Source organism: Burkholderia sp. AU18528 (assembly GCF_002223215.2).
In the GTDB taxonomy this organism is placed as follows: Bacteria; Pseudomonadota; Gammaproteobacteria; order Burkholderiales; family Burkholderiaceae; genus Burkholderia; species Burkholderia semiarida.
In genome coordinates this window covers 170713-226985 of the sequence record NZ_NKFC02000002.1, presented here as the reverse complement: position 1 = coordinate 226985, position 56273 = coordinate 170713, and the positions used below count along the sequence as shown (strand labels likewise).

The window sequence follows — 56273 nt, the reverse complement described above, 5'->3', positions numbered from 1 at the left end:
CCCTAGTTTAAGCGACGCTCCAGCTTGAGTTGACACCCAAAACTCAAACTGAGGTTCACACGCTCGCCTGCGCCATTCGCTGAAGCGCCACGGTGCCCCATCTAGTCGCACCCAAACAACAAAGCCGGCACAAGGCCGGCTTTGTTGTTTGAGAAGCATAACGTTGCACTTTGTCAGGGAAGCATATCTTTGCATTTGGGGCAAAAATATGGTTCCTGTCTCATGCGATCGGGCCTTTCGAATTCCGTTGGTGGAGCGGAGGAGGATCGAACTCCCGACCTTCGCATTGCGAACGCGACGCTCTCCCAGCTGAGCTACCGCCCCAACAGTCGACCATCATACACACGCATTTCCACGCTTGGCAATAGGGGTTACGTCACGCGCGACGCGTTACTTTGACGGCGCGCCGGCCAGCACCCATTCGACCACCGACCGGACGTCGGCGTCGCTCATGCGCGGATGCGCGGGCATCGGAATCGCGCCCCACACGCCCGAGCCGCCGTCCTTCACCTTCTTCGACAGCTTCGCGACGGCCTGCGGATCGGACTTGTAGCGAGCGGCGATGTCGTTGAACGACGGGCCGACGAGCTTGCGGTCGACCGCGTGGCAGCCCATGCACGCGTTGCCGCGCGCCACTTTCAGGCCGTCGCCGACGTCCGCGTGCGCCGCGCCCAGCGTGCCGGCCACGAGCGCCATGGCTGCGCCACCGCGCACCATCCAGCGTTTCATCTGCTTCATCTGCATGCCCGTCATTGCGCCTTCGCCTTCGGATTGCCGGGATGCACGCTCGACGAATTCGAGATCGGCGCGGGCGGCTGCAGCGGCGTGGACTGCACCGACGCGTCGGGCACCGCGCCGACCGTCGCGCTGTCCGCCGGTGCGGCAGCCGCCTGCGCGCCGGATGCGCCGCTCGCGGGCGACGCGTCCTGCAGCGCCTGCGCGTCCTGCGGCTTCACGTACTGGAACACCTTCACGACCTTCTCGACGCCCGGCACCTGGCTCGCGGCTTCCGCGCCGCGATTGCCTTCGTCCACCGTCACGAGCCCCATCAGGTAAAGATTGCCGCGTTCGGCGACGACCTTGTAGTAGTTCGCCGAGATGCCCTTCGTCGCGATCAGCTCGGACTTCACGCGCCCTTCGAGGTACGAGTCGTTCGCGCGCGACGACAGCGACGACGCGGGCCCGACCGACAGTTCGTTGACGATGCCGTTCACGTTGTTGATGCCGCGCACGATTTCCTCGGCGCGCTGCTTCGACGCATCGTTCGGCACCTCGCCCGTCAGCAGCACGCGGCGGTTGAACACCGTCACGTTCACGTGCGACTGGTCCGGCAGCCCGTTGTTGATCTGCGAGAGCGACTTGACCTGGATCTCGCGATCCTCCGTCTGCGCGCCGAGCGTACGGCGATCGGTCGCGATCAGCGCGCCGCCGCCGGCCGCTGCGCCCACGACCCCGAGCACACAGCCCTGCAGCGACACGGCGAGGCCCGCCGTCAGCGCGGCGAGCAGCGTGGTTCTGACGAGCGTCTGTTTGACGCGGCTTTGATTCATCGACGGCTCTCCTTCGTTCAATCCTCACCCAGCAGCATCGCGTCGATGCCGTCGCACAGGCAGTGGATGGTCAGCAGATGGACTTCGTGGATGCGCGCCGCGCGAACGGCGGGCACGCTGATCGGAATATCGGTGTCGGACAGCGCGGCCGCCACCGTGTGGTCGTTGCCGCCCGTCAACGCGACGACGGTCATCTCGCGCTCGTGCGCCTCGCCGATCGCCGCGAGCACGCGCGGCGATGCGCCGCCCGCATCGAGCACCAGCAGGATGTCGCCCGTCTGGCCCAGCACGCGCACCTGCTGCGCGAACAACTGCTCGGCGGCCGCCACGCCCGCGAGGCCGGCCTGCGACGCGTCGGTGGCCAGCGCGATCGCGGGCAGGCCCGGACGCTCGCGCTCGAAACCGCCGACGAGCGACGCGGCGAGGTACTGCGCGGCGGCGGCCGACGGGCCGTCGCCGCACGCGACGATCTTGTTGCCGTTCGCCAGTGCGGCGAACATCGCATCGACCGCGGCTGCGATCGGCAGCGACAGCGCGTCGGCCGCTTCGGCGTGAAGCGCGGCGCTGTCGCGAAATTGTTGCTGAATACGTTCGACTGACATCGATTCCTGGTGAACTGGGCGCGCGGCACAACTCGCGCGACATCGTGGGTGCGGCGAGTTTACCGTACTCCGGCGCCCTCTCCGGCGGTCCGGCAAGAACTCTTTACATCTCGTCACAGCTCGCGGCTACGCATCGTCGGTACGAAATGCATCGCGCAGCCACGCAAGCCGGCCGGCCTCGAACGCGACGACGTCGAAACGGCACGCGGCGCCGGCGCCGTGCCGCGACCAGAACTGCAGCGCGGCCGCGACCAGGCGCCGCCGCTTGCGCCAGCCGACGCTCGCGGCCGCGCCGCCATGCCGGGTGCTGCGCCGCGCGCGCACCTCGACGAACACGAGCATGCCGTCGGGCTCGCGCATCACGAGATCGAGCTCGCCGCCGCGCATCGTCACATTGGCGGCGACGAACGCGAGACCATGACGCTCGAGAAACTGCCGCGCGCGCTGCTCGAACGCCGCGCCGACCGGTTTGGATCGCGCCGCGCCGGAAAAGTTGTCGCCCGAAGGCGGCCGGCCGCGCGCGCCATCCGGCCGGGCCGGCGCCGCGTGGCACAATGCCGTCCTTGTTCCGTTCGTGCCGCGATTGCGTGCATTGCCTGCCATGACTGCCCTCCTCGAACTCGCGCATACGCAGCACTACCCGGACGCCGCGCTCTACGTGGTCGCCACGCCGATCGGCAATACGGCCGACATCACGCTGCGCGCGCTGCACGTGCTCGGCCTCGCCGACCGCATCGCGGCCGAAGACACCCGCAACACGGGCCAGTTGCTCGCCCGCTACGGGATCTCGAAACCGCTCGTGGCCGTGCACGAGCACAACGAACGCGAAGCCGCGCAGCGCGTGATCGAACTGCTGCGTGGCGGCGAACGCGTGGCCTATGTGTCGGACGCCGGCACGCCGGGCATCTCCGACCCCGGCGCGCGGCTCGTCGACGCCGTGCGCGCGGCCGGCTTCGCAGTGGTTCCGCTGCCCGGCGCGAGCGCGGCCGTGACCGCGCTGAGCGTGGCCGGCGACTGGGCCGGCGCGTTCACGTTCGCGGGCTTCCTGCCGCCGAAGGCCAAGCAGCGCGCGACCGCGCTGCAGGCGCTGGCGTCGCACCCGTACGCGCTGGTGTTCTACGAAGCGCCGCACCGGATCGCCGAAACCGTCGCCGCGCTCGCCGACGCGTTCGGCCCCGCGCGCCGGCTGCTGATCGCGCGCGAGCTCACCAAGCTACACGAGCAGTTGTTTCAGGGCACCCTGGCCGAAGGACAGAGCTGGCTCGCCGGCGATGCGAACCGCCAGCGCGGCGAGTTCGTGCTGGTCGTCGAAGGCGCGCCGGCGCCAAGCGGCGAAGCGGACGACACCGCGCACGACGCGCTGCTCAGGCTGCTGCTGGACGAGGTGCCGGTGAAGAGCGCGGCCCGGCTCGCGGCCGCGCTGACGGGCGCATCGCGCAACACGCTGTATGCGCGTGCGCTGGTGCTGAAGGAAGGCAGGGAAGACTGACGCGCGCCGCCGCCGCGCGAAAAGTACAAAGGGCTGCCGGAAGGCAGCCCTTTGTGCATGAGCGGTGGATTCTCCGGACGGGATCGCCGGGTTACTTCGCCGAGATCGAGGCGAACATTTCGTCGCGCGCCTCGCGCGCTTCTTGCGGCGACAGCCCCTCGATCTTCACGCGGCCCGTGCCGGCGTGCACGAGGCCGATCACCTTGGCCGCCGCATACGACAGGTCGAGCACGCGGCCGCGCTTGAACGGCCCGCGATCGTTGACCTTCACGACGACCCACTTGCCGGTCGATGCGTTCGTCACCTTGATGTACGACGACAGCGGCAGCGTGCGGTGCGCGGCGGTGAACGCGTTCATGTTGAAGCGCTCGCCGTTCGCGGTGCGGCGGCCGTGGAAATCGCGCCCGTACCACGATGCGCGGCCGCTCTGGCGGAAATCGGATACATCCTTGCCGTCGATCGGCTCGGCGTCGGCCAGCGACGACTTCTTCGCGTCCTTGCTGTCGGCGGCCGGCATCGATGCCAGCGCGGAATCGAAATTGAGCGGCTGCTTGTCGTCGTCCGCCTTCGCGGCAGCGGCCGTCTTGTCGACCGCCCGCTTCGGGTTCACGCTGCCGGTGGTCTGGCTGGGTGGCACCGCACAGCCCGTCAGCGCAAAAAACAATGCAATGGTTCCGAATCGGCTCGGAAAACGTAAATTCATCGACGTGTCGCCTTCTGGTTCGGGCCGCATCGATACAACGCTGCTTCACAACGCGATGCGGCCCGGACGGCAAATGCGTGCACGCCCCGCTCGAATGCGAGCAGGCGGCTAGCATGGGCGCGGCGTTCGTCTGGGCCGCAACCGTCCTGATTAGTTTTCACGTCTGGCGCAACCTGTCCCCAACAGCCTGACCAGACCCCACATGCCGCCATCGAACATGGCTCCACGTTCGCGCGCGTCGATACGACCAACGCACAGGAACGGCGGCACAGGCCTCATCCGGCGGCGCGGCAGCAAGGCCGCAGGCGGGCGCGCAGCGCCCGGCCGGACAAGACGTGAGCACCGAATGTTCGGTGCTGGATACACCGCCGGACTCCCCGGCGGCCGATGCTTGACGGTGAATCGGATGCCTCGTTTAACGGGGCCGAAACACCAGCGAATGGCGTGAAATTCACGCGCAATGGGGCGCATTATACATAAATCAAAACCTTGTCTCGAAAAGGGTCCCCGGCGGACCATTGATTCTCGCTATGGCTGTAACAATCGGCATGCTCCGGGAATGCCCTGATGCGTGCACCTCGGGGTGCGTCGCACGCACGGCAGGCCGCGCGCACGACCGGTACAATCGCTCCTTTTAGCCGCCGGTGCCTCCATGAAAGTCACGCTCATTCCGGTCACGCCGTTCCAGCAGAATTGCTCGCTGCTCGTCTGCGAGAAGACGGGCCGCGCCGCCGTCGTCGATCCGGGCGGCGATCTCGACCGGATCGAACAGGAAATCGCGCGGCAGAACGTGCAGGTCGACAAGGTGCTGCTCACGCACGGGCACATCGATCACTGCGCGGGCGCCAAGACGCTCGCGACGCGCTACAGCGTGCCGATCGAGGGGCCGCAGGAAGAAGAGCGCTTCTGGATCGAGAAGCTGCCGACGCAGAGCGAGCGCTTCGGCTTTCCGGCCGCCGACAGCTTCGAACCCGACCGGTGGCTGAACGACGGCGACACCGTGCAGTTCGGCGACGAAACGCTCGAGGTCTATCACTGCCCGGGCCACACGCCCGGCCACGTGGTGTTCTTCAGCCGCGCGCATCGCGTCGCGATCGTCGGCGACGTGCTGTTCGCGGGCTCGATCGGCCGGACCGATTTCCCGCGCGGCAATCACGAGGATCTCGTCCGTTCGATCAAGGAAAAGCTGTGGCCGCTCGGCGACGACGTCACGTTCGTGCCCGGCCACGGCCCCGTGTCGACGTTCGGCGACGAGCGCCGCACGAACCCGTTCGTGTCCGACAAGGTATTCGGATGAACCAGACCGCCATCCCGGAAATTTACGTCAGCACCGACGTCGAGGCCGACGGCCCGATTCCCGGCCCGCACTCGATGCTGAGCTTCGCGTCGGCCGCCTATACCGAGGACAAGCAGCTGATCGCGACGTTCTCGGCGAACCTCGAGACGCTGCCCGGCGCGCACGCGCACCCGGTGCAGGAAGCGTGGTGGAAGACCGAGCCGGAAGCCTGGGCCGCGTGCCGGCGCGATCTGCAGACGCCCGAGGCGGCGCTGGTCGCCTACGTCGAATGGGTCGAGGCGCTGCCCGGCAAGCCGGTGTTCGTCGCGATGCCGGCCGGCTTCGATTTCACGTTCATGTTCTGGTACATGATGCGCTTCGCGGGGCGCTGCCCGTTCTCGTGGTCGGCGCTCGACATCAAGACGCTCGCGTTCGCGATGACGGGCCTGCCGTACCGCAAGGCGATCAAGCCGCGCTTTCCGAAGCACTGGTTCGACGACCATCCGCACACGCACGTCGCGCTCGACGACGCGATCGAGCAAGGCGCGCTGTTCTGCAACATGCTCGCCGACCTGCGCCGGCAGCAGGCCGCGCTGGCGGGCCTCGCGGTGTCGGATACCGACCGGTCGGAAAGCGCGGGGGCGGGACAAAATCCCACGGATCCGCGAGCAAATTAGCGAATCTCGCTCAGCGACGCGTCGCCAGATTGCCTTTCCTTTCCCAGCCCTCTAACATTCAGCGTGTTGTAGCTGCCGCATGGAGGCGCAGGTGACGCTCGATTCCTTTTCGCAAAAAATCCTTCGCCTGTTGCAGCTCGACGCGCGCCGCTCCGTTCAGGAAATCTCCGACCAGGTCGGGCTGTCGAGCACGCCGTGCTGGCGCCGCATCAAGGACATGGAACAGTCGGGCGTGATCCAGCGCTACACGGCGCTGCTCGATCGCGAGAAGCTCGGCCTGCACGTCTGCGCGCTCGCGCACGTGCACCTGACGCGCCACAACGAGGGCGGCGTCGAGCAGTTCGAGCGCGAGATCGCGACCTGCCCGGAAGTCACCGAGTGCTACAGCACGACCGGCGAAGCCGATTACATCCTCAAGATCGTCGCGCCGGACATCAAGGCCTACGACGTGTTCCTCCACGAGCGCATCTTCAAGATCCCGGCCGTGTCGCAGGTGCGCACGAGCGTCGTGCTGCGCGAAATCAAGTTCGACACGCAATTGCCGCTGTAACGCGCGGGCCTGCCGCTGCGGCGGGCCGCGTCCGCGGTCGCGGGCTACCTGCCGGTCACGTCGCCGCGGGCAACGTACGCGTGAAGCTGATCCGGCGCGCACCGAACTCGCGCTTCAGCGTCTCGACGTCGAGCCGGCCGGCCAGCGCCGCGTCGGTGTCGCGCGGGTCGCTGTCGAGCGTCACGTCGACCTCGAGCCCCGTACTCAGGTAATGCAGGTTGATCGCCGCCGCACGCAGGCCGCGCTGCGCGAGCGCGGCCTCGAGCCGCGCCGCGAGCTCGCCGCGCGGCGGCAGCGCGAGCGCCGGGCGCCGCGCCGCGTCGTTCTCCGGGTCGACATGGATCAGCGCATCGAGCACGCGCGGGTCGGACAGCACGCGCGCACGCGCGGTCTCGGCGATGTAATGCCCTTCGGAGACGGAGATCTTCGGATCGACGAGGATGTGCGCATCGACGAGCGCGGCATCGCCCATCTTCCGCGTGCGCAGGTCGTGCACGTCGCGCACGCCGGGCGTCGCGACGAGCAGCGCGCGAATCTCGGCCGTGTCGGCCGTATCGAGCGCGCGGTCGGAAAGGTCCTGCAACGCGTCATAGCCGAACGTCCAGCCCATGCGCGCGACCATGAAGCCGACGATCGCCGCCGCGATCGGGTCGAGCAGCCGCACGCCGGCCAGACTGCCGACGATGCCGATCGCGACGACGAGCGACGACGCGGCATCCGAACGCGCATGCCATGCGTTCGCGACGAGCATCGCCGAGCGCACGCGCCGCGCTTCGCGCAGCATGTAGCGAAACAGCGCTTCCTTCGACACGAGCACCGTCAGCGCAACGATCAGCGCGGAAAAATGCACGGCCGGAATATTTTCGAGATTAACGAGCCGGTCGCCGGCGCGCCAGAGCATGCCGATACCGACCGCAATCAGGATCGCGCCGAGAAACAGCGACGCGACCGTCTCGTAGCGGCTATGGCCGTAATTGTGGTCGGCATCGGGCGACGCGCCGCTGTGCCGATTCGCAACCAGCACGACAAAATCCGAGATCAAATCGGAAATCGAATGCACGCCGTCGGCAATCAATGCCTGCGAATGCGCAATCACGCCGACGACGATCTGAAATGTCGCAAGTACGACATTCAGCACAATACTGACGAGCGTGCTCTTGCGCGCAACGGCGTGCTTATCTGCGCTCTGCGCGTCGCCGGAAAACGTGGACATGAAATATGAGATATCGGTGTGCGCATCGGTGTGCGATACGCAATTCTATCAAAGACGCGCCGCGCGCCCTTCCAATACCCACAAATTTCCCATTTAAATCAATCGCTTATGCGAACGTGTCGCATTTTCATTCACACCGGATTCTTACATTTTCGTGACAGCGCCGACGCGGGCCGCCGGCAGCCCGAAAACAAAAAAGCCGCGCTCCTCGACGGATACGCGGCTCTTTCGAAGAGCGGGCAATCTGAACGAACGTTTAAATCGCGAACTGGTCGCGGTTCTTGCCGGCGATCCAGCGCGGCGGCTTGCCACGGCCCGACCACGTCGCGCCCGTTTCCGGATCGCGGTACTTTGCCGCCACGCCAGCGCGCGGACGGCCGACCTTGCCGGCCTTCGCGCGGCTGAGACCGAGTTCGGCGAGCGAAAAGCCGTAGTCGGCAATTTTCTGCTTCACGTCATTCAGTACTTCAGCGTATTCACGCGACTTCGCTTCTTCGATTTGCTTCTCCAGCTTCTCCCGCTGGGCCAGCAGGTCCTTGTAAGAAGACATAGTTTCCCTTTCTATCTGACCAATGGCGCCGGTCTGCAGCCAGCTCACCATTCATGAAATATATGTGCCTCGGATTTTCGAAGGCAGAGATTAGCACAAAAAAGATTTGATAGAAGCGAGATTCATGAAAATCCTGAGACGCATTGTAATTCGCACATGTCATTTTGACCGGCCGCGGCCTTTTCTCAAATTTTCACGCTCCCGTACAGAGATTAGGACATTAGCGATTGGCTATTCGGTCTATCAACATACGCAATTACCCGCATTCGAAAAAATCAAAGCTTTCATCAGACGACAGTTTTGCGAAAACTACATGACGCCGTTCGCTAACCGGACAAATCCTGACCCGCGACGTCACGTCACATCCCGGGCGCAGGCAATCAGCCGATCGCGCAACGCCGCGGTATCGGCCAACGGCGCGTCGAACGGCGTACGCACGCGGCGGCCGTCGCATCGCCAGTCCGCGCCATGGCGATCGACGCCGAGCAGGTCGAGCCCGTCGCGGCGTGCGTCGCTCGTGTCGTAGGCATGCCACAGCGCCTGTTCGTCGTCGAACGCGAGCGGCGGCAGCGTATCGAGACGCGTGCCGTCGACCCAGCCCATTCGCCCGAACCCGACGATATGGCGCAGCCGCTCGATCTCGAGCGCCCAGAACGCGAAATCGCCGAGCGCCAGATAGCGCTCGGCGTCCGGCTCGTAGCGCCGGTAGCGCGCGGTGACGTGCGGATCGTCGCCGAGCGGCACGAACCGGCCCAGCAGCGTCGCGCGCTCGGCGCCCAGGACATCGTCGCCGCCTGCATCGACGACGAGAAAGCCCGCACGCGGATCGGCGGCCAGATTGCGCGTGTGCTCGGCCAGGCCGCTCACCAGGATCACGGGCCGATGGCTTGCATCGGGCGCAAACGGGACGACCGTCGGATACGGGAAGCCCTGCGGTTCGCGCGTATGGGTGGCGAGCGTGCCGAACGCGCAACGGTGCAGCAGATGCAAGGCGAGGGCGGGATCGATGTTCAAGGGGACTCCTGCGGTGAAAAAGCGGCGTCGGGGATGGTTTCGATGTTACCCGCGGGCGCCGCGCGCCGCGCATCGGCCGGATGGACAATGCGCCATCGGGGACGCCGCCGCGGGATGGCGCGATCGCCCGCGCCTCGGCCGAACGGCCAGCGCCCGGCAGGATCGTAAGCGGTTCGATAGAATCGGACAAATCCGACCGGCGCCGCCCGCGCCCGCGCATTTCCCTGACGAGCCTTCCCGTGTCCGAATCCTCCTCCCCCGAATCGTCGTCTCCGTTCGCCGCGCCGCCCGACGCGCACCGCGTGCTGCCCTTGCCGGCCCGCCAGCGCGCGCGCACGGCATCGATGGCGCTGTTCTTCGTCGCCGGCATGATGTACGCGTCGTGGGGCGTGCACGTGCCGACCGTGCGCGACAAGTTCGCGCTGAGCCCCGGGCTGCTGTCGATCGCGCTGTTCGCGGTCGCCGGCGGGTCGATCGCCGCGATGCTGACCATCGCGCGCTGGATCGCGCGTGTCGGTTCGCGCACCGCGTGCCTCGCCGGCGGGCTCGTGATGGCCGCGTGCGCGGCGCTGATCCTCGTCGTGCCCGACTACTGGATGCTGATCGCGGTGCTCGCGCTGTTCGGCTTCTCGATGGCGACGCTCGACGTCGCGATGAATGCCGAGGCCAGCGCGGTCGAAATCGCGCTCGGCAAGCCGATCATGTCGTCGCTGCACGGGATGTTCAGCATCGGCGGGATGGCCGGCGCGGCGGCCGGCGGCGCGCTGCTGTCGGCCGGCATGGCGCCCGTCGCGCATCTCGCGCTCGCGGCGGCGGTGAGCGCCGCGGTGCTCGTGGCCGCGAGCCCGGCCGTGCTGCCGCACGTGCCGCATCACGAGCACGCGCACGGCGGCGGCAACCGCTGGCGCTCGCCTGCGTTGTGGATGCTCGGCGGCATCGCGCTGATCGCGCTGATCGCCGAAGGCGCGATGTACGACTGGGCGACGGTCTACATGCGCGACGTCGTCGCGGCGAGCCCGGCGCTCGCGAGCGCCGCGTACGCGGCGTTCTCGGGCGGGATGGCCATCGCGCGCTTCGCGGGCGACGCCGTGCGCGCACGCTTCGGCGCGCCGCAGCTCGTGTTCGCGAGCGCGTCGCTCGCCTGCGCGGGGATGATCGGCGCGCTGCTGCTGCCGTACCCGGCCGCGGTGCTCACCGGCTTCACGCTGATGGGCCTCGGGCTGGCCAACATGATGCCCGTGCTGTTCGCGGCCGCCGCGCGCGTGAAGGGCATCCACGCGGCCGAAGGGCTCGCGCACGTGGCCGGGCTCGCGTATTTCGGTCTGCTGTTCGGTCCGGTCGTGATCGGCGCGGTCGCGCAGGCCGCGAACCTGACGGTCGGCCTGTCGGTCGTCGCGCTGTGCGCGGCGCTCGTCGCACTCGTCGCGCCGAGGGTGCTCGCGCACCTGAAGATCTGACGGCCCGCCGACGCCCGCCGGCCCCAAAAGAAAACGCGCATGCGTTGCCGCATGCGCGTTTTCACCCCTTCTGTCGGCCGCTTGCCGCGTTACATCTTCACTTCGTCGAGCAGCGACTTCTTGCCGCTCTTGTAGTTGTACAGCGAGATCACGCCGTGCTGCAGGTCGCCCTTCGAGTCGAACGTCGTCGTGCCGATCACGCCCGTGTACTTCGTCGCCGGCATCGCCGCGAGGATCTTCGCCGGGTCCGTCGAGTTCGCGCGCTTCATCGCGTCGGCGATGATGTACACGGCGTCATACGTGAACGGTGCGTAGATCTGGATCGGCTGGCCGAAACGCTTCTCGTACTTCGCCTTGAACGCCGCGCCGCCCGGCATCTTCTCGAGCGAGGCACCGGCTTCCGAGCACACGATGTTGTCGGTCGCGTCGCCGGCCAGGTCGGCCAGCTTCTCCGTGCACACGCCGTCGCCCGCGAAGATCTTCGCGCGCAGGCCGAGCTGCTTCGCCTGTTTCGCGAACGGGCCGCCGGTGGCGTCCATGCCGCCGTACATGATCGCGTCCGGGTTTTCGCCCTTGATCTTGGTCAGAATCGCGCGGAAGTCGACCGCCTTGTCGTTGGTCGCGTCATGCGACATCACCTTCAGGCCGAGCGCCTTCGCCTTCTTCTCGAACTCGTTCGCGAGACCCTGGCCGTACGCGGTCGAATCGTCGACCACCGCCACGCTCTTGATGCCCTTCGAGTGCGCGTAGTTCGCCAGTGCCGGGCCCTGCTGCGCATCGGTCGCGACCACGCGGTACGTGGTCTTGAAGCCCTGCTGCGTGTACGCCGGGTTGGTCGCCGACGGCGAGATCTGCACGATGCCCGCATCGCTGTAGATCTTCGAGGCCGGGATCGACGTGCCGGAGTTCAGGTGGCCGACCACCGCGACGACCTTGTCGTCGACGAGCTTCTGCGCAACCTGCGTCGCCTGCCGCGGGTCGGCGGCGTCGTCCTGCGGGTCGAGTTGCAGCGTGATCTTCTGGCCGCCGATCGTGAGACCCTTCGCGTTGAGTTCCTCGACGGCGAGACGCGCGCCGTTTTCGTTGTCCTTGCCCAGGTGTGCAATGCCGCCCGTCAACGGCGCGACGTGGCCGATCTTGACGACTTGATCGGCGGACGCGTTGCTTGCAGCTGCAGCACACAGCATCGCCGCTGCGGTGATCGGCAACAGCTTTTGCATCTTGATATTCATGTAAGTCTCCAGTTCGGTCCCAATAAACGCCATCGCCCGGTGCCCCGCTGCCATCCCTGTGTTTGCAATCACTGGACGATTCGCCGGTTGCATCCTTCATGCACTTGGCCTCAAGCACGTGAAAACAGCCGCTTTTAGCAGCCGCCCGCCCGTACTTGCGCGCAAGTGTAGGTGATCAAATTAATTTGTGGGACTTTTTTGGGGTAGTGGTAACACTACCGATATCGGCGCTTTGGAGAAATGACTCGAATATCGCTGCAGGCCCCGCCGGATAAGGGTTTCCGCTAATTCACGGCGATCCGTCGAAAGGTCGTTTCAGCCCATTCCCGGAGGCATTTCGATTCGGTATTTTGTGACCTGGATCATTGAATGAAACGCGCGTGACACCACGCGCGTTTCGTCGCCCGATGACATGAATGGTTCAAGCGGCCGAAGCGGTGTTCAGGCAGCCGATGCGCGCCATTCGGCGTCGAGCGCGGCGATCAGTTGCGCCGTCGTCAGCGCATCGCCGCGCCGCCGCGCGAGCGGCGCGCCCTGGCCGGCCCACAGCGACAGATAGTCGCCGTCGTTCGCGCGCGCGGCGGCCTGGCGCAGCGGCTGGGTCAGCGCGTTCTGCACCGGATACGGCGCGGCGTCGGCCTCGTGCTCGCCGAGCCGCGCCATCAGCGTGTTGCGCAGCCCGCGTGCATGACGGCCGGTGATCGCGCGCGTGACCTGCGTCGACGTATCGGCGCTCGCGAGCAGGCGCGCCTTCCAGTCCGCCGCGATCGCGCTTTCCGCGCACGTGAGAAACGCGGTGCCGAGCTGGGCGCCCTGCGCGCCGAGCGCGAGCGCGGCCGCGATGCCGCGGCCGTCCATGATGCCGCCCGCGGCGAGCACCGGCAGCCCCGTCGCGTCGACGAGCTGCGGGACGAGCGCGAGCGTGCCGATCAGCGCGTCGGCGGCCGAACCGATGAAGGTGCCGCGATGGCCGCCCGCCTCGGCGCCCTGCGCGGACAGCGCGTCGGCGCCGGCCGCCCGCCACGCGAGCCCTTCGGCGACGTGCGTCGCGGTGCCGATCACATAGGTACCGGCGGCTTTCAGGCGGGCGACGTCGGCCGCGTCGAGCACGCCGAACGTGAAGCTCGCGACCGGCACGCGCAGCGCGACGAGCGCATCGAGCTGCGCGCGGAAATCGGGCGCGTAGCGCGCAGGCGCCGTGCCCGGCGGCAGGCCGAGCGCGGCGTTCAGCGGGTCGATCGCCGCGAGTGCGCGCGAGACGGTCGCCGCGTCCGGCGCGACTTCATCGGGCAAGACGAACAGGTTGATCGCGAACGGGCGATCGGTCGCCGCGCGGATCGCGGCGACTTCCGTCCCGATGCGCTCCGGTGCGAGCGCGCCGGCGCCGAGGCTGCCGAGCGCACCGGCATTCGATGCGGCGGCGACCATCGCGGTCGTGGTCGCGCCGACCATCGGCGCCTGCACGAGCGGCAGACGCAGGCCGAAGCGTTCGGAAAAGGGCGTGGAAAACGAGCGGGCAGACATGGCGAATCCTTCGATGACGGTGCGCGAAAGCGCTTTGTAAAGGCCGGCACATCGACTTTATCGAAGCGGCGCGGCGCCGAAAAATGAATAATCGAGATCGAAACGATCGCTGCGCGAGAAGCGCCCGCGTGCGCTGCAGCAGCGGGCGATTGGTGGCACACTAGGCCGCCTCTTATCACTCCGGGGCGCCTCCCGCACCCCGCACGCCAGGAGTTCAGAACGTGACTGCCCAATGGATCGACATCCCGACCGGTAACGACAGCTTCGGCGGCTATCTCGCACTGCCCAAGCGCGGCAAGGGGCCTGCCGTCATCATCATCCAGGAGATCTTCGGCGTGAACGCGCACATCCGTGCGGTCGCCGACCAGTATGCGGCCGACGGCTTCGTCGCGCTCGCGCCCGACGTGTTCTGGCGCACGCAGCCGCGCGTCGAGCTGACCTACGAGGGCGCGGATCGCGACAAGGGCATCGAGCTGCTGAAGAAGACCGACGTGGGTCTCGCGGTCGCGGACATCGTCGCGGCGGCCGACGCGTTGCGCGCCCGTCCCGAAGTGGCCGGCAAGCTCGCCGCGATCGGCTACTGCTTCGGCGGCCAGCTCGCGTATCGCGCGGCCGCGACCGGCAAGCTCGACGCGGCGGTGTCCTATTACGGCGGCGGCATCCAGAACGCGCTCGACCTCGCCGGCCAGATCACGCAGCCGATCCTGTTCCACTACGCGGAAAACGACCACGGCATTCCGCTCGACGCCGTCGACCAGGTGAAGGCCGCATTCGCCGGCCGCGGCCACGCGTCGTTCCACGTGTACCCGGGCGCCGAGCACGGCTTCAACTGCACGGACCGCGCATCGTACAACCAGCGCGCGGCGGCGCTCGCGCACGGTCGCACGCTGACGTTCCTCGCCGAGCATCTTTAAGAAGCACGGCCGCGGGCCCGCACGCCGGGCCCGCGTTATGCTCGCACCATCGCCACGCGTCACAACGGGGGTGACCGCGATGCACTCGGACTATCTCGCGCATGACGCAATCGGCCTCGCCGCGCTCGTGCGCGACCGCCAGGCCAGCCCGCGCGAACTGCTCGACGCCGCGATCGGCCAGGCCGAAGCGGTCAACGGCGCGATCAACGCGATCGTGCTGCACGACTACGAAGCCGCGCGCACGCGTGCGGCGACCGCGCCCGCACCCGGCGCCGATACGCCGTTCGCGGGCGTGCCGTATCTCGTCAAGGATCTCGGCGCGGCGGTCGCCGGGCTGCCGCTGTCGATGGGCAGCCGGCACTACCGGTACTTCGTGCCGGCCGACGATTCGCCAGTGATCGCGCGCAGCCGCGCGGCGGGCCTGAACATATTCGGCAAGACCAACACGTCCGAAATCGGCCAGATGCCGTACACGGAACCGGCGCTGTTCGGCGCGTGCCGCAACCCGTGGAACCTCGACCACACGCCCGGAGGCTCGAGCGGCGGCGCGGCGGCGGCCGTCGCGGCCGGCATCGTGCCGCTCGCGCATGCGTCCGACGGCGGCGGCTCGATCCGCATTCCGGCGTCGTGCTGCGGGCTGTTCGGCCTGAAGCCGAGCCGCAATCCGGTGCTCGTCGACCTGCCGTCGAACGGCGAACTCGTCGTCCAGCACGCGGTGTCGCGCAGCGTGCGCGACAGTGCGCTGCTGCTCGACGTGACGACCGGCCAGACGCGGCCGCCCGGCGCGCCCGGCACCTTCCTCGGCGCGCTCGATACGCCGCCCGGCCCGCTGCGGATCGGCCTCGTCGCCGATCCGATGCTCGCGCCGGCGCTCGCGGCCGACACGCGCGCGGCGCTCGACGACGCGGCCGCGCTGCTCGAATCGCTCGGCCATCACGTCGAGCCGGCGACGCTGCCGATCGACTACGCGCGCGCGGCCGAAACCTTCCTCACGCTGTGGGCGACGATCGCCGAGGACATGGTGCTCGGCGCGCGCGAACTGACGGGCCGCGCGCCGCGGCGCGGCGAATTCGAGGCCGCGACGTGGGCGATGGCCGTGGTCGGCCGCCGCCTCGCGCGCACGCGGCTGGCGGACGTGCTCGAATGGCAGCGCCAGCTCACCGTGCAGGTCGCGGGCCTCGTGTCGCGCTACGACGCGATCCTGTGCGCGTCGCTCGCGGGGCCGCCGGTGAAGATCGGCGAACTGCAGCCGACGCCGTTCGAATCCGCGCAGATGAAGCTCGTCGCCGCATTGCCGGTGAAGCCGCTGCTGAAGGAAATGCTCGCGAAGTCGTCGGAGAAGGCGTTCGCGTGGGCCGGCTGCACCGAGCTGTTCAACCTGACCGGCCAGCCGGCGATGTCGGTGCCGCTGTACTGGAACGCGCGCGGGCTGCCGATCGGCGTGCAGTTCGCCGCGCGCCACGCCGACGACGCGTTGCTGCTCCGGCTCGCGCGGCAGCTCGAACAGGCGCGGCCGTGGTTCGACCGCCGCCCGCCGCTGATGCAGGCGCAGCGCTGACGCGCGCGCGTTTGCGCCGCGCGTCGCACTGCTCGATGAACCATGAAAAAGCCCCGCCGGCGCAAACCGGCGGGGCTTTCACGCATGCAACCGCGTGACGGCGCTTACACCGCGAGCCGTTCGCAGATCGTCCGCGTCGCGACCGCCGCGTTCAGCGTGTAGAAGTGCAGCCCCGGCACGCCCGCGTCGATCAGGCGCTGGCACAGGCCCGTGACGACGTCCGCGCCGAACGCGCGGATCGACTCGCGATCGTCGCCGAAGCTCTCGAGCCGGCGCGCGACCCAGCGCGGCACTTCGGCGCCGCACATCTCGGAGAAGCGCATCAACTGCGAGAAGTTCGTGATCGGCATGATGCCCGGCACGATCGGCACGTCCACGCCCAGCTTGCGCGCGTCGTCGACGAAGCGGAAATACGCATCCGCGTTGAAGAAGTACTGCGTGATCGCGGAATTCGCGCCGGCTTTCACCTTGCGCGCGAAATTCTCGAGATCGGCCTTCGGCGAGCGCGATTGCGGGTGGTACTCCGGGTAGCCTGCGACCTCGATGTGGAACCAGTCGCCGTGCTCGGCGCGGATGAAGCTGACGAGCTCCGACGCATAGCGCAGCTCGCCGACCGCGCCCATCCCCGACGGCAGGTCGCCGCGCAGCGCGACGATGTGCCGGATGCCGTGCGAGCGGTACTGGTCGAGGATCGCGCGCAGGCTGTCGCGCGACGAGCCGATGCACGACAGGTGCGGCGCGGCCTCGAGGCCGTCCTTCTGCATGTCGAGCACGGTATCGAGCGTGCCCTGCTGCGTCGAGCCGCCGGCGCCGAACGTCACGGAGACGAATTTCGGCTTCAGCGGCAGCAGCTGCGCGCGCGTGGCGCGCAGCTTTTCGACGCCGTCCGCCGTCTTCGGCGGGAAGAATTCAAACGAGAGTTCGATCGGTTTCATGATTCGATGGGGTTGGGCCTGCGCCCGCCGGCCCTCAGCCGATGTCGCGCTGGCCGAAGATCAGGGCAGACAGCAGCCACGACACGATGCTGTACAGGATCGAACCGAAGAACGCGGACCAGAACCCCGACACCTCGAAGCCCTTCAGCAGCGACGACGCGAACCAGAAGCACAGCGCGTTCACGACGAGGATGAACACCCCGAGCGTGACGATCGTGACGGGCAGCGTCAGCAGGATCAGCACCGGCCGGATCACCGTGTTGATCAGCCCGAGCACGACCGCGACGATCAAAGCAGTGCCGAAGCTCTTGATGTGGATCGACGGCACGAGGTACGTGATGATCAGCAGCGCGAGCGCGTTGATGACCCAGGTGAGGATGACGCTCATGGAGGGCTCCGGTTCGGTTGTCGATCGGTACGATCGGTGAGCGCCGCCGCGGCGCGCGGCCCGCGACGGGCACGCACGGCGCGGCGGCGGCAGCGCATCAGTAGCGGTAGTGGTTCGGCTTGAACGGGCCGTCCTTCTGCACGCCGATGTACGCGGCCTGCTCGTCCGACAGCACCGACAGGTTCGCGCCGATGCGCGCGAGGTGCAGGCGCGCGACCTTTTCATCGAGATGCTTCGGCAGCACGTAGACCTTGTTCTCGTACTGGTCGCCGCGCGTGAAGAGTTCGATCTGCGCGAGCGTCTGGTTCGCGAACGAATTCGACATCACGAACGACGGGTGGCCGGTCGCGCAGCCGAGGTTCACGAGGCGGCCTTCGGCCAGCAGGATGATGCGCTTGCCGTCCGGGAAGATGATGTGGTCGACCTGCGGCTTGATGTTTTCCCACTGGTACTGGCGCGTCGACGCGACGTCGATTTCCGAGTCGAAGTGACCGATGTTGCAGACGATCGCGTTGTGACGCATCGCCTTCATGTGATCGTGATTGATCACGTGGTAGTTGCCGGTGGCCGTCACGAAGATGTCGGCCTTGTCCGCCGCGTATTCCATCGTCACGACGCGGTAGCCTTCCATCGCCGCCTGCAGCGCGCAGATCGGATCGATTTCGGTGACCCACACGGTCGCGCCCAGGCCGCGCAGCGACTGCGCGCAGCCCTTGCCCACGTCGCCGTAGCCCGCGACGACCGCCACCTTGCCCGCGATCATCACGTCGGTCGCGCGCTTGATGCCGTCGACAAGCGACTCGCGGCAGCCGTACAGGTTGTCGAACTTCGACTTCGTGACCGAATCGTTCACGTTGAACGCCGGGAACGGCAGGCGGCCGTCCTTTTCCATCTGGTACAGGCGGTGCACGCCGGTCGTGGTTTCTTCCGTCACGCCCTTGATGTGCGCGAGGCGCTTCGAGTACCAGTTCGCGTCGACGTCGAGGTGCGCGGCGATCGACTTGTACAGCGCGACTTCTTCCTCGTTGGTCGGCTTCGCGATCACCGAACGGTCCTTCTCGGCCTTCGAGCCGAGGATCAGCAGCAGCGTGGCGTCGCCGCCGTCGTCCAGGATCATGTTCGCGAATTCGCCGTTCGGCCATTCGAAGATGCGGTGCGAGAACTCCCAGTATTCGTCGAGCGACTCGCCCTTGAACGCGAACACCGGCGTGCCGGCTTCGACGATCGCGGCGGCCGCGTGGTCCTGCGTCGAGAAGATGTTGCACGACGCCCAGCGCACGTCCGCGCCGAGCGCCTTCAGCGTCTCGATCAGCACGCCCGTCTGGATCGTCATGTGCAGCGAACCGGCAATGCGCGCGCCCTTCAGCGGCTGCTGCGCCTTGTATTCGTCGCGGATCTGCACGAGGCCCGGCATTTCGGTCTCGGCGATGTTGAGTTCCTTGCGGCCCCAGCCGGCCAGCGCCATGTCGGCGACGACGTAATCGTGGGAAGCCTTGGAATCGATAATGGCGTTCATCACGCCCTCCTTTCTAAAAAGTTTCTAGATTGGTGACGTGAGCGCCGTTCAGGAAGCGGGGCCGGCGCGAAAAAATCGTCGCACGGCTGCTTGGTGAAGCCTTCCGAGCCTGGCGGACGCAGGATGGTCCGTCGCAACGCTCCTCGGAAAACGGAGGGGATTGTAGCAAATCGGCGCGCGAAATGCGCAAGCACCGCATACGGCGCGAGCGCGCGGCGCCGGCGCGCCGCCGCCGTCGGCAGAGGGTCAGGACTCCGCGCCCACCCACGCCTGCTCGCGCAGCCGCGCGCGCAGGCGCGCGACGGCCTGGCTGTGCAACTGGCACACGCGCGATTCGCTCACCTCGAGCACCGCGCCGATCTCGCGCAGATTCAGACCCCGTTCGTAGTACAGCGACATCAGCAGCTTCTCGCGCTCCGGCAGCCGCTCGATCGCCTCGACGAGCGCCTCGCGCAGGTGTTCGTCGAGCAGCGCCGACAGCGGATCGGCGTGATCGACCCGATAGCGGTCGAGGAACGGCTCGTCGTCGGCCGCGCGATCGAAATCCTCGTAGTAGATGAGCTGGCTGCCGTGCAGGTCCTGCAGCATCCCCTGGTATTCGTCGAGCGGCATGTTCAGGTGCTGCGCGATCTCGGTCTCGCTCGCCGAGCGGCCGAGGTGCTGCTCGACCTGGTGCACCGCGTGCTCGACCTCGCGCGAGGTCTTGCGCAGGCTGCGCGGCAGCCAGTCGTTGCTGCGCAGCTCGTCGAGCATCGCGCCGCGGATGCGCTGCGTCGCGTAGGTCTCGAACTGCGCGCCCTGGTCTTCCTTGTAGCGGCCCGCCGCGTCCATCAGGCCGATCATGCCGGCCTGGATCAGGTCGTCGAGATCGACGCTCGCCGGCATTTTCGCGACGAGCTGCAATCCGAGGCGGCGCACGAGCGGCGCGTATTGCGCGAGCACGTCGGCCTGGGACATCTTTCCTTGAGCGTTGTACATCATGGCTCCCTCCTCCGGGTGGCGCTCACGCGGCGTGTGCCGCGCCCGCCTCGTACGACGGCTTGCCGCCGGCGTGGACCGCGCGGCCCGCACCCGAACGCGGGCGCATCGGCCAGTACAACAGGTCGGCGGCAATCTGCCGGTAGTCGCGCGCGGCGGACGACGACGGAAACGCGTCGACCACCGCATGCATCAATTCGCGGGCGTGCTCGACGAGCGGATCGGCGCTCACGCAGCCCGCGTCGGCGATCGACACGGTCAGGTAGCGGTTCGCGACGCCCGCGAGGTTGTCGAACGCCGCCTTCGCGTCCGCGTGGCTGCCGACCTGGTTGGTCAGCACGCGGAACTGCGCGAACGCGTGCGCGAAATGCAGCCGCTTCATGCACGCATACGCCTCGGTGATCGCCTGCGCGGCGACCCGCGTGACGACCAGCACGTCGTGCGCTTCGCGCGCGAGCGCCGAGAACGACCCATCGGCGCCGAGCTGCGCGTCGACGAGGACGATGTCGGCCGGGCCGTCGATGAAGTCGCTCAGTTGCGCGTCGCTGTAGCCGGCGCGCGCGAGCCGCGCCGCCGCGCACAGGCTGAAACCGGCCGCGACCCGCGTGCGCGCGCCGTCGCGCAGCCACGCGCCGGCGAGCGTCGCGCTGGCCGAGCGCACGTCGGCGCGCTCGTCGACGACGAGCACGTCCTTGCCGAGCGACGCGAGCGCCGCCGCGAGATTCACGACGGTCGACGTGCAGCCGACGCCCGCCGGCCCGCCCGTCACCGCGACGATGCGCGACGCGCGCCCGGCCAGCAGGCGGCGCAGCCCTTCGGCCTGATCGATGATCGGTTTATCCAAATCGCACCTCGTGCAGCTCGGCGGTGGAACGCGCGGTCAGTGCGGAGAGCAGCGTCGGCATGTCGTCGTCCTGCGGCACGAAGGGCGAGCCGTCGCGCGGCACGCAGAACGCGCTCTTCAGCAGGAATCGGGTCGACGCGACGTACAGGTTCTCCGGCACCTTCTGGCCGGTCGACACGTAGTGAACCGGCAGCTTGTAGCGGATCACCGTGTCGAGCACGCCGCCGAGGTGGGTCGCCTCGTCGAGCTTGGTCAGGATGCAGCCGGCCAGGTCGGGGTGCTCGCCCGCGCTGCGGTACGCCTGCACGACTTCGTTGAGCGTGTCGCCGTGGCTCGTCGCGTTCAGCAGCAGCAGGCGCTGCACCGGTGCGTTCGCGCCGTGCAGCATCGCGATCTGGTCGGACACCGCGCGGTCGCGCTGGCTCATGCCGATCGTGTCGATCAGCACGATGTGCTTGTTGCGCAGCTCGGACAGCGCGAGCGCGAGATCGCCCGCGTCCTTCACCGCGTGCACCGGCACGCCGAGGATCTTGCCGAAGATGCGCAGTTGTTCGTGGCCGCCGATCCGGTAGCTGTCGGTGGTCAGCAGCGCGACCTTGCTCGCGCCGAAGCGCATCACGCAGCGCGCGGCCAGCTTCGCGGTGGTGGTCGTCTTGCCGACGCCCGTCGGCCCCATCAGCGCGAACACGCCGCCGCGCTCCATCAGCGCGTCCTCGCTGTCGAGCACCGGCAGGTTCGACGCGAGCACCGACTGCGCCCATTCGGCGGCCTGCTCGAAGGTCTGCGCGCCGTCGCCGGCCGGCAGGTTGTCGACCAGCATCCGCACGAGCTGCGCGGAGAAACCGGCCGCGAACAGGTGCTTCGTCAGCGCGCCGTGAACGGCGCTGCGGCGCTGGCGGTCGTGCCACATCAGGCTGTCGAACTGCTCCTCCATCATCCCGCGCAGCTCGCCGAGCTCGTGCATCACGGTGTCGTTGACGATCCGCTCGATGCGCGACTTCACCGCGTCGGCCACCGCGGCGGCCGCGTCGGAGGGCAGGCGCGTGCGGTCCGCCGCCCTCGCCGCGTACGCGGCGCCCGTGTCGGGTGTGCGCTTCGTGGCGGCCGGCGATCCGGCGGCAGGCGATCCGGCGGCAGGCGATCCGGCGGCCGGCATCCGGCGTTGGGCCTCGCGCACGATGTCGCGGGCCCAGTCGGGCGGCGTCGCGCTGGCCGCGGGCTGCGGCGCGCTTGCCAGCGGCTCGACCGGCGCCTGCGCACGGGCGATCAGCGCGTCGCGCTGCTGCGTCAGGCGCTTCGCGTGCTCGACCAGCCACGGTGCGGGTTCGGAAGTGGCGGCAGGCGATCCTGCGGCAGGCGATCCGGCGGCAGGCGCGGCGATCGACGGCGCGGCGGCCGGCGCGTCCGCATCGCTCGACGAAGCCTGCATGTCAGCCTCTTGCGCGTCGGCGCTCACGCCGAACACGGACGAGAACACGTCAGGCAGCCCGCCTTCGCCCGCCGCATACGGATTGACGGCCGGGCGCGGAGCGATGCCCGGGCGCGACACGATGCCCGGCACGGCGGCGGCCGGCACGGATTCCGGCAGGCGCGGCGAAGCGAAGCGCGGCCGCGCGGCCGGCGGCGCCACCGCGGCGAGATCCGAATCGGCGAGTGCGACGATTTCGACGCTGCCGTCATCGAGCGTGCGGTTCGACAGCACGACCGCGTCGGCGCCGAGCGCCTCGCGCACGAGACGAAGTGCGTCGCGGCTCGTTGCGCCGGTGAATTTGCGAATGTTCAAGCGGAACCCCCGATGACGTTAACGACTTTGATCGTGCGTGTGTCCGGCACTTCGGCGTACGACAGCACTTTCAATTGCGGCAGGCTGCGGCGCAGGAAACGCGCGAGCATCGCGCGCAGCGCGTGCTGCACCAGCAGCACCGGCGGCAGCCCGAGATTCTGTTGACGCAGCAACGCTTGCTGCGTGCCGGTCAGAAGGTTGTGCGCGAGGCCGGGCTCGAGGCCCGGGTTCGCGCCGGTGGCGAGCGCCTGCGACAGCACGCGCTCCAGATTCGCGTCGAGGCCCATCACCTGCATTTCGCCGTTGCCCGGATACCACTGCTGCGTGATCGCGCGGCCGAGCGAGAGTCGCACCGCGGCCGTGATCTCGAACGCGTCGCCGCGGCCCGCATGCTCGGACACGGCCTCGAGGATCGTGCGCATGTCGCGGATCGGCACGCCTTCCTCGAGCAGGTTCTGCAGCACCTTCTGCAGCGTGGTGAGCGAGATCGTCTTCGGCACGAGGTCCTCGACGAGCGACGGCGCGTCCTTGCCGGTGCGCTCCACGAGCGCCTGCACTTCCTGGCGGCCGAGCAACTCGGCCGCATGCTGGACGACCAGATGATTCAGGTGGGTCGCGACGACCGTGCTCGCATCGACCACCGTGTAGCCGTACACCTGCGCCTGCTCGCGCATCGCGACGTCGATCCACACTGCCGGCAGCCCGAACGCCGGATCCTGCGTGACGGCGCCCGGCAGCGCGGCCGTCACCTGGCCCGGGTTGATCGCGAGCCACTGACCCGGGAACACTTCGCCGAAGCCGATCTCGACGCCCTTCAGCGCGATCCGGTATGCGTTCGGCCGCAGTTCGAGGTTGTCGCGGATATGGATCACCGGCGGCAGGAAGCCGATTTCCTGCGCGAATTTCTTGCGGATGCTCTTGATGCGCTTGAGCAGCTCGCCGTCGCTGTTCTTGTCGACGAGCGGGATCAGCCGGTAGCCGACCTCGAGGCCGAGCGGGTCGATCAGCTGCACGTCGTCCCAGGTCGCTTCGTGACTGTCGGCCGGCAGCACGGCGGGCGGCGCGATGTCGGTGACGTCGCCGGCCGCCTTGCGGGCCGCCGCGCGCCGGGTCTGCGTGCGCGCGAGCCAGATCGCGCCGGCGCCGAGCGCGAGGAACGCGAAGTGCGGCATCCCGGGGATCAGCCCCATCAGCACGATGATCGCGCCGGTGATGTTCAGCACGCGCGGGTTCGTGAACAGCTGGCCGGTGATCTGCGTGCCGATGTCCTCGTCGGTCGCGACGCGCGACACGATCACGCCGGCCGCGGTCGAGATCACGAGCGACGGGATCTGCGCGACGAGGCCGTCGCCGATCGTCAGCAGCGTGTAGTTGGTGCCGGCCGCGGCGAAGCTCATGTCGTGCTGGACCATCCCGACGATCAGCCCGCCGATCACGTTGATCGCCATGATGATCAGGCCGGCGATCGCGTCGCCGCGCACGAACTTCGACGCGCCGTCCATCGACCCGTAGAACTCGGCTTCCTGCGAGACGGCCAGGCGGCGCTTGCGCGCCTGTTCCTCGTTGATGAGGCCCGCGTTCAGGTCGGCGTCGATCGCCATCTGCTTGCCGGGCATCGCGTCGAGCGTGAAGCGCGCGGACACTTCGGCGATCCGCCCCGCGCCCTTCGTGATCACCATGAAGTTGATGATCATCAGGATAACGAACACGACGATGCCGACCGCGAAGTTGCCGCCGACGAGGAAGTGGCCGAACGCCTCGATCACCTGGCCGGCAGCATCCGGCCCGGTGTGGCCTTCGAGCAGCACGACGCGCGTCGACGCGACGTTCAGCGACAGGCGCAGGAGCGTCGAGAACAGCAGCACGCTCGGGAACGCAGCGAAGTCGAGCGGCTTCATCGTGTACATGCTGACGAGCAGCACCATCACGGACAGCGCGATGTTGAACGTGAACAGCAGATCCAGCAGCACCGGCGGCAGCGGCAGGATCATCATCCCCAGGATCATGCAGATGAGGATCGGGCCCGCGAGCGCGCGCAGGTTGGTGCCCGCGAACGGGTTCGTGCGTTTGGCGAACAGGCCGGTGGTCGGGGTGCTCATGCTGCGTTCCCTTGCTGGCCGAGCGCGTCTTCGGCTTCTTCACGTTCGTCGTCGGCGGCGACCGACGCGCCCTTGTCGAGTTCGGCCGGCACGTCGAGATCGACCGGCACCGCCGGGAACGCGCCGCCTTCCGAACGGAAGCGCTTGAGCTGGTAGACCCACGCGAGCACTTCGGCGACCGCCGAGTACAGCGAGCCGGGGATCTCGCGCTCGAGTTCGACGTTGTGATACAGCGCACGCGCGAGCGGCGGCGCTTCGAGCAGCGGCACGTTGTGTTCGGCCGCGAGTTCGCGGATGCGCGCGGCGACAAGGTTCACGCCCTTCGCGACGACCTTCGGCGCGCGCATCTCGCCATCCGTGTATTGCAGCGCGACCGCGAAGTGCGTCGGGTTCGTGACGACGACGTCGGCCTTCGGCACGGCCGCCATCATCCGGCGGCGGGCGATCGCGCGCTGCTGCTGGCGGATCCGCCCCTTCACGTGCGGGTCGCCCTCGTTCTCGCGATGCTCGCGCTTCACTTCTTCCTTCGTCATGCGCAACTTCTTGTTGTACTGCCAGAGTTGGTAAGGCACGTCGAGCCCGGCGACCACCAGCATCCCGGCGACCGTCGTGCCGCAGCACACGGCGACCAGATGCAGCGCATCGGGCAGCGCGGCGCCGAGCGGCTGGGTCGCGAGGCCGAGCAGTTCGTCCTTGCTGCGCCAGATCGCGACGCCGCCGATCCCGCCGACGACCAGCGTCTTCGCGATCGACATCCCGAGTTGGATCGGCCCCTGGATCGAGAAGATCCGGCCGAGGCCCGAGATCGGGTTCAGGCGGTCGAACTTCAGTTCGAGCGTCTTCTGCGAAATCAGCCAGCCGCCCAGCGCCATCGGCGCGAGCAGCGCGGCGACGCCGGTGAGCGCGAGGAGCGGCAGCAGCGCGGCGAAGCCTTCGAGGCTCGCGCTGCCGGCCGCCGACAGCATCCGGTCGGTGTCGAACGCGGTCGCGCGATCGAACGTGAACGCGCCGCGCAGCATCGCCTGCAGATGCGCGCCCGACGGGCCCGCGAACAGCCATGCGCCGTAGAACCCCGCCGCGAGCAGTGCGAACGAAGCCAGTTCGCGCGAACGCGCGACCTGCCCCTCCTCGCGCGCCTTCTCGCGGCGCCTGGGAGTGGCGGCTTCGGTCTTGTCGAGATCGCTCTCGTCTGCCACGGGGCCTCCAGTCGGGTACGGCGGAATGCCGTTTTTCAGTGACACCGATTATTCATGGAGGCGTCAAACGCCGATCGGTCGAGCAAAGCCGGGAAAGGGGGGTATTTCGGGGAATCGGGCGAGCGGCCGCGAACGCGGCCGGAGCGGGGGCGGAACGACGCGCGGCGCGGCGCGAAAGCGGGCCGGGCGGCGCATCGGCGAAATGGCGGCCGCAGGCGGGACGGTGACGGTGAGATGCGAAGGGAACGGTGAAACGGCGGGCGGGACAGCGGGACAGCGGGACAGCAGGACAGCGGGAAAGCGGGAAAAGCGGGGCAAACGGCCCCCAACGGCGTCGTGCGTGGGGGCCAGCGTCGGTCAGACGGCCGGAATCGGGTCCGCGCCGAAACGGTTCGGGCCTTCGGTGCCGCGCGAGCACATCCACACGAGCAGCAGGATGCTGCCGACGATCGGAATCAGCGCGAGCAGCAGGAACCAGCCCGAGCGGCCCGTATCGTGCAGGCGGCGCACGCTGACCGCGATGCCCGGAACGATCAGCGCGAGCGACACCAGGGAGATCGCGCCGAGCAGCAGCAGCGTGATCAGGCCGCCGTCGCGGCCGGCCGCGCCGATGATCTGGCCGACGATCGACAGCACGCAGCTCAGCAGCGCGAAATACCAGTATTCGGCGCGGCGCGCACGGCCTTCGAACGTGGCGTATTTATTCAGTACGGCACGAATGGCTTCGGAAAAATTCATCTTATTACCCTCCTGTTTTATATTGGCACCCCGGAAACAACGCCGAAATTATAGGGTTGAATTTCAGTGCGCTCCATCTCTTTTCGCATGCGGCGCAATACGCGCACAGGGGCGTATCGCACGCCCATATGACACGAAAATTGCTGCAATGGCGCATTTCGGCTTGGCCGGGCTTGCACGCCGCGTCATTTTAATAATCGTGAAGATCTGACGGAAACGACGGCCCGGATAATCCGGCATTCGATTACAGCGGAATGAAACCGCCGCCCCGATAATCGACTCGAGGATCCGGCATGCGATTAACCGGGCAGCCGGCAATACGCAGGCGCGGCGGTCGCGTCACCCTTCGCCATTGTCGATACCGGCCGCATCGCCTGGCCCGACGGCAATACGGCACGGGCGGCCACCGGCCTCAAAGGCGTGAAAGGCGCGAAGAGCCTGAACGGCCAGACCGAGCGAAGCGGCCTGGCCGGCCGCCCCTAACCGGCCGCCGCCCGCTGCAGCGCGCCGAGATCGAGCTTCTTCATCGTCATCACCTGCGCCATCACGCGCTCGGCGCGGGCCGGGTCGCCCGTCATCAGTTCGGCCATCTGCACGGGCACGACCTGCCACGACACGCCGAAGCGGTCGCGCAGCCACCCGCATTGCTGCGCGCGCGCGTCGCCGCCTTCGGCCAGGCGCGCCCAGTAATGGTCGATCTCGTCCTGGTCGCGGCAGTTGACGACGAACGACACGGCCGGCGTCATCTGGAACACGGGGCCGCCGTTCAGCGCGACGAACGCCTGCCCGTCGAGTTCGAACGCGACCGTCATCACCGTGCCCTCGGCCTGTCCGGACGCGTGCGCGCCGGCCTTGCCGTAGCGCGCGACGTGCACGATGCGCGCGTTGTCGAACACCGATACGTAGAAATCGGCCGCCGCCTCGGCGTCGCGGTCGAACCACAGGAACGGCGTGATGCGTTGTATGCGCGGGGTCATGGCGCTGTCTCCTCGATGTCGTGCCGGCACCGGTGCCGGTCTTACATCGTAGGCGCTGCACGCGCACACGGCGGCGATTCGATCCGTAGTGCGCGCGCGGCCGGCTCTCGGATAAAAAAAGGGGGCGATCGCTCGCCCCCTTTTTGCTGCTGCCCGCGGCCGTGCCGCGTCAGAACGCGACGAACGGCTGCGCGCCGCCGCTCGCGGTCTTGTCCATCCCGAAGTAGATCGTCTTGCCGTAGAAGTGCGGCATGCCGATGTCGAGCCAGCTGGACGAGCCGAACGGCCCCGCAATGTCGTTGAACGCGAACGTCGACGAATTGGAGAACAGCGAATCCGCGTTCGCGACCGGCATCGACACGGTGCCCGATGCGCCGTTCTGGCCGCTCAGCGTCGCCGAATAGGTGGTCGTGGACGACGGGCAGTAGAACTCCGTATTCCTCGAACAGACCGTCTGCGCCGAATCGTTGAAGAAATACGCGTTCGAGCCCGTATCGAAGAACGCCATCACGTTGCGCCCCTGGAACGTCGCGCTGACGTCGCCGGTCGTGGTCGACGTCATCACCGTCTTGCCGCTCAGGTTCGGCAGACCGAACGTCAGCGTGCCGGTCGCGCTCGCCTGCCCGTTGTCCGAGATGGTCGGCATCTGCACGCTCACGCCGTCGTTGTTCGCGAAACGATGCACGGGGTTCGCCACCTGCTGCGCGAGCGGCACGAGCGCGACCGTGCAGCTCGCGTTGTCGCCGTTCGGGCACGCGTAGTAGTTGTTGTTGTTCGACGACGTCGACGTCGCGCACGTCGTGCCGCAGTCGTACGGCGCCGGCCCGATGCCGAGGATCCCGTTCGCGCCGAGCGCGCCCGTCGAGTTGGCCGACGCGCCGCCGTTCGTGCACGAGCTCGGCACGTTCGCCGTGCCGAGGTCGCCGATGATCTGCACCGGCAGCGACGCCGCCTGCTCGGAGCCGATCGACAGGTCGACCGTGCGCACCGACCCCCACGTGTAGCTCGACACGAACTTGCCGCATTCGGCGACCGGCGCGCCGCCGCTCGTCACATGCGGCAGGCTGCCGAGCACGCCCGACACCGCGCTGCCGACGAGCCGCAGCCCATAGGACGCGGTATCGACGAGCACGTTGTTGACGATCTGGCAGTTCGACGTGCCCGGCACGCAGACCTTCACGCTGACGGTCGGGATGTTGATCACGTTCGCGGCGCCGGCGCCGACCGTGATGACGGCCGTGTTGCCGCTGTTGCCGTCGGAGCCGTTGTTGCCGGTATTGCCGTTGTTGCCCGCACTGCCGCCGCCGCCATCGCCGCCGCCGCATGCCGTCACGAGCACGGCCGTCGCGGCCAGGAGGCCCAGCACGCCGAGCCAGCGCTTGAATGTACGAGGAATGCTCAAGATCGCTCTCCCGCTGTCACTGGATATCGGTGCCGGCCACGCCGGCAGGCAGCGCCGACGGCAGCCATGCCTGGCCGGAGAAGGCGCCCATGTGGCCGCCCGTCCGGATCACGAGGCCGCTCGTCTCGACGGCCACCGGCGCACGCCAGCCGCGCGCCCGGTGCGCCGCCTGGACGCCGGCCGTGTACTGCGGGAAATAGCTGCCGAGCAGCGACGCGAGATCCGGCATCGTCGGCCCGCGCCATGCGAGGCCGAACACGCTGCCTGCGGCCGACGTGTATTCGTGGATGACGGTGCCCGACCCGAGCGTGATCTCGCGCACGGTGTAGGCGGCCGCGCTCGTCTGCACGCCGTCCGCCGAGCGCATCGCGCGCTGCAGCGCGCGCACTGTGGCGGCCTGATCGTCCGCCGGCGGCGACATCGGCGCGCCGCCCAGTTCCGCGTGTGCGTGGACGGCCCACAGCACACCCATTGCAGCCGTCGCGTGCGCGACGGTCCAGCCCAAGCGTTTCAGCTTCACGTTCCCCCCCAAGGGACTGGCTGCGTTGCCGACGGCGCCGCCATCGGCCCGCGCCGCCTGTCCACCGATGAATCGTACGAATGACCCTGCGTTGCTGCTGACGCGTAGTATGCCTGCGGAGTGTGTCCAAGTGTCAATTCGACGCAGGATCACGCCGCGCCGCGCCGCGGTGGCGGGCTCGGGGAAACGACGCAGGAAACGGGGAATGCGCGCATCGGCGACCCCGCGGAACGGGGCGCCCGGCAAAGGGGCGCCCGGCAATGGGGCGCCCGGCGAAGGGGCGCGCGGCTGCGCCGCGGCGGGTCAGAAACCGAGGCTCGCGAGCAGGTCGTCGACCTGCCCCTGGTCCTGAACCACGTCGGATTTGCCTTCCGGCGCGATCTGCGGGCCGTTCAGCAGCGACTCGGGGCTGCCGGTCGCGCTGATCTGTTCGGCCGCGAGCGCGGCGGCGGTGGCCGCGAACTGCTCGCGCCGCTCGGGCGCGATGTTCTCGACGAGCACGGTGAGGAGCTGCTGCTCGATCAGGTAGACCATGTCCATGATCTTCTTGATCACCTGCCCGGTCAGATCCTGGAAATCCTGCGCGAGCATGATTTCGAGCAGTTGCGCGCGGGTCGCCGCCGTCGATTCGGGCAGCGTGCGCAGGAACGCGCGCGTATCGTCCATCAGCTCGCGCACTTCCGCGTGCTCGATCGGCGCCGCGTACCACTGCGCCCAGCGTGCGTCAAGCGCCTCGGCCTCGTTCTGGACGCGCTCCTGCATCGGCTTCGCGATCTCGATCGCATTCAGCACGCGCACCGCGGCCTGCTCGGTCATCGTCGCGACGTAGCGCAGGCGGTCGCGCGCATCGGGCACGGCTTCGGCCGCGCGCTCGACATGCTTGTCGAGCCCGAGCTCGCGCATCGAATCGCGCAGCGTGCGCGTGACGTGGCCGATGCGCGCGAGGATCCGGTCGCTCGCGTAATCGGCGCCTTCGGCATGGCCGTCGGCGTTGACCGCCGCGCCGGCGAGCGCCGCATGGATCGGCTCGTTCACGTTCAGCTCCCGGTCTTGGCCATCTTGTCGATGATCTTGTTCAGCTTCTCGTCGAGCGTCGCGGCCGTGAACGGTTTCACGACGTAGCCGCTCGCGCCGGCCTGGGCGGCCGCGATGATGTTCTCCTTCTTCGACTCGGCCGTGACCATCAGCACCGGCAGATGCGTGAGCGTCGCGTCCGCGCGGATTTCCTTCAGCATCGCGAGGCCGTCGAGGTTCGGCATGTTCCAGTCGGAGATCACGAAGTCAAAGCCGCCGCCGCGCAGCCGCGCGAGGCCGGCCGCGCCGTCTTCCGCCTCGTCGACGTTTGTGTAGCCCAGTTCCTTGAGCAGGTTGCGGACGATCCGGCGCATCGTCGGGAAATCGTCCACCACCAGGATTTTCATGCTCTTGTCCATCGTCGTTCCTTTCCAGATTCGTTTCCGTCGAGGCGTGTAGCGTGGCACGCGCCCCGTGACATTCCATTCACACGCGCTGCACGCGGTCGCCCATCGTCGCCAGGCGCGCCATCACGCGGCGGCTCATGTCGGCGAGCGGCGCGACCTCGTCCGCGCCGCCGAGCGCGATCGCCTCGCGCGGCATCCCGAACACGATGCAGCTCGCTTCGTCCTGCGCGAACGTGTGAGCGCCCGCGCGTTTCATTTCCAGCAGGCCGGCCGCGCCGTCGCGGCCCATCCCGGTGAGGATCACGCCGATCGCGTTCTTGCCCGCGTGCGTCGCCGCCGAGCGGAACAGCACGTCGACCGACGGGCGGTGCCGGTTCACCGGCGGCTCGTCCGACAGTTGCGCAATATAGTTCGCGCCGCTTCTCGCGAGCAACAGGTGTGCGTGCCCCGGCGCGATGTACGCATGGCCGGGCAGCACGCGTTCGCCGTGCTCGGCTTCCTTCACCGCGATCCGGCACAGCCCGTTCAGCCGCTGCGCGAACGACTTCGTGAAGCCCGGCGGCATGTGCTGCGCGATCAGCACGGCCGGCGCATCCGGCGGCAGCGGCGTCAGCACTTCGCGGATCGCCTCGGTGCCGCCCGTCGACGCGCCGATGATGATCAGCTTCTCGGTACTGACGAGCGGGTTGTTGATCATCGGCGCGGCCGCGGCGCTGTCCACCGCGCGCGCGGCGGCCTGCGGCTGCGGCGCCTGGCGCACGCGCGCGCGCGACGCCGCGCGGATCTTGTCGGCGAGCTTTTCCGCGTAGTCGAGCATCCCGTCGCGAATCCCGACGCGCGGCTTCGTGACGAAATCCACCGCGCCGAGTTCGAGCGCGCGCAGCGTGATTTCCGAGCCGCGCTCGGTCAGCGACGACACCATCACGACCGGCATCGGCCGCAGGCGCATCAGCTTCTCGAGGAAGTCGAGCCCGTCCATGCGCGGCATTTCGACGTCGAGCGTGAGCACGTCGGGGTTGTGCTGCTTGATGAGCTCGCGCGCGACGAGCGGATCGGGCGCGGTCGCGCACACCGTCATGTCGGGCTGGCTGTTGATGATCTCGGTCATCAGGCTGCGGATCAACGCCGAATCGTCGACGCACAATACTTTGATCTTCTGCACTGCGGTCATGCCTCCTGCTTTCTTGATAGGTTTGCCGCGTGCGGGCTCCCGGCGGACGGCGCCGCGCCGCGCCCGCCGAACAGCTCGATGCGCGGGCGCGCCGGTTGCGGCGCCGCGGGCCGCTTCGCGGCGAACAGCTCGATCTGCGCGCGCGTCCGTGCGGCGCGGGCGCGCTCGGCCTCGCGCGCGAGCGCGGCTTCGCGCTCGGTCACGCCCGGCACCTGCAGCCGCAGCTTCTTCACCATCGCGCGCCCGCTGTGCGGCATGAACGCGACCTTGCGAGGATGCACGCCCTGCAAGTCTTCCGCGGTGATGCGGATGCGCTCGAGCGCGAGGTAGCGGCGCACGAAATCGGCGTTGCGATCGCCGATGTTGATCGTCGTCATCCCGGCCAGCACGGCCGCGCCGCCGAACACCTTCGCCTCGAAGCGCTCGCGGCGCCCGCCGGCCTTGATCAGCTCGTTGATCAGCACTTCCATCGCATACGCGCCGTAGCGCATCGATTCCGACGCGGCCGCGCCCGGATCGGCGCCGTCGTCCGGCAGCATGAAATGATTCATCCCGCCGATGCCCGCGTACGGATCGTGCAGGCACGCGGCGACGCACGAGCCGAGCACGGTCATCAGCACCATGTCATCGGCCGTCGTGTAGAACTCGTTCGGCAACAGCTTCACGCCGGGGCGTTCGAAGTGGTTGTCGAAGTAGCGATTGGTCGCGATCGGCAGTGCGCTCATCCGCGCTCTCCCAGGGCCGGCGCGCCGCCCGCGGCCCGTGCGCGCACGGGCGACGGCAGCTCGGCCGCCGCGCTCGCCGGCGCACCGCGCGAGCGCGCGCCCTGCGCGGCGTCGCGCGTGAGTTCGTACACCGTCTGCCCGCGCAGCCGGAACGCCTGCGTCACGTACGTGAAGTTCTCCGAATGGCCGGCGAACAGCAGCCCGCCCGGCTTCACGAGCGGCTCGAAGCGCGACAGCACCTGCCCCTGCGTCGGCTTGTCGAAATAGATCATCACGTTGCGGCAGAAGATCGCGTCGAACGGCTTCGCGATCCCGTAGTCGGCATCGGTCAGGTTCAGTTGCTCGAAGCGGATCATCGCGCGCAGCTCGGGGCGCACCTTCACGCGGCCGGCCTGCGCGCCCGTGCCCTTCAGGAAGAAGCGCTTGAGCCGCTCCGGCGACAGGTGCTTGACCTGGTCGTACGTGTAGATGCCGGCTTCGGCCTTCGCGAGCACCTGCGTGTCGAGATCGGTCGCGAGGATCGACGCGCCGCGCGCGGCCGTTTCGCCGAGCGCCTCGATCAGCGTGATCGCGATCGAGTACGGCTCCTCGCCGGTCGACGCCGCCGAGCACCAGACCGAGACCGGCGCCGGCCGCCCTTTCACGAATTCCGACAGGATCGGGAAATGGTGCGCCTCGCGGAAAAACGCGGTCAGGTTGGTCGTCAGCGCATTGGTGAACGCTTCCCACTCGAGCGGATCGTCTTCCTGTTCGAGCAGGTCGAGGTAGTCGCGGAACGTGTCGAGGCCGCGCGCCCGCAACCGCCGCGCGAGACGGCTGTAGGCCATGTCGCGCTTGTGCTCGGACAGCGAGATGCCCGCGCGTTGGTGGATCAGCGCGCGAATGCGTGCGAAATCCGCGCCGGTGAACGCGAAATCGCGCCCCGGCTCGCCCGCGCGAGGCGAGGCATCCGGTGCATCGGGTCGAAACGGCGCGCGCGCGTGCTGCATGGCTTAGAAGGTCTCCCAGTCGTCGTCGGACGCGCCGGCGGCCGCCAGTGCGGGCTTCTCGCCGCTCAGCGCCGGGCGCACGAGCGCGGGCTTCGCGGCCGGCTTGTCCGCCGGGGCGGCCGTCTTCGCCAGACGCGGGCCATAGCCGCCCGCCGCGGCGGCGCCACGGGCAGCCGGTGCGTCCTTCTGCGTGCGCGGCGCGGCGTCGGCCGCGCGCTTCGGTTCGTGCTCGGCGCCCGACGCAGCCGTGCGCGACGCCGGCGCGGCGCGCCGTGCCGCCGGCTGGGCCGCACCCTGCGGCGCCGGCAGCGCGGCGACCGGCGCGTCGTGGCGCGACGCCGACGGCAGCGCCGCCGGTTCGTGCGCGGCCGGCCGCGCGACGCTGCGCGCCGGCGCGAGCGCGATGCCGCCCGCGACGCGCCAGCCCGACACGATCGCCTTCATCTGACGCGTCTGCTCCTCGAGCGACGCGGCCGCGGCGGCCGCCTGCTCGACGAGCGCCGCGTTCTGCTGCGTGACCGCGTCCATCTGGCCGACCGCGCGGTTGACCTGCTCGATGCCGGTCGACTGCTCGTCGGACGCGGCGCTGATCTCGCCCATGATGTCGGTCACGCGGCGCACGGCCTGCACGATCTCGTCCATCGTCGAGCCGGCGCGCGCGACGAGCGCCGACCCGCTGTCGACCTTCTCGGCCGAATCGCCGATCAACTGCTTGATTTCCTTCGCGGCGCTCGCGCTGCGCTGCGCGAGCGAGCGCACCTCGCCCGCGACCACCGCGAAGCCGCGGCCCTGCTCGCCGGCGCGCGCCGCCTCGACGGCCGCGTTCAGCGCGAGGATGTTGGTCTGGAACGCGATGCCTTCGATCGTGCCGATGATGTCGACGACCTTGCCCGAGCTCGCCGCGATGTCCTGCATCGTCGACACGACCTGGCCGACCACCTCGCCGCCCTGCGTCGCGATGTCCGACGCGTTCACCGCGAGCTGGCTCGCCTGCCGGGCGTTCTCCGCGTTCTGCCGCACGGTGCCCGTCAGTTGCTCCATACTCGACGCCGTTTCCTGCAGCGACGCGGCCTGCTCCTCGGTGCGCTGCGACAGGTCGATGTTGCCGGTGGCGATCTCGCGCGCGCCGACGTCGATCGATTCGGTGCCGCGATGCACGGCCTGCACCATCGTCGTCACCGCGTCCTGCATCCGCTTGATGCCGCCGAACAGGCGGCCGATCTCGTTCGTGCTCGATACGTTCACCGGCTGCGTGAGGTCGCCCCCGGCGATGCGCTCGAAGTGCGCGATCGCATCCTCGATCGGCTGGACGATCAGCCCGCGCAGCACGAAGCGGATCGCGATCACGACGACGAACGCGATCGCGATGCCGGCCGCGATCAGCGCGATCATCATCGAGATCTGCGACTGCGTCGCGGTCTGACGTTCTTGCGCGCGCTTCTGCAGCGCGGCGATCACGGCCGACGCCGTCTGGTCGAACGCGACGAACATCGGGCTGATCTTCGTGTCCGCCACCGCGTGGTACGCAGCCATGTCGCCCGCGCGCGCCGCGGCAAATTCGGGCTCCACGCCTTCCTTCACGATCGTCGTGTAGCGTGCGGCGAGCTCGTCGAGAAGCGCCTGCTCGACACCGAGCTTCGGCGTCGACTGGAACGCCTGCCAGTTCTGGTTCGACTTCGCGAACAGCTCCTGCGCGCGGTCGAGCACCTTCGCCGCGTCGGCCGCGTTGCCGGCTTCGGTCAGCGTACGGAAGCGATCGAGCGCCACGCGCGAGCGCAGCAGTTGCGCGGCCGTGTCGTCGAGCGTGTGAATCGCCGGCAGGTCGACGTGCGCGATCTCGTCGAGCGAACGGCTCGCCTGATTGAGCGCGTAAAGGCCGAGCCCGCCGACCGCGGCGGCCAGGCACACGAGGATGAGTCCGACCGCCGTGAGCGTCGTGCGGATCGACCAGTTATGCAACATTGCAGATTCTCCCGAAATTGCTGCGCGCGCGGCGCGCTTACCCGCCGAGTGTCTCGATCAGCGCCATTTCACGGCTCGACATCAGCTTCTCGATGTCCATCAGGATCAGCATCCGGCCGTCGACCGTGCCGAGGCCGGTCAGGTACTCGGTCGTCAGCGTCGCGCCGAATTCCGGCGCCGGCATGATCTGGTCGGTCTGCAGCGTCAGCACGTCCGACACGCCGTCGACCACCATCCCGACCACGCGGTTCGACACGTTCAGGATGATCACGACGGTCTGGTGGTCGTACTCGACGCGGCCGAGGTGGAACTTGATCCGCATGTCGACGATCGGCACGATGATCCCGCGCAGGTTGATCACGCCCTTGATGAACTCGGGCGCGTTCGCGATTCGCGTGACGCTGTCGTAGCCGCGGATTTCCTGCACTTTCAGGATGTCGATCCCGTATTCCTCGTCGCCGAGCGTGAAGACGAGGAATTCCTGGCCCGTCGCATCGCCGTGTTCGGCGTCGCGGCGGCTCGTGGCCGCGTTCGCCGCGGCCGGATTGATCATTTGAACTTCAGCGGACACGTTTGCCCCCAATCGGTTGATGGCGAGAGTCAGAAGACGGCGAGTTCGGCGCCCGCACGGGCGCCGTGCGTCGCACGGGTTTCGCGGTTCAGCGCCGCGACGTCGACGATCAGCGCGACGCTGCCGTCGCCCAGGATGGTCGCCGCCGAGATGCCGTGGACCTTGCGGTAATTGGTTTCGAGGTTCTTCACGACCACCTGCTGCTGGCCGACCAGCTCGTCGATCAGCATCGCGAAGCGGCGCCCCTCGGTTTCCATGATCGTGACGATCCCCTGGGTCGGGTCGGTGCGCGCGTCGTCGACCGAGAACACCTCGTGCAGCGCGACGAGCGGCAGGTATTCGCCGCGCACGCGCACCACGCGCTCGCCGTTGCCGACCGTGTAGATGTCGTCGTTCGACGGCTGCAGCGACTCCATCACGAAGTTCAGCGGCAGGATGAAGATCTCGCTGCCCACCTTCACCGACATCCCGTCGAGGATCGCGAGCGTGAGCGGCAGCACGATCCGCGTGGTCGTGCCGCGGCCGGCCTGCGACGAGATTTCGACATGGCCGCCCATCGACTGGATGTTGCGCTTCACCACGTCCATCCCGACGCCGCGGCCCGACACGTCGGTCACCGTCTCGGCCGTCGAGAAGCCCGGCGCGAAGATCAGTTGCCAGACTTCGTCGTCGCTGATGTTCTCGGAGATCTGCATGCCCTGTTTCGCGGCCTTCGCGAGGATCCGCTCGCGGTTCAGGCCCGCGCCGTCGTCGCTCACCTCGATCACGATGTTGCCGCCGTGATGCGCGGCCGACAGCACGAGCTGGCCGACCGCGTCCTTGCCGGCGGCGACGCGCTTGTCGACCGTTTCGATCCCGTGGTCGAGGCTGTTGCGCACGAGGTGCGTGAGCGGATCGATGATCCGTTCGATCAGGCTCTTGTCGAGCTCGGTCGCCTGGCCGAACGTCACGAGCTCGACCTGCTTGCCGAGCTTGCCGGCGAGATCGCGCACGAGGCGCGGGAAGCGGCTGAACACGTAGTCCATCGGCATCATGCGGATCGACATCACCGCTTCCTGCAGGTCACGCGCATTGCGCTCGAGCTGCGCCATCCCGTTGAACAGGCGGTCGTGCAGCGCGGGATCGAACGCGCTGGCCGTCTCGGCCAGCATCGCCTGCGTGATCACCAGTTCGCCGACGAGGTTGATCAGTTGGTCGACCTTCTCGACGCCGACGCGGATCGAGCTGCCTTCTGCGCCGCCCGCGGCCGCGGCGGCCGGGCGGGCGCGCTTGTCGTCGTGATGCGCGGCGGCGGCCGGCGCCGCGTGTTCGGCCGGTTGCGGTTGAGCGGGGGGTTGCGGCGGCTGCTGCGGCTGCGCTGCAGCGGCCGAAGCCGGCGCCGGGGCGGGTGCCGCGGCGGCCGGTTGCGGGGCGGCAGCCTGCGGCGCGAACACCTCGACGCGCGCGGGCTGCGCGGCGGCGGGCGGTTCGGCCGCTTCAGCGGCCACGGCGGCGTCCTGCGCGGCGGCTGGTGCCGCCTGCGCGGCCGGCGCCGTGCCGTGCGCGACGCGGATCTGGCTTTCGTCGATCACGAAGCAGCACACCGCGACGATGTCGTCCGACGGCACGTCCGATTCGACCCACAGCGTCAGGTCCGCGCCCGCTTCCTCGCGACCGACGATCCGGCCGAGGTTGCCGAGTTCTTCGGTGAGCAGCGCCTGGTCCGCCGCATCGACGCCGACCAGCGTGATCTTCAGGTGCGGGCCGCCGGCATCGGCGTCAGCCGCCGGATGCGCGGCCGCGACAGCCTGCTCGACCACATGGTCCGGCGCACGGTCGCCGCCGACGGCGGGCTCGGCAGCCGGCGCCACGGCGGCGGCAACCGGTGCGGCCGGCGCAGGTGCGGCCGGCGCAGGCGCGGCTGCGGCGGCAGGCGCGCCCGCACCGCTTTCGGCCTTCAGCCGTTCGAGCTTCGCGCAGATCGCCGCGGCGGCGGCCGCGTCCGGTTCGGCGCTCGCGCGGTAGTCGACGAGCTGGTCGGACAGTACGTCCTTCGTTTCGAGGAACGCGTCGACCATCTCCTTGGTCAGCGTCAGCTCATGGTTGCGCGCGCGGTCGAGCAGCGATTCGAGGATGTGCGTCGTATCGGTCAGCGCGGAAAAGCCGAACGTCGCCGCGCCGCCCTTGATCGAATGCGCGGCGCGGAAGATCGCCGCCAGATCCTCGGGATCGGGCGAATCGACGTCGAGGTTCAGCAGCAGCTGCTCCATCTGCGCGAGCAACTCGTCCGCTTCGTCGAAAAAGGTCTGGTAGAACTGAGTGATGTCGAGAGTCATGCCCGGTCACCGGTTGAATTCGTCGCGTTCATGTCAGGAGGCAGCCGGCTCGGACAGCGTGGCGACCAGGTCGACCAGCACGCCCGGGTCGATCGGCTTTTCGATCCAGCCGGTCGCGCCCGCGTCGCGTGCCGCGTCCTTGAACGCGTCGCTGCCCTCGGTCGTCAGGATGAGGATCGGCGTGTCCGCGTACGCGCTCAGCTTGCGCAGCGCGGCGATCACCTCGAGCCCGCTCTTGCGCGGCATGTTCTGGTCGGTCAGGACCAGGTCGTACGGCGCCGTCGCCGCCATGTCGAAGCCGGCTTCGCCGTCCGGCGCCACCGTCACGTCGTAGCCGGCCTGCGCAAGCGTCGCCTGCAGCAGCGCACGCATGGTCGCGGAGTCGTCGATGGCGAGAATGGTTCGGATCATGTCTGTCTCGGAAACGTCAGGGTTTCGGCGCCACGGCCACGGCGCTCGCCACGACCGGACGCGCCGCCGGCGTCGGGCCGCCGAGCTGCTGCGCGAGCAGCTTCGAACCGGCCGCGTCGGCGGACAGCGTCGTCGTCGTCGCGTCGTCGCGCATCAGCGCTTCTTCGGATTTGCGATTCAGCACGATCACGCTGATCCGGCGGTTTTCCGGATCGAGCGGATCGGCCTTGTTCAGGTTCTGCGTCGACGCGAGGCCGAGCACGCGCAGCACTTTCGCCTCGTCCATGCCGCCGGAGATCAGCTCGCGGCGCGATGCGTTCGCGCGATCGGCCGACAGCTCCCAGTTGCTGTAGCCGCCCTCGCCGCCCGCGTACGGCACGGCGTCGGTGTGGCCCTGGACGATGATCCGGTTCGGCACGTCGTTCAGCGTCTTGCCGATCTCGCGCAGGATGTCGCGCATGTACGGCTCGACGTGGTCGCTCGACATCGCGAACATCGGCCGCTTCTGCGAATCGACGATCTCGATGCGCAGCCCCATCAGCGTCGAATCGATGCGGATCTGCTGCTTGAACTGGCGCAGCGTCGGATTGGCCTCGATCGCGGCCATCAGCTTGATCTGCAGGTCGTGCAGGCGCGTCTGCTCGAGCCGGTCCTGCGCGCCCTGCGCCTGCGACCGCGAATGCTCGTCGCCCGCCTTCGCGAGGCGCTCGGCAAGCGGCGTCGTGCCGTCGGTGCGGCGCAGCGTGCCGGCGTCCGCGCTCGACAGGTCGCGGCCGCCGCCGTTGATGATGCTGGAATCCTGCGAGCTGCGGTCGCCGCTGCCGAGGATCGCGGCCTTCAGCGGCATGTTGAAGTATTCGGCGATCCCCTTCAGCTGCACCGGCGTGACCGAGCTCAGCAGCCACATCAGCAGGAAGAACGCCATCATCGCGGTCATGAAGTCCGCGTACGCGAGCTTCCATGCGCCGCCGTGATGGCCTTTCTTCGCCGGGGCCACCCGCTTGACGACGATCGCGCGATCCTTGCTCTTGCTCATCGGTCGCTCCGCCTCACTTCGCCTTCACGCGTCGCACGTGCTCTTCGAGCTCCGAGAACGACGGGCGCTCGGTCGAGAACAGCACCTTGCGGCCGAACTCGACCGCGATCGCGGGCGCATAGCCGTTCAGCGTCGCGAGGATCGTCACCTTGATGCACTGGAACATCTTGGTCGACTCGGCCACGCGCTGCTCCGCGAGGCTCGCGAGCGGCCCGATCAGCCCGTACGACAGCAGGATCCCGAGGAACGTGCCGACCAGCGCCTGCGCGATCATCGCGCCGAGCACCGCGGGCGGCTTGTCGGCCGAGGCCATCGTGTGGACGACGCCCATCACGGCCGCGACGATCCCGAACGCCGGCATCGCGTCGCCGACGCGCATCAGCGCATGTGCCGGGCCTTCGCCTTCCGCGTGGTGCGTCTCGATCTCCTCGTCCATCAGGCTCTCGATCTCGAACGCGTTCATGTTGCCGCCCACCATCAGGCGCAGGTAGTCGGTCAGGAATTCGACGATGTGGTGATCGGCGAGGATCTTCGGGTATTGCGTGAAGATCGGGCTCTTTTCCGGATCGTCGATGTCGGCCTCGAGCGTCAGCGTGCCTTCCTTGCGTGCCTTCGCGAGCAGCACGTAAAGAAGCGCCATCAGCTCCATATAGACGTCCTTCGTGTATTTCGAGCCCTTGAAGAGCGTCGGCAGCACGCGCAGCGTGGCCTTGATGGTCTTGCCGCCGTTGCCGAGGATGAACGCGCCGACGCCGGCGCCCACGATCATCAGGACCTCGATGGGCTGGATCAAGGCGCCCAGATGCCCGCCCGCCAGCGCATAACCGCCGAAGACCGACAACAGCGTCACGAGTGTTCCCACGATAATCAGCACTGCCTGTCCCTCACGAAAGACCGGCGGGAAGACCGCCGTTAAACAGGTTTACGGCAGTCGGCAGGAAAACTTTCGCGGCCGCCCGGCGGCGGCCCGACGGTGTTTACCAGCAGTGCGCGGACGATTCGCGCGGCCCGCGGGCGCCGCCCGTGCGACGCTCGCGCCCCGCCCGGCGTTGCCCGGCGCGGCGCTCAGGCCAGGGCGGCGGCCAGTTCGGCGCGCGCGGCGGCGGCCTTGCGCGTCTTGCCGGCGCGCGACGGCGGCTGGCACAGGCCGCACACGAAACCTTGATGCGGATCATGCGCATGCGCGACGAAATGGCCGCCGCAGCGCGTGCACGGGGTCATCTGCAGCATCCCCGAATCGAAGAAGCGCACCAGCGTCCATGCCCGCGTGAGGCTCAGCGCGGCCTCGTCGCCGGACAGGTTCACGTGCTCCAGATAGAGCCGGTACGCCTTCACGATCGACTGGATCGGCTCGCAGCGGCCGTGGTCCTGCATGAACCGGTAGATGTTGTAGAACAGCGACGAGTGGATGTTCGGCTGCCACGTCATGAACCAGTCGGTCGAGAACGGCAGCATCCCCTTCGGCGGCGACACGCCCTTCAGTTCCTTGTACAGCTTGATCAGACGGTCCCGCGACAGGCTCGTCTCCGCCTCCAGCAGCTGCAGCCGGGCGCCCAGTTCGATCAGTTCGATGGCGAGGGTGATTTCCTTCACCTCGATCACGACGCTTTTGCTTGCCATGGTGATAACCGTCCGCTTGACGTTGTTCGAATGAATGGCCAATACGCCGCCGGCCGGCGCGGCGCGCCGGGACGAACGCAAGGCGGAATGGATCAGCGGACGCCTTCGACCTGCTGCCCGGCCATCAGGATGGCCGAGTGGGCGTGCGCGACGACATCGCTGCGGCCCTTGTCGGCGAGCGACGACAGCAGCGCGTGATCATCGAAGCGGAAGCGGCACAGCATCTGGTTGGACGCGGCCAGCTTCACGGTCTGCGCGAGCGTGAGGTTGGCGAGCACGTCGGCGAGTTCCTGAGAAATGCCCATGCGGAACATACCCATCGCCTTGTCTTCCCGCAGCAGTCGTTGCGCGAGGAGGAGGTACGACAGGTTGACCTCTTTGATCTCACTGAGCATTTCGCTGGTGGTGCCCATGATTCCCCCGTTAAAGAGCGTTGCTTTGGCCATTCATGTTATGAAAACGTTTGCTCGATCAGTGCGCACCAGGCGCTCAGTCGGCTCGTTTATAGTCTTACAGGGCGAATTTTGGCCAAACGGGATTTATGTCGGTATCAGCGAAGTGGCGTATGCCATGCAGGATTTGTCTGTAAACCGTGTAGGAATTTTTCTGACAAGGCCGATTGAAAGGCGCTATTGGAAAAACGGGTTGCAACGCGGATTCGGTTGCGAGGAGGCCGATGCCCGCCGCGCCGGTGGGAGAAGGCTCGCCAGCAGGGCCGCCGGCAATCGGATCGGTAAAAATTATAGTGGTTTTTCACGATAGCGCAACAATAGTCGAGGCTATCTCGGTTCATGATTCCGTGCCCTTTTTCTCGGGGTTTTCGCGTATTTCATCGTGTAACAAGCCTTAAGTGTTTGAAAAAACACTCGAACCCCTCAGGGCGATATCGATAATGGACTCCAATGGGCGGCAGCGCGAGCCGTGCCGGCCCGCCCCGCAGCTTGCCGTCCGGCGCCCCGCGCACCCGCCCAGGGCCCGGCCACGTACCGCGAAGCGCGTGCGTCGGCGAGTTCCGCCACCTTGTACGGGATCCCCATCGGCGCCAGCGCGCCCCCCGGATCGACACTGGAGAACATCCATGCGAATTGCCCAGATCGCGCCGCTTTACGAAGCCGTCCCGCCGAAACTCTACGGCGGCACCGAGCGGGTCGTGTCCTATCTCACCGAGGCGCTCGTCGAACTCGGCCATGACGTGACGCTGTTCGCCAGCGGCGACTCCGTCACGTCGGCCCGTCTTGAGGCGGCGTGGCCGCGCGCGCTGCGTCTCGACCCGTCGGTCCGCGACTCGATGGCGCCCCATATGCGGCTCCTCGAGCAGGTCGCCCGGGTCGCGCACGAATTCGATGTGCTGCACTTCCACCTCGACTACCTGCCGTTCCCGCTGATGTCGCGCCTCGACACGCCGTACGTGACGACGCTGCACGGCCGCCTCGACCTGCCGGAGCTGCAGCCGGTGTTCGACGCGTTCCCCGATTCGCCGGTCGTGTCGATCTCGAACAACCAGCGCAAGCCGCTGCCGCAGGCCGCGTGGGCCGGCACCGTGTACCACGGGCTGCCCGACACGCTGCTCACGCCGCAGCCGGACGTGAAGCCCGAATACCTCGCGTTCCTCGGCCGGATCTGTCCCGAAAAGCGCGTGGACACCGCGATCCGCATCGCCGCGCAAAGCGGGCTGCCGCTGAAGATCGCCGCGAAGGTCGACAAGGCCGACGCCGACTACTTCAAGGAAGTGATCGAGCCGCTGCTCGACCAGGCGCACGTCGAATTCATCGGCGAGATCAACGAAGCGCAAAAGCCCGCGTTCCTGTCCGGCGCGAAGGCGCTGCTGTTCCCGATCGACTGGCCGGAGCCGTTCGGCCTGGTGATGATCGAGGCGATGGCCTGCGGCACGCCGGTCGTCGCGTTCAACCGCGGCTCGGTGCCGGAAGTGATCGAGGACGGCGTGACCGGCTTCATCGTCGAGGACGTGCAGGGCGCGGTCGGCGCGCTGCACCGGATCGACAGCCTGTCGCGCACCGCGATCCGCGAACGGTTCGACACGCGCTTCAGCGCGAAGGCGATGGCGCGGCGTTACGTCGAAACCTACGAATCGCTTTGCGCGGCCGCCAAGCAGCCGGCATTGCGCCGGGTTGCGGGCGCCTGACACGGAAATCCGCCGGGAAATGCGCTGTAAAAACCGCGCCGAAATCGGCGCGTAAAACGAAAGAGCCGCATCGACGATGCGGCTCTTTCTATTTGGCTTACGGTCATTCGATCAGGAAACGATCGCGGTTTTTCCCGACGATCCAATTCGGCGGCTTGCCGCGCCCGCTCCAGGTTGCACCGGACTTCGGATCACGGTATTTCGGCGGCAGCGGCGCCTTCTTCGGCGGGCGCCCGCGCTTCGCCCGCTCCGCGAAGCCCAGATCCTGGGCGGTCAGCCCATATTCCGCAATCTTCTGCTGGACTTCGGCAATCACCGCCGCCACTTCCTGGCGGCGCACGTCGTCCGCCTGAGCCTGCAGATCGGCGATCTGCGCCTTGAGTTTCGCGTATTGAGACATTTTTCGACTCCCCTTTTCGATGATGCGGCCCCGGCGAATCGGGCCGGGACACCAACATCCGTTACGTCATCCGCACTGCCGCCCTGCCCTTCGAAATTAATGCTGCCATCTTTAACCGAATCGCCTATATCGAGAATGCGGACTTATTCTAATAAAAGGCATTCGTCGGCCATTCAAATTTAACAATCGTTTACCCTCCCGGGCCCGATTCATTTCCTATAATCCAGACCAATTCCGGACGACCTAATAAATCCGTTGCGTCGCCCCGGGTCTTCAACCCACTCGAGCGAGGTCCCTACATGAATCTTTCTCAGCGTCTCGCTGCAGAGGTATTCGGCACGTTCTGGCTGGTGCTCGGCGGATGCGGAAGCGCCGTGCTGGCCGCCGCATTTCCGGGCCTCGGTATCGGCTTTGCCGGCGTCGCACTCGCGTTCGGCCTGACCGTGCTGACGATGGCCTTCGCGATCGGCCACATCTCCGGTTGCCACCTGAACCCGGCGGTGAGCGTCGGCCTGACGGTCGCCGGCCGCTTTCCGGCACGCGATCTCGCGCCGTACATCGTCGCGCAAGTGGTGGGCGCCACGCTCGGCGCGTTCGTGCTGTACCTGATCGCAACCGGCAAGCCGGGTTTCGACGTGGTCGGCAGCGGCTTTGCGACGAACGGCTTCGGCGATCGCTCGCCCGGCCACTACTCGCTCGCCGCGTCGTTCATCTGCGAAGTCGTGATGACGGGCTTCTTCCTGTTCGTGATCCTCGGCGCGACCGACAAGCGCGGCGTGCCGGCCGGCTTCGCGCCGATCGCGATCGGATTGTGCCTGACGCTGATTCACCTGATCTCGATTCCCGTCACCAACACGTCGGTGAACCCGGCGCGCTCGACCGGCCCGGCGCTGTTCGTGGGCGGCGACGCGATCGGCCAGCTCTGGCTGTTCTGGGTCGCGCCGCTGATCGGCGCGGTGCTCGCCGGAATCATCTATCCGCTGGTCGCCGGGCGTGACGACGCCGTCGACCTGCTGCCCGCATCAGCTCGCACAAGCGAATAAACACTACGGGGTCAAGCGAGCAGAGCAGCGAGCCTCACGCTGTCGAAGAACATCGAGGCAGGCAATTTCAACGGGCGCCCCTGGCGCCCGTTTTTCATTTCCACGCGGCAAACGCGCACGGGGCCGGCGCTCAGGACGCGACGACGTCGTCTTCGAGCGAGAACAGCGTGCGCAGGTGGCGGGCGACGCCCGCGTCGAAGTTGTTGCCGATCCGCGGAATGTGCGGCAGCCGCGCGATCAGGTCGGGATTCGCGTTGTTCATCATGAACGCATGACCGGCGGTTTCGAGCAGGTCGATGTCGTTCATGTTGTCGCCGAACGCGATGCAGTGGCCGGTATCGACGCCGAGCCGCGCGAGCACCGTGCGCAGCGCGCGCCCCTTCGACACGTTCGCGGTCATCACCTCGAGGCAGTCGGGCAGCGAGTACGTGACGTACAGCGCATCGCCGAACAGCACGCGCATCTGCTCGGCGACGACCGCCAGATCGGCCGGTTCGCCGATATACAGCACCTTCGCGATAGCCGCGCCGTCATGCACGGCCATGTCGATCACCTCGTACCGGAAGCCCGAATCCTGATGGAATTCGAGCAGGTGCGGCGCTTCGCGGTCGATCAGCCAGCCGTCGTTGGTAAACAGGTTGACGATCACGCGGCCGTGCGCGCCGGCGACTTCGGGCTGCACGAGGCGGCGAACGATCGCCGCGTCGACGTCCTGCGCGTGGATCGTCGTGTCGTCCGGCGCATGCACGCGCGCACCGTTCGACGTGATCAGGTACGGCCGGATGCCGAGCACGTCGCGAATGCCGGCGACGTCCGCATAGTGGCGCCCCGTGGCGATCACGAATTGCACGCCGTCGCGGTCGAGCCGGCGAACGGTGTCGATCGTGTACGGGTCGAGCTGGTGGTCGCTGTTCAGCAGCGTGCCGTCGAGATCGGTGGCGATGACTTTGTACATGGGGCGGGAGAGTGGCGCGCGCGGCACGGAGGAAGCGCCATTTTAACGTCGTACCCGGCAGCGCGCCGGGCCGTTGCCGGGCACGCGCGGCCTGGGGGGCTGAGGCGGGCTGGCGCGGGCTGCGGCGGGCTGCGGCGGCTGCGGCGGCTGCGGCGGCGCGGCATCCGCCGCGCGCCCCGTTCGCCTTAGCCGTTCGCCTTAGCCGTTCGCCTTAGCCGCTCACCTTAGTCGCTCACCTTAGTCGCTCACCTTAGGCGCTCGCCTTAGCCGCCCTCCGCCGCCCGCAACGCCTGGAGCGCGAGCCGCAGCGCACCGTGCGCCGAATCGTCGAGCGGCGCGCGCAGCCGCGCGGCGTGCCGCGCCGGCACCGCCGGCGCGAGCGCGTCAGCCAGCCCGCCGCACAATGCGACCGGCAGCGCCTGCTGCGGATCGAGCGCGTCGATCATCTTGCCGATCTCGTCGCCGGCCTGCGCGATCAGCGCGCGCGCAACCGGATGCGTGCGATGCGCGAATACGACGGGCGCGAGACGCGCGTAGATCGTCTGGTTCGCGTCGCACGACCACTGGACCAGCGCGTCGCGATCCTGCGCGCCCGTTTCCGCGAGGAGCGCCGCGGCGAACGCGTCGCGCGGCACGCGGCCGTCGAGCGCCTGTTGCGCGTAGGCGAGCGCACGCACGCCGAGCCACGCGCCGCTCGCCTCGTCGCCGGACGGAAAGCCGAAGCCGCCCGCGATCCGGCACGCGCCGGCCGCATCGAGCGCCGCCGCGATGCTGCCGGTGCCGAGCGCGACGATGAGCCCGGGCGCGCCGCCATGCGCGCCGACGACGGTCGTGTACGCGTCGCTCTCGATCGCCAGTGCGCCAAGCGGCGCCTGCGCGCGGAACGCGGCGAGCCACGCCGCGTTGTTGACGCCGGCGAGCCCGCAACCGAGCGCGCACTGCGACCAGTCGAACGCGAGACCGGCCTGCGTGAACGCATCCGCGCAGGCCGCGCCGATCGACGCCCATGCCCGCTCGATGCCGAGCCCGAGCCCCGACGGGCCGCCGCGCCCCTGCGCGAGCTCGCGCCCCGCCCGGTCAGCCAGCACCGCGCGCGTGCCCGTGCCGCCGCCGTCGATGCCGATCGCAAAAAGTAATGCAGCCATGCCTTCATCCCGCTGATTCGAACAGGCGCCAAGCTTAACCGGATCGGCGCCGCGCGCCCATCTGCCGTTCGGCCGGCTATCTCGCCAAAAGGGCTTCCGCTATGCTGGCGCGATCGAATCGACACTGAAAACGAGGCAGACGATGTCGCAGCGGTGCAACTGGGTGAAGACGGAAGCGGACGCTCACTATCACGATACCGAGTGGGGCGTGCCGTCGCACGACGATCGCCACCTGTTCGAAATGCTGATCCTGGAAGGCGCGCAGGCCGGGCTGTCGTGGTCGACGATCCTGAACAAGCGCGCGGGCTATCGCGAGGCGTTCGCCGATTTCGACGTCGACGCCGTCGCGCGCTTCACGCCCCGGCACATCGAGAAATTGCTGGAAAACCCGGGCATCGTGCGCAACCGCGCGAAGGTCGAATCGGCGGTGACCAACGCGCGCGCGGTGCAGCGCATCCGCGAAGAGCACGGGTCGCTCGCCGCGTTCCTGTGGTCGTTCGTCGGCGGCACGCCGATCCAGAATGCGTGGCAGTCGTACCGCGACGCGCCCGCCTCGACCGAGCAGTCCGACGCGCTCAGCAAGGCGCTGAAGGCGTACGGCTGCAAGTTCGTCGGCTCGACGATCTGCTATGCGCTGATGCAGGCGACCGGCATGGTCAACGATCACGAAGCCGGCTGCCCGTGCCATGCGCAATGTGCGGCGCTCGGCGGCAAGCAGCCGGCACGCCGGCGCAAGGCGGGCTAACGGCGCAGGCACACGCTGGGCGCAGGCGCCGCGCCGCTGGCCCGCGTTGGTTGCACCGTGCGCGTACTGCTTGCCGCTCGGTCCTTGCCGCTCAGTCCTTACCGCTCGGCCCTTACCGCTCGGCCCTTACCGCGCCGCCCTTACCGCGCCGCCCGCGACGACGCCGGCACGCCCGGCCGCGCACTCCGCGCAGCCCGCACGCGCGCGCTGCGCTTCTTCACCCAGATGCAGACGCCCGTCACGCTCAGCATCGCGATCACGATGCCGAGCACGCTCACGGCGACCCGTCCGGCGACACCGGCGATCCGCCCCGAGTGCAGCGGAAACTGCGCCTGCATGAACAGGTCGCCGGCTGAACCGCGGCCCGGCACCTGAGCCGCCACTGGCTTGCCGGTCACCGCATTCCAGTACAGCCACGCATTGCCGAGCCCGACGTCGCCATGGTCGTTGCCCGGCGTGAAGAAACCGACCGCATAGGCGTTCATCGCCGGCGCGAACAACAGCGCGCCCGGCGGCGCGGCGAGGCCCGCGTCGCGTCCGGCCGAGCGCGCGATCTCGACGATCCGCTCGCGCGGCAGCACCTGGCTGCCCGGCGGGGCCGGCGGGAAATGCTCGGGATTCGTATACGGCGTTTCCGCGAGCGGCGAAACGAGCGAGACCAGCGGGCGCACGACCGGAACGGCAAGGTTCATCGAGATCGACGTGACCGCGACGACCAGCAGCAGCCCCCACACCCACACGCCCCCCGAGCGATGCAGGTCGAACACGAGCGGATAGCCGCCGCGCCGCACGCGGAACGCGAACGACTTGCGCCAGCTTTTCGGGTTCGGAAATGCGAGCACCAGCGCGATCAGGCTGTCGATCGCCCACACGATGCCGACGACGCCCATCACCCAGAACCCGAAGTTGATCCCGCCGTACACGGGCAGGAACAGCGAGTAGTGCAGCCGGTAGATGAACGGCATCAGGTCGAGCCGCGCGAGCGACGGCGCGCCCCATTCGCGGCGGCCCTGCACCGCGCCGGTCGCGGGATCGACGGCGATCTGGCTGAAACCGAGCGCGTACGGCTGGCCGGTCGCCGGATCGGTACGCGGCGTCACGCCCGCCTGCAGCGTGTGCCCCGGTTCGACCGCGAGCGGCAGATAGGTCACCTGCACGCGCGGATCGGCCGCCTCGATGCGCGCCGCGAGTTCGAGCGGCGCAAGCGGCGCCGCGCCGCTGCGCGCGGTATAGAAATCCGGGTTCAGCGCCGCGTCGAGCTCGTGGTCCCACGCGATCAGCGCGCCGGTGAGCCCCGCGACGAACAGGAACAGCGCGATGGCAAGCCCGAACCAGCGGTGCAGGCGCACGAGCAACGGTCGCAGGAGCGCATTCATCGCGTGCGCAGCGAAAGGAAAGCGGGCCGGCACGAGCGGCGGCCCCGAGTCGACGGGTTGCGGTTCATTTCAGGTCGGGCGCCGCGCAACGGCCATCCGGCCCAGTCGGACGAGGCCGGATGCCCTTGTGCGCGGCATGGAATTGTTGCGCGTTCGGCGGGTTTTGATACGATGCGCGACATTTTAACGCAATGCGAATGATTCTTACTCGCATTTTTACTCGCTCGCCATGACCGTCAGCCTTGCCCGCCCTCCCGTCCGTCCACGCCGCGTCGTCGCCGCCCTCGCCTGCCTTGCCGCCTCGCTCGCGCATGCGGACGATTCGCCGGGCGACGCCGCGCTGCTGCCAGCCCTTAACATCACGGCCGCGCACGATTCGCCGCAACACTTGACCGACACGATCTCGACCGGTGCGCTCGGCACACGCCGGCAGCTCGACACGCCGTTCTCGACCACGATCGTCACGTCGGAAGAGCTCGAGGCGCGTCAGCCGTACAAGCTCGGCGACGTGTTCGCGAACGACGCGTCGGTGTCCGACAACAGCGGCGCGTACAGCGCGTGGGCCAGCTACCTGACCGTGCGCGGCATGCAGCTCGACTGGCAGAACGGCTACAAGATCGACGGGCTGCCGTTCGTCACGTACGGCATCACGATGCCTTACGAGCAGCTCGAGCGCGTCGAGCTGCTGAAGGGGCTCGGCGGCTTCCTGTACGGCTTCGTGACGCCGGGCGGCGTCGTCAACTACGTGACGAAGCAGCCGGGCGCCGAACCGGTGCGCAGCGTCGACATCGGCTACCGCAGCACCAACGTGTGGACCGAACATGTCGATCTCGGCCAGCGCTTCGGGCCCGGCAACATGTTCGGCGCGCGGCTGAATGCGACGCACGAGGAAGGCAAGACGTACAACGACGGCAACATCCGCCGCGACAGCGTGTCGCTCGCGCTGCAGGCGAACCTGACGCGCGACCTCTCCGTGTCGTTCGGCGCGCTGTACCAGGACCGCCGCACGACCGGCCAGACGCCGTCGATCTTCACCGGCAGTTATCCGGGCGGCGCACTGCCCGCCACGATCAGCGGCGGGTCGACGAACCTGGGCGGCAAGGACCAGTACCTGAACACGAACCTGCAGCTCTACACGGCCGGGCTGCAATACCAGCTCGCGCCCGACTGGCAGCTCGACGTCGCGTACAGCTACAGCAAGGCGACGCGCCGGCGCAACGAAAGCACGCTGTACCTGCAGGACGCGGCCGGCAACTACACCGACAGCCGCTACGTCGGCATGGAGGATCACCGCTTCAGCCAATGGCGCGCGATGGTCGAGGGCAAGGTGCGCACGGGCCCGTTCAGCCACCAGATCGTGCTCGGCGCGTCGTGGCAGAAGCAGGCGAACGACTATTCGGCGAACAGCGTGTTCGTGCCGCTCGGCGCCGGCAATCTCTACGCGCCGAACCCGTACCGCTACGAGAGCCCGCACGGCTTCGTCCAGTACCGCACGAGCGAGATCGTGCAGAAATCGCTGTTCGCGAGCGATACGGTGCAGCTGACCGAGCGCTGGTCGGTGCTCGCCGGCGTGCGTTACATGAACTACGAGCAGCGCTCGTTTCAGGCGAACGGCGCCGAGGATCCCGGCTATCGCCAGAACGGCGTGGTGACGCCGACCTTCGCGGTGATGTTCAAGCTCGCGCCGACCACCACCGCGTACGCGAGCTACGCCGAATCGCTCGAGCCCGGCAGCCGCGTCAACGACGTCTATGCGAACGCGGGCGAGGTGCTCAAGCCGCTGCGCAGCAAGCAGTACGAGCTTGGGATCAAGAGCGAGCACGCACGCTGGAGCGCGACGGCCGCGCTGTTCCGGATCGAGCGCAGCGCCGAATACGCGAATGCCGCGAACGTCTACGTGCAGGATGGCGAATCGATCATTCAAGGGATCGAGGTCGGCGCGCGCGCGAGATTCGGCGCGCACTGGAATGCAGGCTTCGACGCGATGCTGCTCGACGCGTGGTACGCGAACGGGATCGGCAACAACGGCAACCGGGTTGCCGGCGCGCCGCGCTTCGTGCTCGCCGGTGAAGTCGGCTATGCGGTGCCTGGCGTGCCGGGGCTGACACTCGGCGTCGACGCGAAATTCACCGGCGCGACGCCGCTGCGGGCGGCCGGCGGCCTCGACGCGCCGGGCTTTCTCGTCGTCAACGCGGGCGCGCGCTACCTGACGCGGGTCGGCCGCCACGACGTGACGTTACGCGCATCGATCGACAACGTGCTGAACCGTCGTTACTGGGAATACCAGTACGCGGACTACGTGAAGCCGGGCGACCCGCGCACGGTCAGCCTGAGCGCGAAGATCGACTTCTGAACGCCGCGGCGGGCAGCCGCAAGGCCCGCCCGCCGCCGCGCGTCGGCAGCGGCCGGGGCGGAACCTCACCGCCCCGGCCTCGGGATTTTCCCGACCGGCAAAAGCAAAACGGCGGAGCGGCCTCTTTCGAGGCACACTCCGCCGTTTCGCGGCGAACCGTCAGAAGCGCTTAGTGGAGCTTCTTCGGCAGCATCTGGCTGCGCAGGCGCTTGTGCAGACGCTTGACGGCTGCTGCCTTCTTGCGCTTGCGGACTGCGGTCGGCTTTTCGTAAGACTGGCGCTCACGCAGTTCAGCGATCAGGCCATTTTTTTCGATAGCGCGACGAAAGCGGCGAATCGCCACTTCGAACGGCTCGTTTTCTTTCAGAAGAATCGTCGTCATGTCGTTCCTAAATTGCTTAAACGGTCAAAAACGTAGCGGCCAAGCGCCACGCACCGGCCATCCGAGCGTTCCCACAACAGGCGAAACGAGCGGAAATACGGCCTCGGAGGCCGGAAAAGAGAGGCGGAAAGCACCGCGAGTACGCTTCACAACCGCGTGCAGCGCCGCGTTTGACTGCCAGCAGACATGCCGAAAACGGCAAAGGCGTGACAGAAATCTCAATTCAGCCCGCCATCATAGCAGGAAATCACAGACAAAACCATCCTTTTGTTGATCCCGGCTCGTCGCCCCGTGCGACGCGGCCGCGCATGCCGCCCCGCGAGGCCGGCGCGCGGTCGGCCGGGAATCGCTGCGGGCCATGCCGGGCGAGGACGTCGCGGCGAACCGCGCCTTCGGTCCCGAATTTCCTTGCGCATCCCTCTAAAGTTTTCGCCGGGTGCCGCCGTCAACCAGGAAAGGCGGGCAGCGCCAGTCGCGATAAAGCGCAACGCCGAAATCAGAACCTGTCTGTATCCCAGGCATTTTCCAAAACGAGGAAGCAAATGCTGAACATCAACACCAACATCCTTTCGCTGACGACGCAGACGAATCTGTCGGGCTCGCAAAGCGCACTGTCGCAAGCAATCAACCGCCTGTCGTCGGGCAAGCGCATCAACACCGCTGCCGACGATGCAGCAGGCCTGGCGATCTCGACGTCGCAAACGGCGGCAATCAATGCGCTGACGCAAGGTGTTGCAAACGCGAACAACGGCATCTCGATGATCCAGACCGCCAACGGCGCGCTGCAATCGACGGTCGACAACCTGCAGCGTATCCGTACGCTGGCGCAACAAGCGGGCGACGGCTCGCTGGATTCGGGCGCTCGCGCGAACCTGCAAGCTGAAGTGTCGACGCGTCTCAGCGAAATCGACCGTGTCGCATCGCAAACGACGTTCAACAGCCAGACCATCCTGGGCGGCGCCGGCAGCGTCACGTTCCAGATCGGCGCAGCAGCGAACCAGGTCGTGACCGTCGACTTCGGCACGGCGAACTGGAACAGCACGGGCATGAGCGTGAACACCCTGAGCGTCGCCACCCAGTCGGGCGCGCAATCGGCGATCACGGCGATCGACGCGGCACTGAAGCAAGTCAACACGTTCCAGGCAACGCTCGGCGCAGCACAGAACACGTTCCAGGCTGCGATCTCGACGACGCAAACCCAGGCAACCAACATGACCGCGGCTCGCTCGCAGATCACCGACGCGGACTTCGCGACGGAAACGGCGAACCTGAGCAAGGCGCAAGTGCTGCAACAAGCTGGTATCTCGGTTCTGGCGCAAGCGAACTCGCTGCCGCAGCAAGTCCTGAAGCTCCTCGGCTAATCGAGCAGCACCCGCGGCGGGCCACGTGCCCGTCCGCCTCCGGGCACGGCGGCGTCGCCATCGGCACTCGATGCGACTCCGCCGCAACCGCCCTGATCAGAATTCTCCAGGGAGGCGCGCCTCCCTCTTTGCATTGAACCGCGGCGCCCCGCCGCATCGCGCACGTCGACTGCGCGGACGACCGGAGCAACGGCATGGCCACCACGACCCCCGTCAGCAGCACGGACATCAGCACCATCCTGGCGAATGCAGGTCAATCGATCATCAGCGGCGCGACCAATTCGTCGCTCGACGTCAACACGCTCGTCACGACACTGGTGAACGCGAAGACGGCCGGGCAATTGCAGACCCTGCAGACCCGGCAGACGAACGACAATACGCAGCTGTCCGCCATCGGCCAACTGAAGGGTGCGCTGTCCGCGCTGCAGACTGCGCTCACCGGCCTCTCGAACGGCACCACGCTCAGCAGCCTGGCCGCGACGGCGAGCGGCACGGGCATCACGACGTCGATCAAGAGCGGCAGCGGCGCGGTGGCCGGTTCGTATTCGGTGAATGTCACGCAGCTCGCGACCGCCAACAAGCTGTCGTCGGCCGGCGTGACGGCGGCGGACACGATCTCGGCCGGCTCGCTGAGCATCACGTTCGGCAGCAACCCCGCGTTCAACGTCAACGTGGCGGCCGGCGCGTCGCTGTCCGACATCGCGTCGTCGATCAACTCGGCGTCCGGCAATGCCGGCGTCACCGCATCGGTCATCACCGGTTCGGACGGCCAGCATCTCGTGATGCAGTCGAACCTCACCGGTGCGGCCAACACGATCTCGATCACGGGCACGGGCGTCAATTCGAAACTGACGTCGGGGTACACGACGGTCACGCCGGCCGCCGACGCGCAGTTGACGATCGACGGCACGCCGGTGTCGAGCGCGTCGAACAACGTGTCGGGCGCGCTGACGGGCGTCACGCTGGCGCTGTCGCAGGCCGCTGTCGGCACGACGCAAACCATCACGCTGTCGCAGGACACGGCCGCGGCGACGACCGCGATCAACAATTTCGCGACCGCGTATACCAACTTCGTGACTACCGCGAAATCGCTGTCGAGCTACGACCCGACGGCGAAGACCGCCGGCCCGCTGCTCGGCGACGCGATGTTGAACACGATCAGGAACACGCTCGCGACGACGCTCAGCAGCGGCGTCACGACGGGCGGCACGACCTATGCGCTCGGCAGCATCGGCATCAACGTGGACTCGACCGGCGCGATGTCGGTCGACACCGCCGCGCTGACCACCGCGCTCAAGTCGAACGGCTCCGCGGTGGCGGCGATCTTCAACCAGACGAATGGCGTCGCCCAGGCGCTCAATGCGAACATCAACTCGTACACGCAGACGTCCGGCCTGATCGATCAGCGCACCAACGCGATCAACGCCGACCTGAAGAGCGTGCAGGCCCAGGCGACGCAGCTGCAGAGCTACTCGGACCAGTTGACCACGCAATACAATGCGCAGTTCACCGCGCTGAACACGCTGATGGCGACGATGGCGAACAACACCCGTTACCTGACCCAGCTGTTCGGCGGCCAGAACAGCGCCGGCGCGCTGGCCAACAACAAGTAAGCCTTGGCCGCACCGCCCCTTCGGAGCCGAACCATGACGAACGACACCCTGTCCCGCGCCTTCGACCTGACCCGTGCCATGCAGTCGGCGGCCGACGCACGCGACTGGGTGCGCGTCGCGGCCCTCGCCGACGAACGCTCGCCGCTGCTGATGAACCTGTCCGGCGAGCAGACGCCAGACGCGCTGGACCGCGTGCGGCAGATCATGGCCATCGACGCGTCGATCACGGAGCATGCGCAGACCGACCGTGACCGCCTGGCCGCGGAATTTGCGCAGTCCCAGGAGCGGATCAAGGCCGCGAGCCAGTACCAGAAAGCCGGCATGCTGTGACCGGCCGGGCGTCTCGCCCGCCGCGCATTTCGAATTAAAAGACGCCGCCAGTCGAGCGGTCCGTCGTCGCCGTACCGTCGAGCCGCTTCAATGCGGCTTTTTTTTCGCCTGCGGGCGGGCGTGCGAGCCGGATCGCGCCGGCCACGCCCGCGTCGCCCGCCCGACGGCCGCCTCGATCATCCCGGGCGGGCGGCCCGACGATGCGCGCGCGGCTTCCCGCCGCGGCGCGATCCCGCTCGTCACGCGTCCCGGGGCGCCGTGTCGCCGCTGGCGTAGCGGGCCCACATGCCGTGCAGCGCGTCCTCGAGGTTGCGTGCGAAGCGCGACGCGTCGCACAGCGGCGACGCCAGCGCGCGCTCGCGCAGCGTTGCACGCAGCGTCGCCAGCCCGTCGCGGTCGCGCGCGAACGCGACGGCCTTCTCGAGGTACGCCGCCTCGTCTTCCGCGATCCATTCGCCCATGCCCGCCGCGTGCAGCAGGCTCTCGCAAATGTGCGTGACGAACCGGCTGCCCTTCATCCC

The 56273-nt window shown here is 68.0% G+C and carries 55 protein-coding genes, 1 tRNA gene and 1 riboswitch (1 of these 57 running past the window's edge); of the genes, 14 read left to right on the top strand and 42 right to left on the bottom strand.

All coding sequences use genetic code 11. The features are described from left to right. Positions 1–248 precede the first annotated feature (248 nt). From CFB52_RS01190 to CFB52_RS01170, 5 genes are all read right to left on the bottom strand, one after another. A tRNA-Ala gene (locus tag CFB52_RS01190) sits at positions 249–324 on the bottom strand. Between the two features lie 66 nt (positions 325–390). Continuing rightward, positions 391–753 (bottom strand): c-type cytochrome, encoded by a 363-nt coding sequence (locus CFB52_RS01185; RefSeq protein WP_099315958.1) that lies wholly within the window; start codon positions 751–753, stop codon positions 391–393. Then, positions 750–1550, bottom strand: coding sequence for a BON domain-containing protein (locus CFB52_RS01180; RefSeq protein WP_059578262.1), 801 nt, complete (start codon positions 1548–1550; stop codon positions 750–752). The genes CFB52_RS01185 and CFB52_RS01180 overlap by 4 nt, the downstream gene beginning before the upstream one ends. Positions 1551–1567: 17 nt before the next feature. After that, positions 1568–2152: an SIS domain-containing protein gene (locus CFB52_RS01175; RefSeq protein WP_060310187.1), complete on the bottom strand. Its 585-nt coding sequence runs from the start codon at positions 2150–2152 to the stop codon at positions 1568–1570. A 126-nt stretch (positions 2153–2278) separates the two neighbouring features. Continuing rightward, entirely contained in the window at positions 2279–2707 is a 429-nt protein-coding gene (locus tag CFB52_RS01170; RefSeq protein ID WP_179231709.1) for a YraN family protein, read from the bottom strand. 46 nt (positions 2708–2753) lie between these two features. Between CFB52_RS01170 and rsmI the strand changes: the two genes are divergently transcribed. Continuing rightward, complete coding sequence (gene rsmI, locus CFB52_RS01165) at positions 2754–3641, top strand: 16S rRNA (cytidine(1402)-2'-O)-methyltransferase (RefSeq protein WP_099315957.1); 888 nt, start codon at positions 2754–2756, stop codon at positions 3639–3641. 91 nt (positions 3642–3732) lie between these two features. On the opposite strand, the gene CFB52_RS01160 is transcribed toward rsmI, so the two are convergent. Next, a complete protein-coding gene (locus tag CFB52_RS01160; RefSeq protein ID WP_059578260.1) occupies positions 3733–4344 on the bottom strand; it encodes a septal ring lytic transglycosylase RlpA family protein in 612 nt (203 codons plus the stop codon). Between the two features lie 652 nt (positions 4345–4996). Here CFB52_RS01160 and CFB52_RS01150 point away from each other — a divergent pair. From CFB52_RS01150 to CFB52_RS01140, 3 genes are all read left to right on the top strand, one after another. Beyond that, on the top strand, positions 4997–5641 hold the full coding sequence (locus CFB52_RS01150; protein WP_060008793.1) for an MBL fold metallo-hydrolase: 645 nt from the start codon (positions 4997–4999) through the stop codon (positions 5639–5641). Continuing rightward, positions 5638–6297, top strand: a complete 660-nt coding sequence (locus tag CFB52_RS01145) for an exonuclease (protein WP_006483674.1) — start codon at positions 5638–5640, stop codon at positions 6295–6297. The genes CFB52_RS01150 and CFB52_RS01145 overlap by 4 nt, the downstream gene beginning before the upstream one ends. 79 nt (positions 6298–6376) lie before the next feature. Next, entirely contained in the window at positions 6377–6847 is a 471-nt protein-coding gene (locus CFB52_RS01140) for an Lrp/AsnC family transcriptional regulator (RefSeq protein WP_006477376.1), read from the top strand. A gap of 55 nt (positions 6848–6902) precedes the next feature. Here the strand turns inward: CFB52_RS01140 and CFB52_RS01135 are convergent, their stop codons facing one another. The 3 genes from CFB52_RS01135 to CFB52_RS01125 form a co-directional block, all read right to left on the bottom strand. After that, complete coding sequence (locus CFB52_RS01135; RefSeq protein WP_099315956.1) at positions 6903–8060, bottom strand: cation diffusion facilitator family transporter; 1158 nt, start codon at positions 8058–8060, stop codon at positions 6903–6905. Positions 8061–8316: 256 nt separating this feature from the next. Then, positions 8317–8610 (bottom strand): H-NS family nucleoid-associated regulatory protein, encoded by a 294-nt coding sequence (locus CFB52_RS01130; RefSeq protein WP_034209561.1) that lies wholly within the window; start codon positions 8608–8610, stop codon positions 8317–8319. A 354-nt stretch (positions 8611–8964) separates the two neighbouring features. Further along, on the bottom strand, positions 8965–9624 hold the full coding sequence (locus CFB52_RS01125; protein ID WP_099315955.1) for a HugZ family protein: 660 nt from the start codon (positions 9622–9624) through the stop codon (positions 8965–8967). 239 nt (positions 9625–9863) lie between these two features. Between CFB52_RS01125 and CFB52_RS01120 the strand changes: the two genes are divergently transcribed. Then, entirely contained in the window at positions 9864–11081 is a 1218-nt protein-coding gene (locus CFB52_RS01120; protein ID WP_059578148.1) for an MFS transporter, read from the top strand. An 89-nt stretch (positions 11082–11170) separates the two neighbouring features. Here the strand turns inward: CFB52_RS01120 and CFB52_RS01115 are convergent, their stop codons facing one another. Continuing rightward, positions 11171–12313 (bottom strand): branched-chain amino acid ABC transporter substrate-binding protein, encoded by a 1143-nt coding sequence (locus CFB52_RS01115; protein ID WP_059578145.1) that lies wholly within the window; start codon positions 12311–12313, stop codon positions 11171–11173. Between the two features lie 441 nt (positions 12314–12754). Further along, the gene (locus tag CFB52_RS01110; RefSeq protein ID WP_089464469.1) at positions 12755–13837 is read right to left on the bottom strand and encodes a nitronate monooxygenase family protein; all 1083 of its coding nucleotides are present in this window, start codon (positions 13835–13837) and stop codon (positions 12755–12757) included. Positions 13838–14058: 221 nt separating this feature from the next. On the opposite strand from CFB52_RS01110, the gene CFB52_RS01105 reads away from it, so the two are divergent. Together CFB52_RS01105 and CFB52_RS01100 are read left to right on the top strand one after the other, a co-directional pair. Further along, positions 14059–14751, top strand: a complete 693-nt coding sequence (locus CFB52_RS01105) for a dienelactone hydrolase family protein (RefSeq protein WP_059578138.1) — start codon at positions 14059–14061, stop codon at positions 14749–14751. A 79-nt stretch (positions 14752–14830) separates the two neighbouring features. Further along, a complete protein-coding gene (locus CFB52_RS01100; RefSeq protein ID WP_060008899.1) occupies positions 14831–16309 on the top strand; it encodes an amidase in 1479 nt (492 codons plus the stop codon). 104 nt (positions 16310–16413) lie between these two features. Here CFB52_RS01100 and metF read toward each other — a convergent pair whose 3' ends face one another. The 25 genes from metF to flhD all read right to left on the bottom strand — a co-directional run bounded on the left by metF (position 16414) and on the right by flhD (position 42319). Further along, positions 16414–17244 carry a methylenetetrahydrofolate reductase [NAD(P)H] gene (metF, locus tag CFB52_RS01095; RefSeq protein ID WP_059578135.1) on the bottom strand — a complete coding sequence of 277 codons (831 nt, stop codon included), beginning with the start codon at positions 17242–17244 and terminating at the stop codon, positions 16414–16416. A 34-nt stretch (positions 17245–17278) separates the two neighbouring features. After that, positions 17279–17632: a phage holin family protein gene (locus tag CFB52_RS01090; RefSeq protein ID WP_011882923.1), complete on the bottom strand. Its 354-nt coding sequence runs from the start codon at positions 17630–17632 to the stop codon at positions 17279–17281. Positions 17633–17729: 97 nt separating this feature from the next. Then, positions 17730–19148, bottom strand: a complete 1419-nt coding sequence (gene ahcY, locus CFB52_RS01085) for an adenosylhomocysteinase (RefSeq protein ID WP_059503304.1) — start codon at positions 19146–19148, stop codon at positions 17730–17732. Between the two features lie 32 nt (positions 19149–19180). Next, positions 19181–19299: riboswitch (S-adenosyl-L-homocysteine riboswitch) on the bottom strand. A gap of 95 nt (positions 19300–19394) precedes the next feature. Continuing rightward, positions 19395–20129, bottom strand: coding sequence for an RNA polymerase sigma factor FliA (locus CFB52_RS01080; RefSeq protein ID WP_006484033.1), 735 nt, complete (start codon positions 20127–20129; stop codon positions 19395–19397). A 22-nt stretch (positions 20130–20151) separates the two neighbouring features. After that, positions 20152–20970, bottom strand: coding sequence for a flagellar biosynthesis protein FlhG (locus CFB52_RS01075; RefSeq protein WP_059578133.1), 819 nt, complete (start codon positions 20968–20970; stop codon positions 20152–20154). Next, positions 20963–22753 carry a flagellar biosynthesis protein FlhF gene (gene flhF, locus CFB52_RS01070; RefSeq protein ID WP_099315954.1) on the bottom strand — a complete coding sequence of 597 codons (1791 nt, stop codon included), beginning with the start codon at positions 22751–22753 and terminating at the stop codon, positions 20963–20965. The genes CFB52_RS01075 and flhF overlap by 8 nt, the downstream gene beginning before the upstream one ends. Further along, complete coding sequence (gene flhA, locus CFB52_RS01065) at positions 22750–24852, bottom strand: flagellar biosynthesis protein FlhA (protein WP_059578127.1); 2103 nt, start codon at positions 24850–24852, stop codon at positions 22750–22752. The genes flhF and flhA overlap by 4 nt, the downstream gene beginning before the upstream one ends. After that, a complete protein-coding gene (flhB, locus tag CFB52_RS01060) occupies positions 24849–26048 on the bottom strand; it encodes a flagellar biosynthesis protein FlhB (protein ID WP_099315953.1) in 1200 nt (399 codons plus the stop codon). Before flhB ends, flhA begins: the two co-directional genes overlap by 4 nt. Before the next feature lie 357 nt (positions 26049–26405). After that, positions 26406–26786, bottom strand: a complete 381-nt coding sequence (locus tag CFB52_RS01055) for a DUF805 domain-containing protein (RefSeq protein WP_059578122.1) — start codon at positions 26784–26786, stop codon at positions 26406–26408. Positions 26787–27265: 479 nt separating this feature from the next. After that, positions 27266–27763, bottom strand: a complete 498-nt coding sequence (locus CFB52_RS01050) for a VOC family protein (protein ID WP_099315952.1) — start codon at positions 27761–27763, stop codon at positions 27266–27268. 169 nt (positions 27764–27932) lie between these two features. Further along, positions 27933–29165, bottom strand: coding sequence for a DUF3443 domain-containing protein (locus CFB52_RS01045; protein WP_099315951.1), 1233 nt, complete (start codon positions 29163–29165; stop codon positions 27933–27935). A gap of 16 nt (positions 29166–29181) precedes the next feature. After that, entirely contained in the window at positions 29182–29685 is a 504-nt protein-coding gene (locus tag CFB52_RS01040; protein ID WP_059578113.1) for a DUF2844 domain-containing protein, read from the bottom strand. A 303-nt stretch (positions 29686–29988) separates the two neighbouring features. Then, on the bottom strand, positions 29989–30720 hold the full coding sequence (gene cheZ / locus CFB52_RS01035; RefSeq protein ID WP_059578110.1) for a protein phosphatase CheZ: 732 nt from the start codon (positions 30718–30720) through the stop codon (positions 29989–29991). A gap of 2 nt (positions 30721–30722) precedes the next feature. After that, positions 30723–31118, bottom strand: a complete 396-nt coding sequence (gene cheY / locus CFB52_RS01030) for a chemotaxis response regulator CheY (RefSeq protein WP_026045350.1) — start codon at positions 31116–31118, stop codon at positions 30723–30725. Positions 31119–31185: 67 nt separating this feature from the next. Then, the gene (locus CFB52_RS01025; RefSeq protein WP_099315950.1) at positions 31186–32277 is read right to left on the bottom strand and encodes a chemotaxis response regulator protein-glutamate methylesterase; all 1092 of its coding nucleotides are present in this window, start codon (positions 32275–32277) and stop codon (positions 31186–31188) included. Then, entirely contained in the window at positions 32274–33002 is a 729-nt protein-coding gene (gene cheD, locus CFB52_RS01020; RefSeq protein ID WP_099315949.1) for a chemoreceptor glutamine deamidase CheD, read from the bottom strand. The genes CFB52_RS01025 and cheD overlap by 4 nt, the downstream gene beginning before the upstream one ends. Beyond that, complete coding sequence (locus CFB52_RS01015) at positions 32999–33991, bottom strand: CheR family methyltransferase (RefSeq protein WP_060310197.1); 993 nt, start codon at positions 33989–33991, stop codon at positions 32999–33001. The genes cheD and CFB52_RS01015 overlap by 4 nt, the downstream gene beginning before the upstream one ends. Positions 33992–33994: 3 nt before the next feature. Then, positions 33995–35953: a methyl-accepting chemotaxis protein gene (locus tag CFB52_RS01010; RefSeq protein ID WP_099315948.1), complete on the bottom strand. Its 1959-nt coding sequence runs from the start codon at positions 35951–35953 to the stop codon at positions 33995–33997. Between the two features lie 37 nt (positions 35954–35990). Continuing rightward, positions 35991–36506 carry a chemotaxis protein CheW gene (cheW, locus tag CFB52_RS01005; RefSeq protein WP_059578098.1) on the bottom strand — a complete coding sequence of 172 codons (516 nt, stop codon included), beginning with the start codon at positions 36504–36506 and terminating at the stop codon, positions 35991–35993. Positions 36507–36553: 47 nt separating this feature from the next. Beyond that, the gene (gene cheA, locus CFB52_RS01000) at positions 36554–38839 is read right to left on the bottom strand and encodes a chemotaxis protein CheA (RefSeq protein ID WP_099315947.1); all 2286 of its coding nucleotides are present in this window, start codon (positions 38837–38839) and stop codon (positions 36554–36556) included. 33 nt (positions 38840–38872) lie between these two features. After that, complete coding sequence (locus tag CFB52_RS00995) at positions 38873–39250, bottom strand: response regulator (RefSeq protein ID WP_059578092.1); 378 nt, start codon at positions 39248–39250, stop codon at positions 38873–38875. Between the two features lie 16 nt (positions 39251–39266). After that, positions 39267–40286 carry a flagellar motor protein MotB gene (motB, locus tag CFB52_RS00990; protein ID WP_059638390.1) on the bottom strand — a complete coding sequence of 340 codons (1020 nt, stop codon included), beginning with the start codon at positions 40284–40286 and terminating at the stop codon, positions 39267–39269. A gap of 13 nt (positions 40287–40299) precedes the next feature. Next, positions 40300–41160: a flagellar motor stator protein MotA gene (motA, locus tag CFB52_RS00985; RefSeq protein WP_060310200.1), complete on the bottom strand. Its 861-nt coding sequence runs from the start codon at positions 41158–41160 to the stop codon at positions 40300–40302. A gap of 191 nt (positions 41161–41351) precedes the next feature. Continuing rightward, positions 41352–41906 carry a flagellar transcriptional regulator FlhC gene (gene flhC / locus CFB52_RS00980; RefSeq protein WP_059578085.1) on the bottom strand — a complete coding sequence of 185 codons (555 nt, stop codon included), beginning with the start codon at positions 41904–41906 and terminating at the stop codon, positions 41352–41354. Positions 41907–41998: 92 nt separating this feature from the next. Further along, a complete protein-coding gene (flhD, locus tag CFB52_RS00975; protein ID WP_059578082.1) occupies positions 41999–42319 on the bottom strand; it encodes a flagellar transcriptional regulator FlhD in 321 nt (106 codons plus the stop codon). 665 nt (positions 42320–42984) lie between these two features. Here flhD and CFB52_RS00965 point away from each other — a divergent pair. After that, positions 42985–44049: a glycosyltransferase family 4 protein gene (locus CFB52_RS00965; protein WP_059578080.1), complete on the top strand. Its 1065-nt coding sequence runs from the start codon at positions 42985–42987 to the stop codon at positions 44047–44049. Positions 44050–44152: 103 nt separating this feature from the next. Here the strand turns inward: CFB52_RS00965 and CFB52_RS00960 are convergent, their stop codons facing one another. Continuing rightward, positions 44153–44449: an H-NS histone family protein gene (locus CFB52_RS00960; protein WP_021162849.1), complete on the bottom strand. Its 297-nt coding sequence runs from the start codon at positions 44447–44449 to the stop codon at positions 44153–44155. Between the two features lie 299 nt (positions 44450–44748). Between CFB52_RS00960 and aqpZ the strand changes: the two genes are divergently transcribed. After that, a complete protein-coding gene (gene aqpZ / locus CFB52_RS00955) occupies positions 44749–45492 on the top strand; it encodes an aquaporin Z (RefSeq protein ID WP_006489324.1) in 744 nt (247 codons plus the stop codon). Between the two features lie 130 nt (positions 45493–45622). On the opposite strand, the gene CFB52_RS00950 is transcribed toward aqpZ, so the two are convergent. Then, positions 45623–46447, bottom strand: a complete 825-nt coding sequence (locus CFB52_RS00950; protein WP_099315946.1) for a Cof-type HAD-IIB family hydrolase — start codon at positions 46445–46447, stop codon at positions 45623–45625. A gap of 263 nt (positions 46448–46710) precedes the next feature. After that, positions 46711–47592 (bottom strand): BadF/BadG/BcrA/BcrD ATPase family protein, encoded by an 882-nt coding sequence (locus CFB52_RS00945; RefSeq protein WP_060008812.1) that lies wholly within the window; start codon positions 47590–47592, stop codon positions 46711–46713. Positions 47593–47734: 142 nt separating this feature from the next. Between CFB52_RS00945 and CFB52_RS00940 the strand changes: the two genes are divergently transcribed. Beyond that, positions 47735–48337 (top strand): DNA-3-methyladenine glycosylase I, encoded by a 603-nt coding sequence (locus CFB52_RS00940; protein ID WP_059580665.1) that lies wholly within the window; start codon positions 47735–47737, stop codon positions 48335–48337. 140 nt (positions 48338–48477) lie between these two features. Here CFB52_RS00940 and CFB52_RS00935 read toward each other — a convergent pair whose 3' ends face one another. After that, entirely contained in the window at positions 48478–49713 is a 1236-nt protein-coding gene (locus CFB52_RS00935; protein ID WP_099315945.1) for a PepSY domain-containing protein, read from the bottom strand. Between the two features lie 229 nt (positions 49714–49942). Between CFB52_RS00935 and CFB52_RS00925 the strand changes: the two genes are divergently transcribed. Beyond that, complete coding sequence (locus CFB52_RS00925) at positions 49943–52066, top strand: TonB-dependent siderophore receptor (protein ID WP_059580657.1); 2124 nt, start codon at positions 49943–49945, stop codon at positions 52064–52066. Positions 52067–52235: 169 nt separating this feature from the next. Here the strand turns inward: CFB52_RS00925 and rpsU are convergent, their stop codons facing one another. After that, on the bottom strand, positions 52236–52448 hold the full coding sequence (gene rpsU, locus CFB52_RS00920; protein ID WP_006401410.1) for a 30S ribosomal protein S21: 213 nt from the start codon (positions 52446–52448) through the stop codon (positions 52236–52238). Positions 52449–52990: 542 nt separating this feature from the next. On the opposite strand from rpsU, the gene CFB52_RS00915 reads away from it, so the two are divergent. The 3 genes from CFB52_RS00915 (at position 52991) to CFB52_RS00905 (ending at position 55752) form a co-directional block, all read left to right on the top strand. Next, positions 52991–53809: a flagellin domain-containing protein gene (locus CFB52_RS00915; protein WP_059580654.1), complete on the top strand. Its 819-nt coding sequence runs from the start codon at positions 52991–52993 to the stop codon at positions 53807–53809. Between the two features lie 194 nt (positions 53810–54003). Further along, positions 54004–55422: a flagellar filament capping protein FliD gene (gene fliD, locus CFB52_RS00910; protein ID WP_089464457.1), complete on the top strand. Its 1419-nt coding sequence runs from the start codon at positions 54004–54006 to the stop codon at positions 55420–55422. A 33-nt stretch (positions 55423–55455) separates the two neighbouring features. Beyond that, complete coding sequence (locus CFB52_RS00905) at positions 55456–55752, top strand: flagellar protein FliT (RefSeq protein ID WP_059580649.1); 297 nt, start codon at positions 55456–55458, stop codon at positions 55750–55752. A gap of 239 nt (positions 55753–55991) precedes the next feature. Here CFB52_RS00905 and CFB52_RS00900 read toward each other — a convergent pair whose 3' ends face one another. Continuing rightward, a protein-coding gene (locus CFB52_RS00900; RefSeq protein ID WP_099315943.1) for a tetratricopeptide repeat protein crosses the window boundary here: on the bottom strand, positions 55992–56273 show its final stretch. It continues 2205 nt past the right edge of the window; only the last 282 of its 2487 coding nucleotides appear in the window; the start codon falls outside the window, past its right edge; the stop codon is at positions 55992–55994.

Excerpts from the sequence above, each read along its gene's own strand:
- cheD (WP_099315949.1), bottom strand. The coding sequence starts at position 33,002 with ATGAGCGCACTGCCGATCGCGACCAATCGCTACTTCGACAACCACTTC.
- CFB52_RS01010 (WP_099315948.1), bottom strand. The coding sequence starts at position 35,953 with ATGTTGCATAACTGGTCGATCCGCACGACGCTCACGGCGGTCGGACTC.
- CFB52_RS01175 (WP_060310187.1), bottom strand. The coding sequence starts at position 2,152 with ATGTCAGTCGAACGTATTCAGCAACAATTTCGCGACAGCGCCGCGCTT.
- CFB52_RS01160 (WP_059578260.1), bottom strand. The coding sequence starts at position 4,344 with ATGAATTTACGTTTTCCGAGCCGATTCGGAACCATTGCATTGTTTTTT.
- CFB52_RS01115 (WP_059578145.1), bottom strand. The coding sequence starts at position 12,313 with ATGAATATCAAGATGCAAAAGCTGTTGCCGATCACCGCAGCGGCGATG.
- CFB52_RS01025 (WP_099315950.1), bottom strand. The coding sequence starts at position 32,277 with ATGACCGCAGTGCAGAAGATCAAAGTATTGTGCGTCGACGATTCGGCG.
- CFB52_RS01055 (WP_059578122.1), bottom strand. The coding sequence starts at position 26,786 with ATGAATTTTTCCGAAGCCATTCGTGCCGTACTGAATAAATACGCCACG.
- CFB52_RS01090 (WP_011882923.1), bottom strand. The coding sequence starts at position 17,632 with ATGAGCGTCATCCTCACCTGGGTCATCAACGCGCTCGCGCTGCTGATC.
- motB (WP_059638390.1), bottom strand. The coding sequence starts at position 40,286 with ATGAGCAAGAGCAAGGATCGCGCGATCGTCGTCAAGCGGGTGGCCCCG.
- CFB52_RS01185 (WP_099315958.1), bottom strand. The coding sequence starts at position 753 with ATGACGGGCATGCAGATGAAGCAGATGAAACGCTGGATGGTGCGCGGT.
- CFB52_RS01015 (WP_060310197.1), bottom strand. The coding sequence starts at position 33,991 with ATGCAGCACGCGCGCGCGCCGTTTCGACCCGATGCACCGGATGCCTCG.
- CFB52_RS00995 (WP_059578092.1), bottom strand. The coding sequence starts at position 39,250 with ATGATCCGAACCATTCTCGCCATCGACGACTCCGCGACCATGCGTGCG.
- aqpZ (WP_006489324.1), top strand. The coding sequence starts at position 44,749 with ATGAATCTTTCTCAGCGTCTCGCTGCAGAGGTATTCGGCACGTTCTGG.
- CFB52_RS01110 (WP_089464469.1), bottom strand. The coding sequence starts at position 13,837 with ATGTCTGCCCGCTCGTTTTCCACGCCCTTTTCCGAACGCTTCGGCCTG.
- CFB52_RS00960 (WP_021162849.1), bottom strand. The coding sequence starts at position 44,449 with ATGTCTCAATACGCGAAACTCAAGGCGCAGATCGCCGATCTGCAGGCT.
- ahcY (WP_059503304.1), bottom strand. The coding sequence starts at position 19,148 with ATGAACGCCATTATCGATTCCAAGGCTTCCCACGATTACGTCGTCGCC.
- CFB52_RS01150 (WP_060008793.1), top strand. The coding sequence starts at position 4,997 with ATGAAAGTCACGCTCATTCCGGTCACGCCGTTCCAGCAGAATTGCTCG.
- CFB52_RS01080 (WP_006484033.1), bottom strand. The coding sequence starts at position 20,129 with ATGATGTACAACGCTCAAGGAAAGATGTCCCAGGCCGACGTGCTCGCG.
- CFB52_RS01100 (WP_060008899.1), top strand. The coding sequence starts at position 14,831 with ATGCACTCGGACTATCTCGCGCATGACGCAATCGGCCTCGCCGCGCTC.
- cheY (WP_026045350.1), bottom strand. The coding sequence starts at position 31,118 with ATGGACAAGAGCATGAAAATCCTGGTGGTGGACGATTTCCCGACGATG.
- CFB52_RS00935 (WP_099315945.1), bottom strand. The coding sequence starts at position 49,713 with ATGAATGCGCTCCTGCGACCGTTGCTCGTGCGCCTGCACCGCTGGTTC.
- fliD (WP_089464457.1), top strand. The coding sequence starts at position 54,004 with ATGGCCACCACGACCCCCGTCAGCAGCACGGACATCAGCACCATCCTG.
- cheA (WP_099315947.1), bottom strand. The coding sequence starts at position 38,839 with ATGACTCTCGACATCACTCAGTTCTACCAGACCTTTTTCGACGAAGCG.
- CFB52_RS01130 (WP_034209561.1), bottom strand. The coding sequence starts at position 8,610 with ATGTCTTCTTACAAGGACCTGCTGGCCCAGCGGGAGAAGCTGGAGAAG.
- CFB52_RS00965 (WP_059578080.1), top strand. The coding sequence starts at position 42,985 with ATGCGAATTGCCCAGATCGCGCCGCTTTACGAAGCCGTCCCGCCGAAA.
- rpsU (WP_006401410.1), bottom strand. The coding sequence starts at position 52,448 with ATGACGACGATTCTTCTGAAAGAAAACGAGCCGTTCGAAGTGGCGATT.
- CFB52_RS01145 (WP_006483674.1), top strand. The coding sequence starts at position 5,638 with ATGAACCAGACCGCCATCCCGGAAATTTACGTCAGCACCGACGTCGAG.
- rsmI (WP_099315957.1), top strand. The coding sequence starts at position 2,754 with ATGACTGCCCTCCTCGAACTCGCGCATACGCAGCACTACCCGGACGCC.
- CFB52_RS00945 (WP_060008812.1), bottom strand. The coding sequence starts at position 47,592 with ATGGCTGCATTACTTTTTGCGATCGGCATCGACGGCGGCGGCACGGGC.
- CFB52_RS01180 (WP_059578262.1), bottom strand. The coding sequence starts at position 1,550 with ATGAATCAAAGCCGCGTCAAACAGACGCTCGTCAGAACCACGCTGCTC.
- CFB52_RS01050 (WP_099315952.1), bottom strand. The coding sequence starts at position 27,763 with ATGACCCCGCGCATACAACGCATCACGCCGTTCCTGTGGTTCGACCGC.
- CFB52_RS01135 (WP_099315956.1), bottom strand. The coding sequence starts at position 8,060 with ATGTCCACGTTTTCCGGCGACGCGCAGAGCGCAGATAAGCACGCCGTT.
- flhD (WP_059578082.1), bottom strand. The coding sequence starts at position 42,319 with ATGGGCACCACCAGCGAAATGCTCAGTGAGATCAAAGAGGTCAACCTG.
- flhA (WP_059578127.1), bottom strand. The coding sequence starts at position 24,852 with ATGAGCACCCCGACCACCGGCCTGTTCGCCAAACGCACGAACCCGTTC.
- cheW (WP_059578098.1), bottom strand. The coding sequence starts at position 36,506 with ATGATCAATCCGGCCGCGGCGAACGCGGCCACGAGCCGCCGCGACGCC.
- CFB52_RS00940 (WP_059580665.1), top strand. The coding sequence starts at position 47,735 with ATGTCGCAGCGGTGCAACTGGGTGAAGACGGAAGCGGACGCTCACTAT.
- CFB52_RS00905 (WP_059580649.1), top strand. The coding sequence starts at position 55,456 with ATGACGAACGACACCCTGTCCCGCGCCTTCGACCTGACCCGTGCCATG.
- CFB52_RS01140 (WP_006477376.1), top strand. The coding sequence starts at position 6,377 with ATGGAGGCGCAGGTGACGCTCGATTCCTTTTCGCAAAAAATCCTTCGC.
- metF (WP_059578135.1), bottom strand. The coding sequence starts at position 17,244 with ATGAAACCGATCGAACTCTCGTTTGAATTCTTCCCGCCGAAGACGGCG.
- CFB52_RS00950 (WP_099315946.1), bottom strand. The coding sequence starts at position 46,447 with ATGTACAAAGTCATCGCCACCGATCTCGACGGCACGCTGCTGAACAGC.
- flhC (WP_059578085.1), bottom strand. The coding sequence starts at position 41,906 with ATGGCAAGCAAAAGCGTCGTGATCGAGGTGAAGGAAATCACCCTCGCC.
- CFB52_RS00915 (WP_059580654.1), top strand. The coding sequence starts at position 52,991 with ATGCTGAACATCAACACCAACATCCTTTCGCTGACGACGCAGACGAAT.
- CFB52_RS00925 (WP_059580657.1), top strand. The coding sequence starts at position 49,943 with ATGACCGTCAGCCTTGCCCGCCCTCCCGTCCGTCCACGCCGCGTCGTC.